Origin of the sequence: Pseudomonas sp. JH-2 (assembly GCF_036231725.1) — a bacterium.
GTDB classification, from domain to species: domain Bacteria; phylum Pseudomonadota; class Gammaproteobacteria; order Pseudomonadales; family Pseudomonadaceae; genus Pseudomonas; species Pseudomonas delhiensis.
On sequence record NZ_JAZAQP010000041.1, the window covers coordinates 1 to 56788 of the forward strand.

51 protein-coding genes (1 of these 51 cut by a window edge) are annotated in these 56788 nt (G+C 68.6%); 26 read left to right on the forward strand and 25 right to left on the reverse strand.

The genetic code is table 11. From position 1 onward, the window contains the following. Window positions 1-394: 394 nt before the first annotated feature. Together VV867_RS23270 and VV867_RS23275 are read left to right on the forward strand one after the other, a co-directional pair. A complete protein-coding gene (locus VV867_RS23270) occupies window positions 395-874 on the forward strand; it encodes an Lrp/AsnC family transcriptional regulator (protein ID WP_009617381.1) in 480 nt (159 codons plus the stop codon). Between the two features lie 421 nt (window positions 875-1295). Continuing rightward, the gene (locus VV867_RS23275) at window positions 1296-1499 is read left to right on the forward strand and encodes a DUF2788 domain-containing protein (protein ID WP_109933650.1); all 204 of its coding nucleotides are present in this window, start codon (window positions 1296-1298) and stop codon (window positions 1497-1499) included. A 7-nt stretch (window positions 1500-1506) separates the two neighbouring features. Here the strand turns inward: VV867_RS23275 and VV867_RS23280 are convergent, their stop codons facing one another. Further along, the gene (locus tag VV867_RS23280) at window positions 1507-2115 is read right to left on the reverse strand and encodes a pseudouridine synthase (RefSeq protein ID WP_109933651.1); all 609 of its coding nucleotides are present in this window, start codon (window positions 2113-2115) and stop codon (window positions 1507-1509) included. A 95-nt stretch (window positions 2116-2210) separates the two neighbouring features. On the opposite strand from VV867_RS23280, the gene VV867_RS23285 reads away from it, so the two are divergent. Then, window positions 2211-3257 (forward strand): MBL fold metallo-hydrolase, encoded by a 1047-nt coding sequence (locus tag VV867_RS23285; RefSeq protein WP_328567666.1) that lies wholly within the window; start codon window positions 2211-2213, stop codon window positions 3255-3257. A 312-nt stretch (window positions 3258-3569) separates the two neighbouring features. Here the strand turns inward: VV867_RS23285 and deoC are convergent, their stop codons facing one another. Together deoC and amn are read right to left on the reverse strand one after the other, a co-directional pair. Next, on the reverse strand, window positions 3570-4328 hold the full coding sequence (gene deoC / locus VV867_RS23290; RefSeq protein ID WP_328567667.1) for a deoxyribose-phosphate aldolase: 759 nt from the start codon (window positions 4326-4328) through the stop codon (window positions 3570-3572). Between the two features lie 84 nt (window positions 4329-4412). Beyond that, window positions 4413-5888, reverse strand: a complete 1476-nt coding sequence (amn, locus tag VV867_RS23295) for an AMP nucleosidase (RefSeq protein ID WP_089391207.1) — start codon at window positions 5886-5888, stop codon at window positions 4413-4415. Between the two features lie 166 nt (window positions 5889-6054). On the opposite strand from amn, the gene VV867_RS23300 reads away from it, so the two are divergent. Together VV867_RS23300 and VV867_RS23305 are read left to right on the forward strand one after the other, a co-directional pair. Beyond that, window positions 6055-6321: a type II toxin-antitoxin system Phd/YefM family antitoxin gene (locus tag VV867_RS23300; RefSeq protein WP_009617373.1), complete on the forward strand. Its 267-nt coding sequence runs from the start codon at window positions 6055-6057 to the stop codon at window positions 6319-6321. Beyond that, window positions 6321-6656 (forward strand): type II toxin-antitoxin system RelE/ParE family toxin, encoded by a 336-nt coding sequence (locus VV867_RS23305; protein ID WP_109933655.1) that lies wholly within the window; start codon window positions 6321-6323, stop codon window positions 6654-6656. The genes VV867_RS23300 and VV867_RS23305 overlap by 1 nt, the downstream gene beginning before the upstream one ends. 32 nt (window positions 6657-6688) lie before the next feature. Here VV867_RS23305 and VV867_RS23310 read toward each other — a convergent pair whose 3' ends face one another. The 3 genes from VV867_RS23310 to VV867_RS23320 form a co-directional block, all read right to left on the reverse strand. Next, window positions 6689-8338: an acyl-CoA dehydrogenase family protein gene (locus VV867_RS23310; RefSeq protein WP_328567668.1), complete on the reverse strand. Its 1650-nt coding sequence runs from the start codon at window positions 8336-8338 to the stop codon at window positions 6689-6691. Beyond that, the gene (locus VV867_RS23315; protein WP_109933657.1) at window positions 8335-8982 is read right to left on the reverse strand and encodes a TetR/AcrR family transcriptional regulator; all 648 of its coding nucleotides are present in this window, start codon (window positions 8980-8982) and stop codon (window positions 8335-8337) included. Before VV867_RS23315 ends, VV867_RS23310 begins: the two co-directional genes overlap by 4 nt. Before the next feature lie 115 nt (window positions 8983-9097). Continuing rightward, on the reverse strand, window positions 9098-11485 hold the full coding sequence (locus VV867_RS23320; protein WP_328567669.1) for a hybrid sensor histidine kinase/response regulator: 2388 nt from the start codon (window positions 11483-11485) through the stop codon (window positions 9098-9100). Window positions 11486-11665: 180 nt separating this feature from the next. Between VV867_RS23320 and VV867_RS23325 the strand changes: the two genes are divergently transcribed. From VV867_RS23325 to VV867_RS23340, 4 genes are all read left to right on the forward strand, one after another. Further along, window positions 11666-12463, forward strand: coding sequence for a hydroxymethylpyrimidine/phosphomethylpyrimidine kinase (locus VV867_RS23325; protein WP_328567670.1), 798 nt, complete (start codon window positions 11666-11668; stop codon window positions 12461-12463). Window positions 12464-12482: 19 nt separating this feature from the next. Beyond that, the gene (gene thiE, locus VV867_RS23330; protein WP_328567671.1) at window positions 12483-13106 is read left to right on the forward strand and encodes a thiamine phosphate synthase; all 624 of its coding nucleotides are present in this window, start codon (window positions 12483-12485) and stop codon (window positions 13104-13106) included. Window positions 13107-13167: 61 nt separating this feature from the next. After that, complete coding sequence (hemL, locus tag VV867_RS23335) at window positions 13168-14451, forward strand: glutamate-1-semialdehyde 2,1-aminomutase (RefSeq protein ID WP_328567672.1); 1284 nt, start codon at window positions 13168-13170, stop codon at window positions 14449-14451. Between the two features lie 215 nt (window positions 14452-14666). Then, complete coding sequence (locus VV867_RS23340; protein WP_109933662.1) at window positions 14667-15212, forward strand: tetratricopeptide repeat protein; 546 nt, start codon at window positions 14667-14669, stop codon at window positions 15210-15212. A gap of 388 nt (window positions 15213-15600) precedes the next feature. On the opposite strand, the gene VV867_RS23345 is transcribed toward VV867_RS23340, so the two are convergent. Further along, window positions 15601-15933 carry a DUF1820 family protein gene (locus VV867_RS23345; protein ID WP_074981912.1) on the reverse strand — a complete coding sequence of 111 codons (333 nt, stop codon included), beginning with the start codon at window positions 15931-15933 and terminating at the stop codon, window positions 15601-15603. Between the two features lie 131 nt (window positions 15934-16064). Between VV867_RS23345 and miaB the strand changes: the two genes are divergently transcribed. The 5 genes from miaB (at window position 16065) to lnt (ending at window position 21751) form a co-directional block, all read left to right on the forward strand. Continuing rightward, a complete protein-coding gene (miaB, locus tag VV867_RS23350) occupies window positions 16065-17405 on the forward strand; it encodes a tRNA (N6-isopentenyl adenosine(37)-C2)-methylthiotransferase MiaB (protein ID WP_328567673.1) in 1341 nt (446 codons plus the stop codon). A gap of 88 nt (window positions 17406-17493) precedes the next feature. Next, window positions 17494-18510 carry a PhoH family protein gene (locus VV867_RS23355; RefSeq protein ID WP_275627721.1) on the forward strand — a complete coding sequence of 339 codons (1017 nt, stop codon included), beginning with the start codon at window positions 17494-17496 and terminating at the stop codon, window positions 18508-18510. Beyond that, window positions 18503-18964 carry an rRNA maturation RNase YbeY gene (ybeY, locus tag VV867_RS23360; RefSeq protein WP_275627722.1) on the forward strand — a complete coding sequence of 154 codons (462 nt, stop codon included), beginning with the start codon at window positions 18503-18505 and terminating at the stop codon, window positions 18962-18964. The genes VV867_RS23355 and ybeY overlap by 8 nt, the downstream gene beginning before the upstream one ends. 21 nt (window positions 18965-18985) lie before the next feature. Continuing rightward, the gene (locus tag VV867_RS23365) at window positions 18986-19825 is read left to right on the forward strand and encodes an HlyC/CorC family transporter (protein WP_109933666.1); all 840 of its coding nucleotides are present in this window, start codon (window positions 18986-18988) and stop codon (window positions 19823-19825) included. Between the two features lie 393 nt (window positions 19826-20218). Next, window positions 20219-21751, forward strand: coding sequence for an apolipoprotein N-acyltransferase (lnt, locus tag VV867_RS23370; protein ID WP_275627723.1), 1533 nt, complete (start codon window positions 20219-20221; stop codon window positions 21749-21751). 244 nt (window positions 21752-21995) lie between these two features. On the opposite strand, the gene VV867_RS23375 is transcribed toward lnt, so the two are convergent. Both VV867_RS23375 and VV867_RS23380 read right to left on the reverse strand, forming a co-directional pair. Next, complete coding sequence (locus tag VV867_RS23375; protein WP_328567674.1) at window positions 21996-22757, reverse strand: YdcF family protein; 762 nt, start codon at window positions 22755-22757, stop codon at window positions 21996-21998. Between the two features lie 50 nt (window positions 22758-22807). Next, a complete protein-coding gene (locus tag VV867_RS23380; RefSeq protein ID WP_089391229.1) occupies window positions 22808-23236 on the reverse strand; it encodes a hypothetical protein in 429 nt (142 codons plus the stop codon). 237 nt (window positions 23237-23473) lie between these two features. Between VV867_RS23380 and leuS the strand changes: the two genes are divergently transcribed. From leuS to VV867_RS23435, 11 genes are all read left to right on the forward strand, one after another. Further along, window positions 23474-26095: a leucine--tRNA ligase gene (gene leuS / locus VV867_RS23385; protein ID WP_328567675.1), complete on the forward strand. Its 2622-nt coding sequence runs from the start codon at window positions 23474-23476 to the stop codon at window positions 26093-26095. A 62-nt stretch (window positions 26096-26157) separates the two neighbouring features. Continuing rightward, window positions 26158-26772, forward strand: a complete 615-nt coding sequence (locus VV867_RS23390; RefSeq protein WP_109933670.1) for an LPS-assembly lipoprotein LptE — start codon at window positions 26158-26160, stop codon at window positions 26770-26772. Window positions 26773-26810: 38 nt separating this feature from the next. Continuing rightward, window positions 26811-27848, forward strand: a complete 1038-nt coding sequence (gene holA / locus VV867_RS23395; protein WP_275627725.1) for a DNA polymerase III subunit delta — start codon at window positions 26811-26813, stop codon at window positions 27846-27848. 838 nt (window positions 27849-28686) lie between these two features. Continuing rightward, window positions 28687-30423, forward strand: coding sequence for a caprolactamase subunit beta (capB, locus tag VV867_RS23400; RefSeq protein ID WP_328567676.1), 1737 nt, complete (start codon window positions 28687-28689; stop codon window positions 30421-30423). Between the two features lie 10 nt (window positions 30424-30433). After that, entirely contained in the window at window positions 30434-32515 is a 2082-nt protein-coding gene (gene capA / locus VV867_RS23405) for a caprolactamase subunit alpha (RefSeq protein WP_328567677.1), read from the forward strand. A gap of 109 nt (window positions 32516-32624) precedes the next feature. Next, entirely contained in the window at window positions 32625-33581 is a 957-nt protein-coding gene (locus VV867_RS23410; RefSeq protein ID WP_109933674.1) for a helix-turn-helix domain-containing protein, read from the forward strand. Window positions 33582-33663: 82 nt separating this feature from the next. Then, window positions 33664-33816, forward strand: coding sequence for an alternative ribosome rescue factor ArfA (arfA, locus tag VV867_RS23415; protein ID WP_109933675.1), 153 nt, complete (start codon window positions 33664-33666; stop codon window positions 33814-33816). Between the two features lie 239 nt (window positions 33817-34055). Beyond that, entirely contained in the window at window positions 34056-35339 is a 1284-nt protein-coding gene (locus tag VV867_RS23420; RefSeq protein ID WP_328567678.1) for a purine-cytosine permease family protein, read from the forward strand. Between the two features lie 76 nt (window positions 35340-35415). Continuing rightward, window positions 35416-36582, forward strand: coding sequence for a porin (locus tag VV867_RS23425; protein ID WP_328567679.1), 1167 nt, complete (start codon window positions 35416-35418; stop codon window positions 36580-36582). 185 nt (window positions 36583-36767) lie between these two features. Continuing rightward, window positions 36768-37058, forward strand: a complete 291-nt coding sequence (locus VV867_RS23430) for a hypothetical protein (protein ID WP_089391238.1) — start codon at window positions 36768-36770, stop codon at window positions 37056-37058. Window positions 37059-37159: 101 nt separating this feature from the next. Beyond that, window positions 37160-38440, forward strand: a complete 1281-nt coding sequence (locus VV867_RS23435) for a lytic murein transglycosylase (protein WP_328567680.1) — start codon at window positions 37160-37162, stop codon at window positions 38438-38440. A 411-nt stretch (window positions 38441-38851) separates the two neighbouring features. Here VV867_RS23435 and VV867_RS23440 read toward each other — a convergent pair whose 3' ends face one another. The 16 genes from VV867_RS23440 to VV867_RS23515 all read right to left on the reverse strand — a co-directional run bounded on the left by VV867_RS23440 (window position 38852) and on the right by VV867_RS23515 (window position 55398). Further along, window positions 38852-39856, reverse strand: a complete 1005-nt coding sequence (locus tag VV867_RS23440; protein WP_328567681.1) for a fimbrial protein — start codon at window positions 39854-39856, stop codon at window positions 38852-38854. A 34-nt stretch (window positions 39857-39890) separates the two neighbouring features. After that, on the reverse strand, window positions 39891-42446 hold the full coding sequence (locus VV867_RS23445) for a fimbria/pilus outer membrane usher protein (RefSeq protein ID WP_328567682.1): 2556 nt from the start codon (window positions 42444-42446) through the stop codon (window positions 39891-39893). Beyond that, window positions 42443-43174 (reverse strand): fimbrial biogenesis chaperone, encoded by a 732-nt coding sequence (locus VV867_RS23450; protein WP_109932633.1) that lies wholly within the window; start codon window positions 43172-43174, stop codon window positions 42443-42445. The genes VV867_RS23445 and VV867_RS23450 overlap by 4 nt, the downstream gene beginning before the upstream one ends. Window positions 43175-43223: 49 nt before the next feature. After that, window positions 43224-43766: a fimbrial protein gene (locus tag VV867_RS23455; RefSeq protein WP_109932635.1), complete on the reverse strand. Its 543-nt coding sequence runs from the start codon at window positions 43764-43766 to the stop codon at window positions 43224-43226. Between the two features lie 366 nt (window positions 43767-44132). After that, window positions 44133-45116: a lipoyl synthase gene (gene lipA, locus VV867_RS23460; RefSeq protein WP_328567683.1), complete on the reverse strand. Its 984-nt coding sequence runs from the start codon at window positions 45114-45116 to the stop codon at window positions 44133-44135. Continuing rightward, window positions 45113-45775 (reverse strand): lipoyl(octanoyl) transferase LipB, encoded by a 663-nt coding sequence (gene lipB / locus VV867_RS23465; RefSeq protein ID WP_109932639.1) that lies wholly within the window; start codon window positions 45773-45775, stop codon window positions 45113-45115. The genes lipA and lipB overlap by 4 nt, the downstream gene beginning before the upstream one ends. Further along, window positions 45775-46065, reverse strand: a complete 291-nt coding sequence (locus VV867_RS23470) for a DUF493 domain-containing protein (protein ID WP_074981961.1) — start codon at window positions 46063-46065, stop codon at window positions 45775-45777. The genes lipB and VV867_RS23470 overlap by 1 nt, the downstream gene beginning before the upstream one ends. A gap of 194 nt (window positions 46066-46259) precedes the next feature. Then, window positions 46260-47420 carry a D-alanyl-D-alanine carboxypeptidase family protein gene (locus VV867_RS23475; protein ID WP_089391244.1) on the reverse strand — a complete coding sequence of 387 codons (1161 nt, stop codon included), beginning with the start codon at window positions 47418-47420 and terminating at the stop codon, window positions 46260-46262. An 89-nt stretch (window positions 47421-47509) separates the two neighbouring features. Next, the gene (locus tag VV867_RS23480; RefSeq protein ID WP_328567684.1) at window positions 47510-48541 is read right to left on the reverse strand and encodes a septal ring lytic transglycosylase RlpA family protein; all 1032 of its coding nucleotides are present in this window, start codon (window positions 48539-48541) and stop codon (window positions 47510-47512) included. Next, entirely contained in the window at window positions 48538-49560 is a 1023-nt protein-coding gene (gene mltB, locus VV867_RS23485) for a lytic murein transglycosylase B (RefSeq protein ID WP_109932645.1), read from the reverse strand. The genes VV867_RS23480 and mltB overlap by 4 nt, the downstream gene beginning before the upstream one ends. Window positions 49561-49581: 21 nt before the next feature. Continuing rightward, the gene (rodA, locus tag VV867_RS23490; protein WP_089391260.1) at window positions 49582-50685 is read right to left on the reverse strand and encodes a rod shape-determining protein RodA; all 1104 of its coding nucleotides are present in this window, start codon (window positions 50683-50685) and stop codon (window positions 49582-49584) included. A gap of 50 nt (window positions 50686-50735) precedes the next feature. Further along, the gene (gene mrdA, locus VV867_RS23495) at window positions 50736-52622 is read right to left on the reverse strand and encodes a penicillin-binding protein 2 (RefSeq protein WP_328567685.1); all 1887 of its coding nucleotides are present in this window, start codon (window positions 52620-52622) and stop codon (window positions 50736-50738) included. A 9-nt stretch (window positions 52623-52631) separates the two neighbouring features. Further along, entirely contained in the window at window positions 52632-53099 is a 468-nt protein-coding gene (gene rlmH / locus VV867_RS23500; protein WP_009617293.1) for a 23S rRNA (pseudouridine(1915)-N(3))-methyltransferase RlmH, read from the reverse strand. A 6-nt stretch (window positions 53100-53105) separates the two neighbouring features. Continuing rightward, window positions 53106-53459, reverse strand: a complete 354-nt coding sequence (rsfS, locus tag VV867_RS23505; RefSeq protein ID WP_009617292.1) for a ribosome silencing factor — start codon at window positions 53457-53459, stop codon at window positions 53106-53108. A gap of 11 nt (window positions 53460-53470) precedes the next feature. Beyond that, window positions 53471-54133 carry a nicotinate-nucleotide adenylyltransferase gene (gene nadD / locus VV867_RS23510; RefSeq protein WP_089391248.1) on the reverse strand — a complete coding sequence of 221 codons (663 nt, stop codon included), beginning with the start codon at window positions 54131-54133 and terminating at the stop codon, window positions 53471-53473. Further along, window positions 54133-55398 carry a glutamate-5-semialdehyde dehydrogenase gene (locus tag VV867_RS23515; RefSeq protein ID WP_328567686.1) on the reverse strand — a complete coding sequence of 422 codons (1266 nt, stop codon included), beginning with the start codon at window positions 55396-55398 and terminating at the stop codon, window positions 54133-54135. The genes nadD and VV867_RS23515 overlap by 1 nt, the downstream gene beginning before the upstream one ends. A gap of 318 nt (window positions 55399-55716) precedes the next feature. Here VV867_RS23515 and VV867_RS23520 point away from each other — a divergent pair, with 318 nt between their 5' ends. Beyond that, window positions 55717-56788, forward strand: partial view of an alpha/beta fold hydrolase gene (locus tag VV867_RS23520; RefSeq protein ID WP_328567687.1) — the 5' portion only. 155 nt of this gene lie beyond the right edge of the window; the window shows 1072 of its 1227 coding nt (coding positions 1-1072); the start codon lies at window positions 55717-55719; its stop codon lies off the right edge, out of view.

Here is a 56788-nt window from a genome sequence, read left to right on the forward strand (position 1 = left end):
TGGTTCGTTTGGCGACTGCCAATCTACCCGCTTCCCTGACTGTCAATCCGCTCTTTCCCCAGACTCCGCGAAGAACCAGAAAAAAGGGAGGTCACTGACCTCCCCTCGGGAAACCCGTCCTGGCTCGTCGCTTCTGGCGCCGGCTCACCTCGCTCCACCTTCTGGGCGGTGCGTAGCCCGGTGGCCTGGTCGACCCGATCGGGTCGGCAGGCCGCGATGCGCCTGATTGGGCGGATCGCCGTGGACGTGTGGGTCCGGGCCGTGATTTCTGGAGCCATGTTACGGGGAGCGAAGCGGCAGGGGATTGCGAAGATTGCGCACAAAACTATCCGTTGCGCAATAAATCCCCAAAAATGTATAAGAATGTGCAAGCCGATAAATTTCCGAGGCCACAATGAACAAACTGGACCGCTACGACCTGCGAATCCTCGCCGAATTGCAGCGCGACGCGCGCATCTCCAACCAGGAGCTGGCCGAGCGCATCGGCCTGTCGCCCTCGCCCTGCTCGCGGCGCGTCAAGCAACTGGAAGACGACGGCTACATCCTGCGCCAGGTCGCCCTGCTGGACAGCAAGAAGCTCGGCCTGAGCCTCACCGCCTTCGTCCTGATCGGCATGGACAGGCACACCCCGGAGCGCTTCGAGCACTTCCAGTCGATCATCGCCCAGTGCCCGGAAGTGCTGGAATGCAGCCTGGTCACCGGGATGGACGCGGACTATCAGTTGAAGGTGATGGTGCCGGACATGGAGCACTACCAGCACTTCCTGCTCGGCACCCTGACGCGCATCGAGGGCGTGACCAGCGTGCGTTCCAGCTTCGTGCTGCGCAACATCATGGCCAGCACCGAACTGCCGCTGGAGCACCTGCGCAGCTGAAGCCGTAGGGCGAATAACGCCTACGGCGTTATCCGCCGTTTGACCTTGATCCCCGGCGGCTCCGGGGTTGGCCTTGGCGTTGGCCGTGGCCCCGGCGCATCGGCGGAGCGGTTCCCCTGTAGGCGCGCGCCCTGCGCGCGAATCGCGGGCAGGGCCCGCTCCTACGAAAAGCAACCCGGCGCGACCTGCGACAAATGCGCGCACCCCGCATCCTGCCGCTACCGCTCGGCGCTCGACTATTTCCCGCCAGGCCCGCTGCGACGGGACTTCCTCGGCCCTCGCCGCCCTCGCGCAGGAGTTTCTGCTCACTTTCTGAGCAGCGCTGATCAATAAGCGACCAAGCCCTTATAATGCCGCCCGTCCTCGCGACCGCCGGACCTTCCGGCCCCCACTCAAGCGCCCGCGCCGGGCAGGAGCAGCAATGAACGAGAGTTTCGAAGACTGGATGATGTACGGGCTGGTCACCGCCCTGATCCTGTTCATGGCCTTCATCGTCTGGGACCTGGCCAAGAAGTCCAAGGCCGGACGCATGGGCACCATGGTGCTGTTCTTCGCCCTCGGCCTCGGCGTGTTCGGCTTCCTGGTCAAGTCCTTCGTGGTCGCCGGCCTGGAAGGCGGTTTCTGATCCAGCCCTAGGGCTGCACCTCGCGCCACTCCCCCGGCTGCAGCCCGTCCAGGCCCCAGGGGCCGATGCGCACCCGCACCAAGCGCAGGGTCGGCAGGCCGACCGCCGCCGTCATGCGCCGCACCTGGCGGTTGCGCCCCTCGCGGATCACCAGCTCCAGCCAGGCGGTGGGCACCGACTTGCGGAAACGCACCGGCGGCACCCGCTCCCACAACCGCGGCTCGTCGATGCGCCGCGCCTCGGCCGGCAGCGTCGGGCCGTCGTTGAGCTGCACGCCTTCGCGCAGGCGCTGCAACTGTTCCTCGTCCGGCTCACCCTCCACCTGCACCCAGTAGGTCTTCGGCAGCTTGTGCCTGGGGTCGGCGATGCGCGCCTGCAGGCGGCCATCGTTGGTCAGCAGCAACAGGCCCTCGCTGTCGCGGTCCAGGCGCCCGGCGGGATAGACGCCGGGCACCGGCACGTAGTCCTTGAGCGTCGCCCGGCCCTCGCCATCGCTGAACTGCGTCAACACGTCGAACGGTTTGTTCAGCAGGATCAGCCGCGGCTGCGCCGGCGGAGCCTTGGCTACACGGCGTGGCGCGGGACGACGGGGGGCGGGACGAGGCGGACGGGGCATGGGCAGGAAACGGCAACAGGTCGGCGGAGCACAAGCATGGGCCGGCATGCTAGGTTGTGCCAACACCCCCTGCAAGAGCACGCAGAGCATCCACCATGCCCAAGGCCCGTCGCTCCCCCTGGCTGATCACCCTGCTCAACCTCGCCGGCCGCCTTGGCGGCGGCTACCGCGGCCCACAGAACGCGAACTTCGACGGCCTGCGCTTCCGCAACCTGGACGCCAAGCCGCACCATGGTTTCCGCGAGTTCCTCAAGTGGCAGCGGGAGCGCGACAGGCAACTGGCCTGGATCGAACAACCCGGCCCCGAGCGCCGCCCGGACACCCCGGCGCGGGTCAACGGCGAGGAGTTGCGCATCACCTACGTCAACCACGCCACCCTGCTGATCCAGCACCGCGGCCTGAACATCCTCACCGACCCACTGTGGTGCGAACGCACTAGCCCCTTCAGCTTCGTCGGCCCCAAGCGCCACCATCCGCCGGGCCTGGCCCTGGACGAACTGCCGCCGATCAACCTGATCCTGGTCAGCCACAACCACTACGACCACCTGGACGTCGGCAGCCTGGGCGAACTGGCCCGGCGCTTCCCGGAAGCGAAGGTGGTGACCGGCCTGGGCAACGCCGAGCTGATCCGCGCCTGCGGCTTCGTCGACGTGCACGAGCTGGACTGGTGGCAGAGCCTGCCGCTGCACGAGGGCATGCTGCTCACCGGCGTGCCGGCGCAGCACTGGTCGGCGCGCTCGCGCTACGACACCAACCGCACCCTGTGGCTGGGCTTCGTGCTGGAATCGGCGGACGGCCCCGTGCTGTTCCCCGGCGATACCGGCCTGGGCCCGGAGTTCGGGCTGATCCGCGAACGCTTCGGGCCGATGCGCTTCGCCGCGCTGCCCATCGGCGCCTACGAGCCACGCTGGTTCATGCGCCACCACCACATGAACCCGGACGACGCCGTGCAGGCCCACCGCACCCTGGAGTCGCAGTGCAGCATGGCCATCCACTTCGGCACCTTCCGCCTCAGCGACGAAGGCCAGTTCGCCCCCGTCCACGACCTGGCCCGGGCGCTGGATGAACAAGGCGTGGACAGCCAGGCGTTTCGGGCGCCCAAGCCGGGGGAGCAATGGTTGGTGGGGCGGATGGGTGGGTAGGGCTCATCTCCTTCACGTACGGGAAGCTCTCGACCGGAGTCTCCCGGAACCGTCGGTGCCAATTCGAACTCCGCCCCTCTCCCCAACCCTCTCCCTGAAGGGAGAGGGAGCCGTTCGGCGTGCGCCGGTACTTCAGCTCTCCCTGATACCTCGCATAGAGCCTGATCTCTCCATGAGGCACGCCCTCAACGTTGGCACGGACTAGCCCCCTCTCCCTTCAGGGAGAGGGCTGGGGAGAGGGAGCGGAGTCCCCCCAAAGCACCGTAGCCAGAAGTAAATTCCAATTCGCGAGCAAGCTCGCGCCTACACAAGTCACGCCGCCATTTCACCCAACAGATCATCGAGCAACGCCGAAGCCCCGAAGCGCAGGTGCTCGGATGTAATCCAGTCATCCCCAAGCATCTCCTGCGCGATAGCCAGGTAGACCTCAGCATCGTCCAGGCTACGAATACCACCAGCAGCCTTGAAGCCCACCTTGCCACCCGCCTCCACGATGCATTCCAGCATCACCCGCGCAGCCTCCGGCGTGGCGTTCACGGCCACCTTCCCAGTACTGGTCTTGAGGAAGTCGGCGCCGCCGGCGATGGCCTCGCGGCAGGCCGTGCGGATCAGCTCGGGGTTGCCCAGTTCGCCGCTTTCGACTATCACCTTGAGCCGGTGGTAGGGCCCGCACAGTGCCTTGCAGGCGCGGATCAGGTCCACCGCGCCGTCGGCCCTGCCAGCCTTCAGCGCCCTCCACGGGTAGACCAGGTCGATCTCGTCGGCGCCCTCGGCGAGGGTACGCCGCACTTCTTCCACCACCTCGGCCTGGGGCGCGTCGCCAGCGGGGAAGTTGCATACGCTGGCAACCTTGACTGAGCGCGCGCCAAAGCAGTTGAGGGTGCGCCGCGCCACGTGCACGAAGCGCGGGTAGACGCACACCGCCGCCACCTCGCCGTAGGGCGTCAGCGCCCGGCGGCAGAGCTGGACGATGCGCGGCATGTCGTCGTCGGCGTTCAGCGAGGTCAAATCGAGCAGCGACAGTACCCGCGCGGCGCGCTCGGCGCGGGTCGGTTGCAGGGGTTCAGCCATGGCGTCCTCCGGTGGCGGCCTTTGCGCCATCCTGCCACGGGCCTTCCCCGCGCGGGCGGGAAAGGGTCGCGGCCATGCGCGGGGTCAACGGAACGGCGGTTCGTCGAAGCTGCGCAGCTTGCGCGAGTGCAGCGAGTTGAGCTGGGTGCGCAGCAGGTCGACGGCGGCGATGCCGATCGCCAGGTGCTGGCTCACCGCGCGCTGGTAGAAGGCGCTGGCGGCGCCGGGCAGCTTGATCTCGCTGTGCAGCGGCTTGTCCGAGACGCACAGCAGCGTGCCGTAGGGCACCCGCAGGCGGTAGCCCTGGGCGGCGATGGTGCCGCTCTCCATGTCCACCGCCACCGCCCGCGCCAGGTTGATCAGCGGGCGCTCCTGGGCCCAGTGCAGCTCCCAGTTGCGGTCGTCGTAGGTCAGCACGGTGCCGGTGCGCAGGCGCCGCTTCAGCGCCTCGCCGCGCTCGCCGGTGACCAGCGCCGCGGCCTCCTGCAGCGCCACCTGCACCTCGGCCAGCGCCGGGATCGGGATGTGCGGCGGCAGCACCCGGTCGAGGATGCCGTCGCGGCGCATGTAGGCATGGGCCAGCACGTAGTCGCCGATGGTCTGCGACTGCCGCAGGCCGCCGCAGTGGCCGATCATCAGCCAGCAGTGCGGGCGCAGCACGGCCAGGTGGTCGGTGATGTTCTTGGCGTTGGACGGGCCGACGCCGATGTTGATCAGGGTGACGCCGTCGCCGTCGCTGGCGATCAGGTGGTAGGCCGGCATCTGGAAACGGTGCCACTCGACGCCGGCGATGATGGCGTTGGCCTCGCCCCGGTCCATGTCGCGCTCGATCACCACGTTGCCCGGCAGCACCATGCGCACGAAGCGCGGGTCCTCGTGCAGGCGCTCCAGGCCCATGTGGATGAACTGGTCGACGTAGCGGTGGTAGTTGGTCAGCAGGATCCACGGCTGCACGCAGCGCCAGTCGCTGCCGGTGTAGTGCACCAGGCGGCGCAGCGAGAAGTCGGTGCGCGCGGCATCGAACAGCGCCAGCGGCATGGGGTCGGCGCCTTCCCACTGGTACAGGCCGTCGGCGATGCCGTCGGAAGTGGCCGACAGGTCGGTACTGGGGAACACCCGCGCCAGCTCGGCGGCAGTCACGCCCGAGCCAGCCAGCTCGTCGCCCTGCTCCACCACGTAGGGATAGGGGATGTTCTGCTCGCTGGGGCCAACCTCGACGCGCACGGTGAAGTCTTCCATCAGCGGCCGCAGTTGCTCCAGCAGGTACTTACGGAAGGCCTCGGGGTGGGTGATGGTGACGGCGTAGTTGCCCGGCGTCTGCACCTTGGCATAGGCGCGGGTGGTCGAGGGCACCTCGCCCTGGCACAGGTAGGACAGGCGCAGCAGCGGGTAGCGGAACAGCGCACGCTCTTCGGCTGCCGGCTGCTCGCGGGTCTTCAGGTAGCGCCGCAGGGCCTGGCTGAGCGCCCCGGTGGCGCGCTGGTGCAGGGCGGCAAGGCGGTCGACCGCCTCTTCTGCGGTATGGGCGACGACGAAAGCGTCGCCGAGCTCGGCATTCATGGTGGGCTTCCTGTCTGAGCGATCAGCTCCATCTTGCCTGCTTATTCGCAGGAAGGGGATGACTGAATCATGTCCTCGGTTCCCCATCCGGCCGGGAGGGCTCCTACTGTGCCGGCGACCATTAAAAGACTATATTCAGTCCTTAACTCTTCCAGGTGCCGCCACCATGCGCTACTCCTCCCAGGTCAAACCCATCAGTTACCTCAAGGCCAATGCGGCAGAGGTGCTCAAGCAGCTCGGCGAGCAGCAGGAGCCGCTCATCATCACCCAGAACGGCGAAGCCAAGGCTGTGATTCAGGACGTCCGCAGCTATGAGGAAACCCAGGAAACCCTGGCCCTGCTGAAACTACTGGCACTGGGCAACCAGGAAATCGAGGAAGGTCGATTCGCTGCCCTGGACGAAGTGGCGAAACGCCTGCGCGGGGACGCCTGATGGGGGCAGACTCGCCCTATTGCGTGTTCATCACGCAGGGCGCCGAACGCGATTTGAAGTCCATCCACGACTACGTTGCCGAATTCGACGGGCCGCAACATGCGGCTCATGTCCTGAGCATGCTGCTGGAATGCATCGGCGAGCTGCGTCACTCACCGGAGCGCGGCAATTTCCCCAAGGAACTGCTGAGCCTGGGCATCCGCGAATACCGCCAGCTGTTCTTCAAGCCCTACCGCATCATCTATCGCCAGCGTGAACGGGACATTCACGTCTATCTGGTAGTGGACGGCCGCCGCGACCTGCAGCACCTGCTGAGTCGGCGCCTGCTGGGCTGAGCCGGGAGCCTCGCGGCCCCCGGCCATCGGCATCACGCCAGATGCGGCGTGGCCCGCGCCACCAGCGCTTCGACGTCCGTGCCGCGCGGCAGGGTGCCGTAGACGCGGCCGCCGTTGCCCAGGCGGCTGCCGATGAAGGCGTCGGCGACGGTGGCGTTGCCGGCTTCCAGCAGCAGCTTGGCCTGCAGGGCCACTGCCACGTCCTCGGTGAGCTGGCGGGCGCGGAACTGGATGTCGGCGGTGTCGGCGAAGGAGGCCTTGAGGTTGCCGATGAAGGCTGCCAGGCGGGCGTCGCCGTGGCCGTCGCCGAGTTCGGCGAACAGCGCGTCGAGCACGCCCGGCTCCTTGGACAGGGCACGCAGCACGTCCAGGCACTGGACGTTGCCCGAGCCTTCCCAGGTGGAGTTCACCGGGGCCTCGCGGTACAGCCGCGGGAGGATGGTGTCCTCGACGTAGCCGGCGCCGCCCAGGCATTCGGCGGCCTCGTTGATCATCGCCGGGGCGCGCTTGCAGATCCAGTACTTGCCCACCGCGGTGACCAGGCGGGCGAACTTGTCCTCGGTGTCGTCATGCAGGTGGTCCAGGGCGCGCCCCATGCGCATGGTCAGCGCCAGCGCGGCCTCGCTTTCCAGGGCCAGGTCGGCCAGCACGTTCTGCATCAGCGGCTGCTCGGCCAGCACGCGGCCGCCGACCTGGCGGTAGGCGCAGTGGTGCGCGGCCTGGGTCAGCGCCTGGCGCATCAGCGCGCTGGAGCCGACCATGCAGTCGAAGCGGGTCATGGCCACCATCTCGATGATGGTCGGCACGCCGCGGCCCTCCTCGCCCACCATCCAGGCCAGGGCGCCGCGGTACTCCACCTCGCTGGAGGCGTTGGACCAGTTGCCCAGCTTGTTCTTCAGGCGCTGCACGTAGAACTCGTTGCGGGTGCCGTCCGGGCGGTGGCGCGGCAGCAGGAAGCAGGTCAGGCCCTTGTCGGTATAGGCCAGGGTGAGGAAGGCGTCGCACATGGGCGCCGAGCAGAACCACTTGTGCCCGACCAGCTCGTAGGCCTGGCCCGGGCCGGGGATGCCCACCGGGTAGGCGCGGGTGGTGTTGGCGCGCACGTCGGTGCCGCCCTGCTTCTCGGTCATGGCCATGCCGATGGTGGCGCCGGCCTTCTGCTCGATCGGCAGGTTGCGCGGGTCGTACTCGGTGGCGAGGATCTTCGGCAGCCATTTCTCGGCGATGTCCGGCTGCAGGCGGATCGCCGGCACGCTGGCGAAGGTCATGGTCAGCGGGCAGCCGGTGCCGGCCTCGGCCTGGCTGTGCAGGTAACTCAGGCCGGCGCGGGCGACGTGGGCGCCGGCGCGCGGGTCGGTCCAGGGCATGGACGGGATGCCGGCCTCGATGGCGCTGCGCATCAGCTCGTGGTAGGCCGGGTGGAATTCCACCAGGTCGATGCGGTGGCCGTAACGGTCGTGGCTCTTGAACACCGGCTTGTTCTCGTTGGCCAGGAAGCCGGCGGCCATCAGCGGGCCACCGGCCAGCGCACCGTAGGCGTCCAGGCGCGCTTCGGCCCAGCCGCCGTCGTAGCGGCGCAGCCACTCCTGCAGCGGCAGGTCGACGCGGTAGAGGTTGGCGCCATCCAGCGGCGGTACCTGGTTGCTGACTTCGTGGGTCTCGGCGTACTGGTGCAGGTTCATCGCTGTTCCTCCGGCTGGGGCGCGCCGACGGCGCGCAGGCAGAAATCGACGAGGGCCTGGCTGACTTGCTCCAGGCCCGGGCTGGGTTGCCCGGCATCGCGGGCGGCACGGGCCGGCGGCGACAGCGGGCCGACCAGGGATTCGGCGATCGCCCCCACCAGACAGGCGGCGATCAATGATGTGGGGCCGCAGTGGAAGTGGCCGCTGCGCACGCCCTCTTCCAGCAGCTCGCCGAACAGTTCGGCGTAGGCCTCGCGGTAGAGCAGGCGCTGCTCGTCCACCTCGGGGTCCACCGGCTCGGCGATCAGGGCGAAGGCCAACCGCCGGCTGTCCCAGGCGCGCCGGGCGAACTGGCGCAGGCCGCGGGCCAGGCGCCCGGCGGGCCCGCCGGTGCCGCGCAGGACGACGGCCAGGGCATCCACCTCGCGCTGGCTGGCGCGGGCGAAGACCTCGGCGGCCAGTTCGCCCTTGCCGCGGAAGTGCCGGTACAGGCTGCCGGTGGCGATGCCGGCCTCTTCGGCCAGGCCCTGCATGGTCAGCGCCGCGAAGCCGCCCTCGGCGACCCGCGCCAGGGCCAGCTGGAGGATGCGCTCGCGCAGCGCCACATCTTTCTGCAGGCGGGCTTCGGTGAGACGGTAGACCATGCTCTGAATCCGGATTCACTGTTTCAAGCAGTGAATCACGGTTCAGGGCTTGGCCATAGGGGGAATTGCGCCAGCGGTGCGGGCGTTCCGGCCAGCGGCCGCTGCGCGTGGCGGATCAGGCGTGGCTGGGCAGCGCCGGCTGGCACAGCAGCCAGTCGTGCAGCAGGGTCTGCAGTTCCTCGAACTTCACCGGCTTGGCCAGGTAGTCGCTCATCCCCGCCGCCAGGCAGCGCTCGCGGTCGCCGCTGTGGCTGTGGGCGGTGATGGCCAGCACCGGCAGCTCGCCGCCCTGGGGCAGCGCGCGGATCGCCCGGCAGGTGGCGAAGCCGTCCATGATCGGCATCTGGCAGTCCAGCAGCACGGCGTCGACGCCCTCGCGGCGCAGCAGGTCGATGGCCTCCGAGCCGTTGTCGGCGGTGCGCACCCGGTAGCCCAGCTTGAGCAGCATGCCGCGGATCACCAGCTGGTTGATGGCGTTGTCCTCCACCACCAGCACCGTGCACTGGTCCGGGCGGCGCAGGGCCTGGCCGCCGGCGCGACGCGGCGGCACGCTGAAGCCCTGCGCCGGCTGGCCGAGGTTCAGCTCGAGGACGAAGCGGCTGCCGCGCCCGGGGGTGGAATGGTGCTGCAGCTGGCCACCGAGCAGCCCGGTGAGCTGGCGGCACAGCGCCAGGCCGATGCCCAGGCCGCCGTACTCGCGGGTCAGCGAGCCGTCGAGCTGGTGGAAGCGCTGGTACAGCGCGTCGTTGGCCGGCGTCTCGAAGCCGATGCCGGAGTCCTGCACCGCCACCCGCAGGGCGACGCCGTCGCTCTGCCGCTGGCCGTCCACGCGCAGGCTCACGCCGCCCTGGTGGGTGAACTTGATGGCGTTGTCCAGCAGGTAGCCCAGGGTCTGGGCCAGCTTGCCGGCGTCGCCTTCCAGGGTGTCGGGCAGGCTTTCGTCCAGCTGCAGGTCGAAGCTCAGGCCCTTGGCCTCGGCGCGCGGCGCGTACTGGGCGCGCAGGCTGTCGAACAGGCCGCGCAGGCTGAAGGGCTCGCGGCGCGGGTAGAGCTTGCCGGCCTGCAGTTCGATCAGCGCGAGGATGTCGTTGACCATGCGCATCATGTCGCGCGCCGAGCCGGTGGCGGTCTTCTGGTACTGCGCCAGTTCCACGTCCATGGGCACCGTCTGCATCAGCTCCAGCGAGCCGATCACCCCGCTCATGGGGGTGCGCAGCTCGTGGGTGACGGTGGCCAGGAACTCGTCCTTCAGGCGGTTGCTGTTGGCCAGCTCCAGATTGAGCTGCTCCAGCTTGCGGCTGGACTCCTGGAGGATGCGCGTGCGCTCCTCCTTCATGGCGTTGATGCGGTCGGCCAGCGCCAGCGACAGCAGGCCCACCTCCAGGGCCGAGCCGATCTGGCTGGCGTACATGGTGAAGAACACGTTGGGCAGGAAGCCCAGCACCATCAGGGTGTTGATGGTCCCGCCGAGGAGGAAGGCGGTCCAGGCGAAGATGAAGTAGCGCGCCACGCGCATGCCACGCAGCCAGGCGAGGATGCCGGCGCTGAAGATGACCACCACGAACGCCAGGGCCAGGTAGGTGGCCAGGCGCAGCGACAGCGCGTAGCTGGCCGAGAACGCCAGCAGCATCACCAGCGCGCCCACGGCCATCAGCGCCAGCAGGGTGCGGTCGACCCACGGGCTGTGCTCGCGGGTATGCAGGAAGCTGCGGGCGAACTGGCAGCCGAACAGGCTGGCGGAGCCGATCAGGAAGGGGGTGGCGGCGTTGGCCCACCAGGGGCTGTTGGGCCAGAAGTACTCGATGCCGGCGCCGTTGACCGAGACCTGGTAGAGGCCGAAGGAGGCGATGTAGAGGATGTAGTAGAGGTAGCTGGTGTCGCGCACGCTGACGAAGATGAACAGGTTGTACACCAGCATCACCAGCAGCACGCCGTAGATGATGCCCAGCACGTAGACGTTGCCCGGCAGGTTCTCCATGTAGGCCTTGGGCGACCAGAGCGTCAGCGGCGCCTGGATCGAGCCCTGGCTCTCCAGGCGCAGGTAGACGCGCAGCGGCTTGCCCGGCGCGAGCTTGAGGTCGAACAGGTAGTTGGTCAGGCTGATCGGCCGGCTGGCGAACGGCAGGGTGTCGCCGGTGCGCTGGGCCAGCTGGTACCTGCCGTCGGCCCCGGGCAGGTAGAGGTCCAGGCGGTCCAGCGGCGGGTAGGCCAGCTCCAGCAGCCAGTGCGCCGGGTCCTGGGACTCCTGCGGGCGGTAGTCCAGGTCCAGGCGGATCCAGAACACCGAGCGCGAGTAGCCGGCGTTGAGCACGTCGCGGTCGTGGCGGCGGAAGCTGTCGGCCAGGGCGGCGGAGGTGATGTCGGCGATGTCGGCGGTGCCGCGCACGTCCTCGAAGACGTCGATCGCGTGGCCCAGCGGCAGGCGGCTGGTGTGCTCGTCGAAGCCCACCGCGCCGGCCAGCGGCGAAAGAAGGAGAAGGAAGAGGATCAGCCAGCGCTGCATGCTACCCCGCAGTGCCCCTCCGGACGGCGCCCGGGAGCCCCATCTCCCGCGGTTGGCGCGCCCCGTGGGCGTGATTTTCGAATCGGCCAACTTTAGCACGCCGGCGGGGGGAGCAAGGAGCGCCGCGCCGGGGATCGGGGCAAACGACGCCTGCCGGGTTTAGTGGTAAGCTCCCGCGCCATGAAAACGCCAACCTCCCGTCCCGTAGTGCTCTGCCTGTCCGGCCACGACCCCAGTGGCGGCGCCGGCCTGCAGGCCGACATCGAAGCCCTGATCGCCCAAGGCTGCCATGCGGCGCCCGCCGTCACCGCGCTGACCGTCCAGGACACCGTCAACGTTTCCGACTTCCGCGTGCTCGACCGCGAGTGGGTGCTGGCCCAGGCCAACGCCGTGATCGCCGACCTGCCGGTGGCCGCGGTCAAGCTGGGCATGCTCGGCTCGGTGGAGATGGTCGACACCGTGGTCGAGATCATGCAGTCGCTGCCCGGCGTGCCGCTGGTCTGCGACCCGGTGCTGCGCGCCGGCGGCGGCGGCGCCCTGGGCAAGGACGAGGTGGGCTACGCGATCCGCGAGCGGCTGTTCCCGGTGGCCGCCATCGCCACGCCGAACCTGCCGGAGGCGCGCATCCTCGCCGAACTGCCCGAGGGCAGCGCCGACGAGTGCGCCGAGAAGCTGCTGCCGTACATCCGCAACCTGCTGATCACCGGCGGCCACGGCGACGAGTCCGAGGTGCACAACCGCCTGTACGGCCGCGACGGCAGCCAGCACACCTTCACCTGCCAGCGCCTGCCGGGCAGCTACCACGGCTCCGGCTGCACCCTGGCCAGCGCCCTGTCCGGCCGCCTGGCCCTGGGCGAGGAACTGGCCAGCGCCGTGCGCAGCGCCCTCGACTACACCTGGCGCACCCTGCGCGACGCCGAGGCCCCCGGCCACGGCCAGTACGTCCCGCGCCGGCTGCCGCTGGACTTCTGCTCCTGATTCACCTGCCGAGGCCCCCATGAAACTCCGCGGACTCTACGCCATCACCGATAGCAAGCTGCTCGCCGACGGCCGCCTGCTGCCCTACGTCGAGGCCGCGCTGCGCGGTGGCGCGCGCCTGCTGCAGTACCGCGACAAGTCCAGCGACGAGTCGCGCCGCCTGCGCGAGGCCGAGGCCCTGCGCGAGCTGTGCGAGCGCCACGGCGCCACCCTGATCGTCAACGACGACGCCGAGCTGGCCGCGCGCCTGGGCGTGAGCGTGCACCTGGGCCAGACCGACGGCTCCCTGGCCGCCGCCCGCGCCCTGCTGGGCCGCCAGGCGATCATCGGCGCCACCTGCCACGGCAGCCTGCAGCTGGCCGAGCTGGCCGTCGCCGAGGGCGCCGACTACGTGGCCTTCGGCCGCTTCTTCCAGTCGCTGACCAAGCCCGGCGCCTCCGAAGCCAGCCCCGAGCTGCTGGAGCAGGCCCGCGCGCGCTTCGCCAACGTGCCGCTGGTGGCCATCGGCGGCGTGACCCTGGAAAACGCCCCCGACCTGATCGGCCGCGGCGCCGACCTGCTGGCGGTGATCAACGCGCTCTTCGCCGCCGACACCCCGGCCGAGGTGGAGCGCCGCGCCCGCGCCTTCGCCGCGCTGTTCTAACCTTTTCCCGCGGCGCCGCTGCGCGCCGCCCCGCTTTCACGGATCCCAACGAGAGGTCGCCATGTCCCGTTCCGAACTCCTCTTCGCCAACGCCCAGAAGCACATCCCCGGCGGCGTCAACTCGCCGGTGCGCGCCTTCAAGAGCGTCGGCGGCACGCCGCTGTTCTTCAAGCACGCGGAAGGCGCCTACGTGGTGGACGAAGACGACAAGCGCTACGTCGACTACGTCGGTTCCTGGGGCCCGATGATCCTCGGCCACGCCCACCCGGAAGTGCTCGACGCGGTGCGCCGCCAGCTGGAGCACGGCCTGTCCTACGGCGCGCCGACCGCGCTGGAAGTGGAAATGGCCGATCTGGTCTGCTCGCTGGTGCCGTCCATGGACATGGTGCGCATGGTCAGCTCCGGCACCGAGGCGACCATGAGCGCCATCCGCCTGGCCCGCGGCTACACCGGCCGCGACGACATCATCAAGTTCGAGGGCTGCTACCACGGCCACTCCGACAGCCTGCTGGTGAAAGCCGGCTCCGGCGCCCTGACCTTCGGCGTGCCGAACTCCCCGGGCGTGCCGGCGGACTTCGCCAAGCACACCCTGACCCTGCCGTTCAACGACCTGGAGGCGGTGGAGAAGGCCCTGGACGAATACGGCCAGAAGGTCGCCTGCATCATCGTCGAGCCGGTGGCCGGCAACATGAACTGCGTGCCGCCCGCCCCGGGCTTCCTCCAGGGCCTGCGCAAGGCCTGCGACAAGCACGGTGTGGTGCTGATCTTCGACGAGGTGATGACCGGCTTCCGCGTCGCCCTCGGCAGCGCCCAGGCCCTGTACGGCGTGACCCCGGACCTGTCGACCTTCGGCAAGATCATCGGCGGCGGCATGCCGGTGGGCGCCTTCGGCGGCAAGCGCGAGATCATGCAGCAGATTTCCCCGCTGGGCCCGGTCTACCAGGCCGGCACCCTGTCGGGCAACCCGCTGGCCATGGCCGCCGGCCTGACCACCCTGAAGCTGATCAGCCGCCCGGGCTTCCACGACGAGCTGACCGCGTACACCAGCCGCATGCTGCAAGGCCTGCAGGAACGCGCCGATGCCGCCGGCGTGCCCTTCGTCACCACCCAGGCGGGTGCGATGTTCGGCCTGTACTTCAGCGGCGCCGACGACATCGTCACCTTCGCCGACGTGATGGCCAGCGACGCCGAGCGCTTCAAGCGCTTCTTCCACCTGATGCTGGAAGGCGGCGTGTACCTGGCGCCCAGCGCCTACGAGGCCGGCTTCACCTCCATCGCCCACGGCGACACCGAGCTGAAGCTGACCCTGGACGCCGCCGAGCGCGCCTTCGCCACCCTCAAGTGAGCCCCTCCGGCCGCGGCGTTCGCCGCGGCCAATTTTCCGTCGTTACGTTTTGCAAGCACGCCCTACGCCAGTTTCTTGGCCATTCGGACGGAAACCGCGAAAAACACCGTAAAGACTTTGTAAGGAAGCGTCGGCTTATTTCATAATGTGCAGGCCGGCACGTTTTCGCCGGCCGGGCATCGTGCCCGCCCCGTTGCCGGAGGCCGTTTCTCCCCATGTACCGTTCTGGTCGCGCCCTGCTGCTGGGCAGCCTGTTGCTCATCTCGCCCCTGTTCGCGCAGGCGGGAGGCAACTCGCTGCTGGTCCCGGCGACCGGCCGTTGCACCCTGAACACGGTTCCCGAGCAACTGCAGCAGGCCCTGGCCAGCTGCCAGCAGATCGCCAACGGCGGCGACGCCGAGGCGCAGTTCGAACTGGGCGAGTACTACTACACCGGCGAACGCGCCCCGCGCGACTTCCCGGCCGCGCTGCGCTGGTACGAAAAAGCCTCGCTGCAGGGCCACGCCCAGGCCCAGTGGCGCCTGGGGACCATGTTCTTCCGCGGCGAAGGGGTCAAGGCCAACAACATCCAGGCCTACATAGTGCTGAAGATGGCCGCGGTGAACGGCGCCGAAGACGCCATGGACAGCGCCGACCTGGTCGCCGAGCAGATGAGCAAGGACGAACTGGACATCGCCAGCAAGGTGCTGGGGCAGATCTTCCGCAACTACCTGATCGAACTGCAGACCGCAGGCAATACGCCGTTTTCGCCGTTGCCCTGAGGGCGGCTACAGGCTACAGGCTACAGGCTACAGGCTACAGGCTACAGGCCGAAGAGCGTAGGGGCTTTCGTAGGAGCGAGCTTGCTCGCGAAGCTTTCAAGAGCGCCCTCTCCCTAACCCTCTCCCTGAAGGGAGAGGGGACTGTCCTGAGCGGCCTGGAAGGCCGGAGTCATCCTGATACTTCACAGCAGTTACCGGCTGAAACCTGAACCCTCGGCAGGCACGGACTGCTCCCTCTCCCTTCAGGGAGAGGGCTGGGGAGAGGGTGCGGAGTCAATCCAGAGCCCCCATGCCACAGGGAAACTCCATTCGCGAGCAAGCTCGCTCCTACAAGGGCAACCACCGAGCGGGCTCTTCGCTTTTACCTGCTGCCTGAAGCCTGCAGCCTTCAGCTGCTCTTGTCCGGCATCGGCATCGGGAACGGCATGACGTTGCCGCCGCCCTTGGCCTCGCTGATCTTCGGCGTGCCCAGGCGCTCCACCTCGTCGATGCGGATGATCGCGTGCAGCGGCACGAAGCTGCGGATCACGCCCTCGAACTGGGCCTTGAGCTTCTCTTCGCTGGGGTCCACGACCACCTGGGTGCGCTCGCCGAAGACGAACTCCTCGATCTCCAGAAAGCCCCACAGTTCACTCTGGTAGATCTGCTTGGCGTACATCTCGAACACCTGGCCCTGGTTGAGGAAGACCACTTTGTAGATCGGGTTCTCGCGCTTGTTCATGAACGGCGGATGACAGCTCTGCGAAAAGGGGGCGCGAAGCATAGCACAGCCGCCTGGCGTGCAACCCTAGGAACGGGCCCTGCGCGCCACTATAATGCCCGGTCATTTTGGATTCCCCCGACGAAGCGCGCATGGCCAAGAAGCTTTTCATTCAGACCCACGGTTGCCAGATGAACGAGTACGACAGCTCGCGCATGGCCGACCTGCTGGGCGAGGAGCATGCCCTGGAGTTGACCGAGAAGGCCGAAGATGCCGACGTGATCCTCCTCAATACCTGCTCGATCCGCGAAAAGGCCCAGGAGAAGGTGTTCTCCGAACTGGGCGCCTGGCGAGCCCTGAAACAGCAGAAGCCGGAGCTGGTGATCGGCGTCGGCGGCTGCGTGGCCAGCCAGGAAGGCGCCGCCATCCGCGAGCGCGCGCCGTTCGTCGACGTGGTCTTCGGCCCGCAGACCCTGCACCGCCTGCCGGAAATGATCGACGCCGCGCGCACCACCCGCAAACCGCAGGTGGACGTGTCCTTCCCGGAGATCGAGAAGTTCGACCGCCTGCCCGAACCACGCGTCGACGGCCCCACCGCCTTCGTCTCGGTGATGGAAGGCTGCAGCAAGTACTGCAGCTTCTGCGTGGTGCCCTACACCCGTGGCGAGGAAGTCAGCCGGCCGTTCGACGACGTGCTCGCCGAGGTCATCCACCTGGCCGAGAACGGCGTCAAGGAAGTCACCCTGCTGGGGCAGAACGTCAACGGCTTCCGCGGCGCCACCCATGACGGGCGCATCGCCGACTTCGCCGAGCTGCTGCGGGTGGTCGCCGAGGTCGACGGCATCGAGCGCATCCGCTACACCACCTCGCACCCGCTGGAGTTCAGCGACGCGCTGATCGCCGCCCACGCCGAGCTGCCGCAGCTGGTGCCGTTCGTCCACCTGCCGGTGCAGTCCGGCTCGGACCGCGTGCTGGCCGCCATGAAGCGCAACCACACCGCGCTGGAATACAAGTCGCGCATCCGCAAGCTCAAGGCCGCGGTGCCGGACATCTGCATCAGCTCGGACTTCATCGTCGGTTTCCCCGGCGAGACCGACAAGGACTTCGAGCAGACCATGAAGCTGGTGGAAGAAGTCGGTTTCGACTACTCCTTCGTCTTCATCTACAGCCAGCGCCCGGGTACCCCGGCGTCGGACCTTACGGACGACACCCCGGACGAAGTGAAGAAGCAGCGCCTGATGATTCTCAACACGCGCCTGCAGCAGCAGGGCTTCGAGATCAGCCGACGCATGGTCGGCAGCATCCAGCGCATCCTCGTCACCGACTACTCCAAGCGCGACCCCGGCCAGCTGCAGGGCCGCACGGCGAACAACCGCGTGGTCAACTTCGCCTGCGACAACCCGCGCCTGATCGGCCAGTTCGCCGAGGTGGAAATCTACGAAGCGCTGCCCAACTCGCTGCGTGGCCGCCTGATCGAGCCCACCCGTCACTGAAGCCATCCCGGCGCCCGACTTTCCCACACGGGCCGCCGGGGTTATTCTTCGGACATCCCTATTTCCCAATGGTCATACCGACAGCACCTTGAACGCCCCCCTGGATCTTCACCGCTTCACCCTGGAACCCTTCGACGCACGCAGCTTCGCCAACCTCTGCGGGCAGTTCGACGAGCACCTGCACCAGATCGAGAAACGCCTGGACATCGAGATCCGCAACCGCGGCAACCAGTTCGAACTGGTTGGCGAGGCCGCGCGCACCCAGGCCGCCGAGCACCTGCTGCAGCGCCTGTACCGCGAGGCGCAGAGCGGCACCGAGCTGACCCCGGACATGGTCCACCTGTTCCTCCAGGAATCCGGCCTGGAAGACCTGGCCAGCGCCAGCGACGTGCCCAGCATCACGCTGAAGACGCGCAAGGCGCACATCCGCCCGCGCGGCGCCAACCAGCAGCGCTACGTCAAGGCCATCCTCGATCACGACATCAACTTCGGCATCGGTCCGGCCGGCACCGGCAAGACCTACCTGGCCGTGGCCTGCGCCGTGGACGCCCTGGAGCGCGAGCAGATCCGCCGCATCCTGCTGGTGCGCCCGGCGGTGGAGGCCGGCGAGAAGCTCGGCTTCCTGCCCGGCGACCTGTCGCAGAAGATCGACCCCTACCTGCGCCCGCTCTACGACGCCCTGTACGAGATGCTCGGCTTCGAGACCGTGGCCAAGCTCATCGAGCGCCAGGTGATCGAGGTCGCGCCGCTGGCCTACATGCGCGGCCGCACGCTGAACAACAGCTTCATCATCCTCGACGAAAGCCAGAACACCACGATGGAACAGATGAAGATGTTCCTCACCCGCATCGGCTTCGGCTCCACCGCGGTGATCACCGGCGACGTCACCCAGGTCGACCTGCCGCGCGGCACCCGCTCGGGCCTCAAGCACGTGATGGAAGTGCTGCGCGACGTCCCCGGCATCAGCTTCACCCACTTCAAACCCAAGGACGTGGTGCGCCACCCGCTGGTGCAGCGCATCGTCGAAGCCTACGAGCGCTTCGAGGCCCACCAGCCGGTGCGCCTGGATGGCGAGCGCGCGCCGCGGGAAACCGGAGATGCTTGAACTCGACCTGCAGGTCGCAAGCCAAGCCCCCGGCCTGCCCAGCGAGGCCCAGCTGCGCCAGTGGTGCGAACTGGCCCTGCGCCAGCGCCAGGCCGACTCGGAACTGACCATCCGCCTGGTCGACGAGGACGAGGGCCGCGAGCTGAACCGCACCTGGCGGCACAAGGACTACGCCACCAACGTGCTGTCCTTCCCCGCCGACGTTCCCGACGAACTGCTGGATATCCCGCTGCTGGGCGACCTGGTGATCTGCGTCCCGGTGGTCGAGCGCGAAGCCGCCGAACAGGGCAAGGAGCCACCGGCGCACTGGGCCCACCTGGTGATCCACGGCTGCCTGCACCTGCTGGGCTACGACCATATCGACGACACCGAGGCCGAGGAAATGGAAGCCCTGGAACGGCAATTGCTGGCCGAACTGGGCTACCCGGACCCGTACGCGGCGGATGAAGAATAAAAGCCAACGAGCAAAGGAAAGATGAGCGAAGACCGATCGAGCAACGGGCATAAGTCCTGGCTGGACAAGATCACCCAGGCTTTTGCCCATGAGCCGAGAAACCGCCAGGAGCTCCTCGAGCTGCTGCGCGACGCCCACGAGAACAAGCTGCTGGACAGCGAGGCGCTGTCCATCGTCGAGGGCGCCATCCAGGTCGCCGACCTGCAGGTGCGCGACATCATGGTGCCGCGCTCGCAGATGATCAGCATCAAGGCCAGCCAGAGCCCGCGCGAGTTCCTCCCGGCGATCATCGACGCGGCGCACTCGCGCTACCCGGTGGTGGGCGAGAGCCTCGACGACGTGATGGGCGTGCTGCTGGCCAAGGACCTGCTGCCGCTGATCCTCCACGACGGCAGCCATGCCTTCAACATCAAGGACCTGCTGCGCCCGGCCACCTTCGTGCCCGAATCCAAGCGCCTGAACGTGCTGCTGCGCGAGTTCCGCGCCAACCACAACCACATGGCCATCGTCATCGACGAGTACGGCGGCGTGGCGGGCCTGGTGACCATCGAGGACGTGCTGGAGCAGATCGTCGGCGACATCGAGGACGAGCACGACGTCGAGGAAGACAGCTACATCAAGCCGCTGCCCAGCGGCGATTTCATCGTCAAGGCGCTGACCCCGGTGGAAGCCTTCAACGACTTCTTCGGCGCGGAATTCTCCGACGAGGAATTCGACACCGTCGGCGGCCTGGTGATGAGCGCCTTCGGCCACCTGCCCAAGCGCAACGAGACCACCGAACTGGGTGGCTTCCGCTTCCGCGTGCTCAACGCCGACAGCCGCCGCCTGCACCTGCTGCGCCTGACGCCGCTGCGCGACTGAAACCGGGGGCCAACGGCGGATAACCGCGAACGGTTATCCACCCTACGGGGAATGGCGTGGGTGGGACAGCGTAGGAGCGGATCTTATCCGCGAATCGCGCCGGGACATCCGGCTATCGCGGACAAGGTCCGCTCCTACGGTTCCAGGAAGCACGGCTTTTCGTAGGATGGCGTTGAGCGAAGCGATACCCATCACCACGGCAGCATGGGTATCGCAAACTCAACCCATCCTACGAAGAGCACCTCGGCGCAAGACAGTTGTTCCTACAGCCCATTCCGACATCCTGCAACACAGCGTCGCAGACGCCTCATGGCTTTTCGCCGCAGCCCCATAGCCTACCGTTCGTCTCTCCATTACTCTTGCGCATCGCCAAACCGCTTCCAAGGAATACCGATGCGCTGGATCACCCGTCCCGGCTGGCCGGGCCATCTGCTGGCCCTGGCCGCCGGCGCCATCACCCCGCTGGCCCTGGCGCCCTACGGCATCTGGCCGCTGGCGCTGCTGTCCGTCGCCCTCTTCTACCTCGGGCTGCGCGGCGTCACCCCGGGCTCGGCGCTGTGGCGCGGCTGGTGGTACGGCTTCGGCGCCTTCCTCGCCGGCACCGGCTGGATCTACTACAGCATCCATGACTTCGGCGGCGCCTCGCCGGCCCTGGCCGGTTTCCTGGTGGTCGGCTTCAGCGCCGGGGTGGCGTTCTTCTTCGGCCTGCCGGCCTGGCTCTGGGCGCGCATGCTGCGGCGCAACAACGCGCCGGTCAGCGACGCCCTGGCCTTCGCCGCGCTGTGGCTGGGCCTGGAAGTGTTCCGCAGTTGGTTCCTCACCGGCTTCCCCTGGCTCTACACCGGCTACAGCCAGCTGCAGGGCCCCCTGGCCGGCCTGGCCCCGATCGGCGGCGTGTGGCTGATTTCCTTCAGCATCGCCCTGTGCGCCGCACTGCTGATCAACCTGCCGCAGCTGACCTTCCGCCCGACGCAACTGGTCGTCGGCCTGGTGCTGCTGCTGGCCCCGTGGATCGCCGGCCTCGTCCTCAAGGGCCACGCCTGGACCAGCCCCGCCGGCGCGCCGCTGACCGTCGCCGCCATCCAGGGCAACATCGCCCAGGACATGAAGTGGGACCCCAAGCACGTCACCGCGCAGCTGGAGCTGTACCGCGACCTCAGCGCCGAGCAGCACGACGTCGACCTGATCGTCCTGCCGGAAACCGCCGTGCCGCTGCTCAAGGACCAGGCCGGCGGCTACCTGGGCATGCTCGACGAGATGGCGAAGCAGAAGCGCGCCGCGCTCATCACCGGCGTGCCCATGCGCCAGCGCGACGCCGACGGCGTGCACTACTACAACGGCATCACCGTGGTCGGCGACGGCAGCGGCGACTACCTCAAGCAGAAACTGGTGCCCTTCGGCGAGTACGTGCCGCTGCAGGACCTGCTGCGCGGCCTGATCAGCTTCTTCGACCTGCCCATGTCCGACTTCGCCCGCGGCCCGGCCGACCAGGCGCTGCTCAAGGCCAAGGGCTACGCCATCGCGCCGTACATCTGCTACGAAGTGGTCTACCCGGAATTCGCCGCGGGCCTCGCGGCCCAGAGCCAGCTGCTGCTGACCATCAGCAACGACGCCTGGTTCGGCACCTCCATCGGCCCGCTGCAGCACCTGCAGATGGCGCAGATGCGCGCCCTCGAAGCCGGGCGCTGGATGATCCGCGGCACCAACAACGGCGTCACCGCGCTGATCGACCCGCAGGGCCGCATCACCCACGAGATCCCGCAGTTCCAGCAGGGCGTGCTGCGCGGCGAGGCTACTCCGATGCAGGGCCTGACGCCCTACCTGAAATGGCGCCTGTGGCCGCTGGGCACCCTGGCGGTGATCCTGGCGATCTGGACCCTGCTACGCCGCCAGGCCGCCCCCGAGCAGCGCAGGATGTTCGGCTGAGCGTAGGGCGTACAACCGTTCGCGGTTGTACGCCGAGGTTGAGTTCAACGGCGGCTCCGTGCTCGGCGCCGAGCGGAATGTGGCCAAGGTCAGGCGGCGGATAACCGCGAACGGTTATCCGCCCTACGTTCCCAGGAAGCATGGCCGTAGGAGCGGATTCATCCGCGATAGCCGGCCACGCGCCATTCCCCTGTAGGAGCGCGCCCTGCGCGCGAATCGCGGACAAGGTCCGCGATGCATCCCTTCAGCGGTAGAACAGGCGGTAGCCCAGCAGGCCCAGCGCCTCGTTGAGCAACTGGTTGCTCTGCCAGAACGCCTTGGCCTCCGGCAGCCAGCCGCCGAACGGCCGGGCGTTGTCCACGCCGATGAAGCCCATCGGCGCCGGCACCACCTCCAGGCCGTTGGCCTCGAAACTCCAGAGCGCGCGGGGCATGTGCTGCGCCTGGGTGACCAGCACCACCCGGCGCACGCCCGCCTGGCGGAGGATTTCCGCGCTCAGGGTGGCGTTCTCCCAGGTGGTGCGGCTGCGCCCTTCCTGCCAGCGCACGCTCACCCCGTAGTCGTCCGCCAGGCTGGTGGCCATGAGCTGCGCCTCGCTGGGTGGCGTGCCGTAGTGCAGGCCGCCGGAGGTCAGCAGCGGCAGGCCGCTGGCCTTGGCCAGGCGCGCGGCGTAGCGCAGCCGCTCGCGGGCCATCAGACCGGGCTGGTCGTCGCCCCAGGCCGGGTCGCCGCGCTCGCGGCCCGCGCCGAGGATGACGATGGCCTCGGCGCGCTGCGCCAGGCCCGCCCATTCGCCGCGGGCCAGGGCCGGCTGGCGCTCCAGCAGGCGCGCGCCCCACTCCACCGTCAGCGGCAGGCTGAGCAGCCAGAAGCCGGCGAGACCGGCGACGAAGCAGGCCGCCGCCAGCCTCGGCCGGCGGCGGCGCAGGAAAAAGCCCAGCAACAGGAGGATCAGCAGGATGCCCGGCGGCATCAGGATCTGCTTGACGAGGTAGCGCAGCGGCATCGGCGACTCCTTTCAGGAAGCGCCACAGCCTAGCGGATGAACGCGCGGATTCAACGCCCGCGGGAACCGCGGAACAACTGCGAGCCGCAGGAGGTGCAGGGCATCACCCCATGCTGGCGGTTGTAGACCACCGGGGTGCCGCACAGCGCGCAGAGCAACTGCAGGTGGCGGTGCGACGGGCGCGTCTTGCCGGCGCTGCCGCCCAGGCGCGCCCGCGTGGAGCGGGCGGGGGCGTGTTCGATCAGCGCCAGCTCCTCGGCGGCGGCGTGCCAGCCGCGCAGCCAGTTCACGTCCTGGTCGAGATAGGCGCGGATCAGCTGCATCTCGGCGCTGCTCAGGCCGCGCAGCTCCAACTCCTCGGGATGCTCATCGCGCAGGCGTTCCGCGGTCTCGGCCTCGTCCAGGGCCAGTTCAAGTCGATGCAGCAACCGCTCATAAAGACCGGGACCCGACAAACTCGCACGATGCAGCTCAGCCATCAGTCACCTCAAGCAGGCGGAAACCTCCCGCCCTCAGGCCAAGCTTAGCGTCCCGGCCCCCGGGCCACCGAGCGTGCGACAAACGGCGCGGGCTACCGACTCGGGGAGGGCTCATGTATGCTACGAGGCTTTATGCAGCCCCTTGCCGGCCGGCCGCCGCGGTGCCCCGGCAAGACGGGAGCGCCCGCTCCGCTCCCACGGCCGCGCCGTCTATTCCGTACAGGTCCAAGTCGCGCCATGCACGAGCAATACCAGCCTCTCGAGATCGAATCCCAGGCCCAGAAGTACTGGAACGAACACAACTCCTTCCGTGTCGAGGAAGTCCCCGGCAAGGAGAAGTTCTACTGCCTGTCGATGTTCCCGTATCCGAGCGGCAAGCTGCACATGGGGCACGTGCGCAACTACACCATCGGCGACGTGATCAGCCGCTACCAGCGCATGCAGGGCCGCAACGTCCTGCAGCCGATGGGCTGGGACGCCTTCGGCATGCCGGCGGAGAACGCCGCGATGAAGAACAACGTCGCCCCCGCCGCCTGGACCTACGACAACATCGCCTACATGAAGGCCCAGCTGAACAGCCTGGGCCTGGCCATCGACTGGTCGCGCGAGGTCACCACCTGCAAGCCCGACTACTACCGCTGGGAGCAGTGGCTGTTCACCCGCCTGTTCGAGAAGGGCGTGATCTACCGCAAGAACGGCACCGTGAACTGGGACCCGGTGGACCAGACCGTGCTGGCCAACGAGCAGGTCATCGACGGCCGTGGCTGGCGCTCGGGCGCGCTGATCGAGAAGCGCGAGATCCCGATGTACTACTTCAAGATCACCGCCTACGCCGAAGAGCTGCTGGAAAGCCTCGACCACCTGCCGGGCTGGCCGGAACAGGTCAAGACCATGCAGCGCAACTGGATCGGCAAGTCCCGCGGCATGGAGATCGCCTTCCCCTATGACCAGGCCTCCATCGGCGAGGCCGGCCAGCTGAAGGTCTTCACCACCCGTCCGGACACCCTGATGGGCGCCACCTACGTCGCCGTGGCCGCCGAGCACCCGCTGGCCACCCTGGCCGCCCAGCGCGAGCCGGCCCTGCAGGCGTTCATCGACGAGTGCAAGCGCGGCGGCGTCGCCGAGGCGGACATCGCCACCCAGGAGAAGAAGGGCGTCGCCACTTCCCTGTTCGTCGAGCACCCGCTGACCGGCGAGAAGCTGCCGGTGTGGATCGCCAACTACGTGCTGATGACCTACGGCGAAGGCGCGGTGATGGCCGTGCCGGCCCACGACGAGCGCGACTTCGAGTTCGCCAACAAGTACCACCTGCCGATCCGGCAGGTGATCACCCTGGCCGCCGGCGACGACGGCTACGACGCCAGCACCTGGCAGGAGTGGTACGGCGCCAAGGACGACAGCGTGCGCACCGTCAACTCCGGCAAGTACGACGGCCTCGGCTACCAGGCCGCGTTCGACGCCATCGGCGCCGACCTCGCCGCCAAGGGCCTGGGCCAGGCGCGCACCCAGTTCCGCCTGCGCGACTGGGGCATCAGCCGCCAGCGCTACTGGGGCTGCCCGATCCCGATCATCCACTGCGACGCCTGCGGCGACGTGCCGGTGCCGGCCGAGCAGTTGCCGGTGGTGCTGCCGGAGAACGTGGTGCCGGATGGCGCCGGCTCGCCGCTGGCCAGGATGCCCGAGTTCTACGCGTGCAGCTGCCCGAAATGCGGCCAGCCGGCCAAGCGCGAAACCGACACCATGGACACCTTCGTCGAGTCGTCCTGGTACTTCGCCCGCTACGCCTGCCCGCAGTTCGAGGACGGCATGCTGGACAAGAAGGCCGCCAACTACTGGCTGCCGGTGGACCAGTACATCGGCGGCATCGAGCACGCCATCCTGCACCTGCTGTACGCGCGCTTCTTCCACAAGCTGATGCGCGACGAAGGCCTGATCGACTCCGACGAGCCGTTCAAGGACCTGCTGACCCAGGGCATGGTGGTCGCCGAGACCTATTACCGCACCACCGCCAACGGCGGCAAGGACTGGTTCAACCCGGCCGACGTGGAAGTCGAGCGTGACGCCAAGGCCAAGGTCGTGGGCGCGCGCCTGAAGACCGACGGCCTGCCGGTGGAGATCGGCGGCACCGAGAAGATGTCCAAGTCGAAGAACAACGGCGTGGACCCGCAGGCCATGATCGACGCCTACGGCGCCGACACCTGCCGCCTGTTCATGATGTTCGCCTCGCCGCCGGACATGAGCCTGGAGTGGTCCGACTCCGGCGTCGAGGGCGCGAGCCGCTTCCTGCGCCGCGTCTGGCGCCTGGCCCAGGCCCACGTCAACGCCGGCTTCGCCGCCGCGGTGGCGCAGGACACCCTGAACGACGCGCAGAAGGAAATCCGCCGCGCCATCCACCTGGCCATCAAGCAGGCCAGCCAGGATATCGGCCAGAACCACAAGTTCAACACCGCCATCGCCGCGGTGATGACGCTGATGAACGTGCTGGAGAAGGTCCCGCAGGAAGACGCCGGCAACCGCGCCCTGCTGCAGGAAGGCCTGGAGACCGTCGCCCTGCTGCTGGCGCCGATCACCCCGCACATCTGCCACGTGCTCTGGCACGAACTGGGCCACAATGGCGCGGTGATCGACGCGCCCTGGCCGCAGGTCGACGAGAGCGCCCTGGTGCAGGACACCCTGCAACTGGTGGTGCAGGTCAATGGCAAGCTGCGCGGGCACATCGAAGTGCCGGCGCAGGCCAGCCGCGAGGACGTCGAGGCCACCGCCCGCGCCAACGAGAACGTGCTGCGCTTCACCGACGGCCTGACCATCCGCAAGGTGATCGTGGTCCCCGGCAAGCTGGTCAACATCGTCGCCAACTGATGGCATTCGCCCGCGGCGCCTTGCCTCGGGCAACCCGGATCAACAGGAGTGAGGGAAGCTTGATGAAACGTATCCTGACCGGCATCGCGCTGATCGGCCTGACCACGCTGCTGGCCGCCTGCGGTTTCCACCTGCGCGGCCTGGGCGATACGAACTTCGCGCTGAAGGAAGTCGACCTGAGCGCGCGCAACGCCTATGGCGACACCGTCAAGGACCTGCAGCGCCTGCTGGAGAACAGCGGCGTGAAAGTGACCAGGAGCGCGCCCTACCACCTGTTCCTCGCCCGCGAGGCCGAGACCCAGCGCACCGCCAGCTACAGCAGCTCGGCGCGCAGCGCCGAGTACGAGCTGACCACCACGGTCGACTACGAGGTGCGCGGCGCCGACAACCTGCTGCTGATGACCGACAAGGTCGAAGTGCAGAAGGTCTACCTGCACGACGAGAACAACCTGATCGGCTCCGACCAGGAAGCCGCCCAGCTGCGCAAGGAAATGCGCCGCGACCTGGTGCAGCAGCTCTCCCTGCGCCTGCAGATGCTCACCCCGGCTCGCCTGGAATACCTGCAGCAGCAGGCCGAAGCCAAGGCCAAGGCCGAAGCCGACGCGCTCAAGGCCGCGGACGAGGCGGCCAGGCAGCAGCCGCAGCAGTCGCCGATCGAACTGCCGAAGGCGCAGTAAGAGGACCAGGGGGCCGGCCATGCCGGCCCCGTACTTTCATGAAGCTCAATCCCGCCCAACTCGCCAAGCACCTGCAGGGCAACCTGGCCCCCGTCTACGTGGTCAGCGGCGATGAGCCGCTGCTCTGCCAGGAAGCCTGCGACGCCATCCGCGCCGCCTGCCGCCAGCGCGACTTCAGCGAGCGCCAGGTGTTCAACGCCGAGGCCAACTTCGACTGGGGCCTGCTGCTGGAGGCCGGCGCCAGCCTCTCGCTGTTCGCCGAGAGGCGCCTGCTGGAACTGCGCCTGCCCTCGGGCAAGCCCGGCGACAAGGGCGCCGCGGCGCTGCAGGAATACCTGCAGCGGCCGCCGGAAGACACGGTGCTGCTGGTCACCCTGCCCAAGCTCGACGGCGCCACCCAGAAGACCAAGTGGGCCAAGGCGCTGATCGACGGCGAGGCCGCGCAGTTCATCCAGATCTGGCCGGTGGACGTGCACCAACTGCCGCAGTGGATCCGCCAGCGCCTGTCCCAGGCCGGGCTGGCCGCCAGCCAGGACGCGGTGGACCTGATCGCCGCGCGGGTGGAAGGCAACCTGCTGGCCGCCGCGCAGGAGATCGAGAAGCTCAAGCTGCTGGCCGACGGCAACCAGCTCGACGCCGCCACCGTGCAGGCGGCGGTAGCCGACAGCGCGCGCTTCGACGTCTTCGGCCTGATCGACGCCGCCCTGGCCGGCGAAGCCGCGCACAGCCTGCGCATGCTCGAAGGCCTGCGCGGCGAGGGCGTGGAGCCGCCGGTGATCCTCTGGGCGCTGGCCCGGGAGATCCGCCAGCTGGCCGGCATCGCCCAGCAGTTCGGCCAGGGCGTGCCCCTGGACAAGGCCTTCGCCCAGTGCCGCCCGCCGGTGTGGGACAAGCGCCGCCCGCTGCTCACCCGCGCCCTGCAACGGCACAGCGGTTCGCGCTGGAACCAGCTGCTGCAGGACGCCCAACTGATCGACGCGCAGATCAAGGGCCAGGCCCAGGGCGACGCCTGGAACGGCCTGGCACGCCTGGCACTGCTGCTGGCCGGCCAACGCCTGCCGTTGCCGCCGGGCTGATCTCCCCTGCCGTCTCCCCCGTAGGAGCGGACCTTGTCCGCGATAGCCGGACGTATCGGCGCGTTTCGCGGATAAGATCCGCTCCTACACCATGCCAGCCTCGGCAGTCCCCTGTAGGAGCGCGCCCTGCGCGCGAATCGCGGGCAGGGCCCGCTCCTACAGGTTGATGCCGAACCTCCCCGCCACGCCGGACGGCCCCCCTCTCCCGCTTGCGGGAGAGGGCTGGGGAGAGGGTGCAGAGTCGATCCAAAGCACAGCCGCCGCCGGCAGGCACCGTTCGCGAGCAAGCTCGCTCCTACCCAGCGCTCCCCTGTAGGAGCGCGCCCTGCGCGCGATTCGCGGGCAGGGCCCGCTCCTACAGGTTGAGGCCGAACCTCCCGCGCATGCCGGACAGCCCCCTCTCCCGCTTGCGGGAGAGGGCTGGGGAGAGGGTGCGGAGTCGATCCAAAACACAGCCGCCACCGGCAAACACCATTCGCGAGCAAGCTCGCTCCTACATGGCGCTTCCCTATAGGAGCGCGCCCTGCGCGCGATTCGCGGGCAGCGCCCGCTCCTACAGGTTGATGCCGGACCTAACGGCCACGCCGGACTGCCCCCTCTCCCTTCAGGGAGAGGGCTGGGGAGAGGGAAAGGCGTCAACCCAAAACGCAACCGCCACCGGCAAACACCGTTCGCGAGCAAGCTCGCTCCTACATGGCGCTCCTGCAGGTTGATGCCGGAAAGCCCCGTTCGGCACCTGTGCGCTGCACGACAAGAACCACTGCGCTGCCGCGCAATACGCCCGGCCGGCAGCTCCCTATCGTCGCCCCATCGACCCGCCGATAAGGAGAACAAAGCGATGCCGGCCGATCCGATCACCTTGGCCGTGGTGCGTGGCGCGCTGGAGATGACCCAGCGCGAGATGACCCTGACGCTGGAAAAAACCAGCCGTTCCAGCGTCTTCAACCTCGCCCACGACTACTCCAACGCACTCTTCGACCACCATTCGGAAATGATCCTGCAGGGCCAGGACATCCCCATCCACCTGGGCTCGCTGATCCCGGCGATGAAGGCCGTGTCCGGCTACTTCGGCGACGACATCGCCGAAGGCGACGTGATCTACCACAACGACCCCACCTACGCCGGCAGCCACATCATCGACTGCTGCATGTACAAGCCGGTGTTCTACCAGGGCGAGCTGGTGTTCTGGACCGTGTGCAAGGGCCACCTCACCGACATCGGCGGCCCGGTGCCGGCCGGCTACAACCCCGACGCCAAGGAAATCTATGCCGAGGGCCTGCGCATCCCGCCGGTGAAGCTGTGGGAAAAAGGCCGCCGCCGCGAGGACGTGATCAACCTGCTGCTCACCAACATGCGCGCCCGGCGCAACCAGGAGGGCGACCTCAACGCCCAGTACGGCGCCTGCCGCGTCGGCGAGCGCAACCTCATCGCCCTGCTCGACAAGTACGGCGTGGCCACGGTGCGCGAGTGCATCGCCGAACTGAAGGACATGGCCGACCGGCAGATGCGCGAGCTGATCCGCTCGGTGCCCGACGGCAGCTACACCGGCCACGCGGTGCTGGAGGATTCCGGCCACGGCCTGGGCGAGCTGGCCATCAGCGCCACCGTCACCATCAGGGACGACAGCTGCCACATCACCGTGCAGAGCCCACCGCAGGTGCCCTACTTCATCAACTCCTACGCCGGCAACTCGATGTCCGGCATCTACCTGGGGCTGATGATGTTCGCCCAGGTGCCGCCGCCCTATAACGCCGGGCTGTACCGCTGCGTGACCGTGGACCTGGGGCCCAAGGGCACCCTGTGCAACGCCGAGGAGCCGGCGCCCCACGTCAACTGCACCACCACCCCCATGGAGACCCTCACCGACGCCGTGCGCCAGGCCTTCGAGCAGGCCGCGCCAGAACGCGTCACCGCCTCCTGGGGGCACACCAGCGGGGTGAACATCGCCGGCGTCGACCCGCGCACCGGCGAGGAATACGTGACCATGGTGCTGGCCTCGATCATCTCCGGCGCCGGCGCCACCTCGGAGCTGGACGGCTGGCACGCCTGCGGCCCGCTGTGCTGCTTCGGCGCACTCTACTCCGGGGACATCGAGCTGCTGGAGTACAGCTACCCGATCCTCATCCACCGCTACGCGCTGATGGCCGACAGCGCCGGCGCCGGCCAGCTGCGCGGCGGCTCGGGCACCTGCCTGGAAGTGGAGCCGCTGGACCACGAGATGACCGTGATCTCCTTCGGCGAAGGCCGCCAGCGTACCACCATGGGCGCCGCCGGCGCGGCCAACGGCCTGGACGAGCCCAAGCTGGGCGGCGTGGAGATCGTCCGCACTGGCGAGCACGAGAAGCACACGCGCAACGTCATGACCGTGCTCAAGCCCGGCGAACGCCTGGTCAACCGCACCCCCGGGGGCGGCGGCTACGGCCCGGCCTTCCGCCGCCTGCCCGAGGCCGTGGCGCGCGACGTGCGCGACGGCCTGGTCTCGCCGCGCGGTGCCGAACTCGACTACGGCGTGGTGCTTACCAGCGCCGGCGAGGTCGACCAGAAAGCCACCGCCCAACGCCGCCAAACCGCCTGAGGAACCCGACATGCACAGCCAATACCGCCTCGGCGTCGACGCCGGCGGCACTTTCACCGATTTCATCCTAGCCGAACGCGAAGGCCGCGTGCACCTGTTCAAGGCACTTTCCACCCCGCAGGACGGCACCCTGGCCATCGCCGACGGCCTGCGCCAGATCAGCCAGGCGCTGGGCCGCCCGGTGGAAGAGGTAGTCGCCAACTGCGACCTCTGCATCAACGGCACCACGGTGGCGCTGAACGCGCTGATCGAGCTCAAGGGCGTCAAGGTCGGCCTGCTGGCCACCGCCGGCCACGAGGACAGCATCGAGATCCGCCTGGGCCACAAGGAAGAAGGCTACCGCTACGACCCCGACTACCCGCCGGCGCCGCAGCTGGCCCAGCGCTTCCTGCGCCGTCCGGTGCGCGGGCGCATCCTCGCCGACGGCCGCGAGCACACGCCACTGAACGAGAGCGACGTGCGCGACGCCGCCAGGCTGTTCGCCGAACAGGGCGTGGAGGCGGTCGCCGTGTCCTTCCTCTGGTCGGTGCGCAACCCGGCCCACGAGCAGCGCGCCGTGGCCATCCTGCGCGAGATGCTGCCGGGGGTGTTCGTCTGCAGCGGCACCGAGGTGTTCCCGCAGATCCGCGAATACACCCGCACCTCCACCACCCTGGTCAACGCCTACCTGAGCCCGGTGATGGCGCGCTACGTGGCGAAGATCGACGACTACTTCCGCCAGCTCGGCGCCCAGCGCCCGGTGCGCTACTTCCAGTCCAACGGCGGCCTGGCCACCGGCGAGCACATGCGCGGCCGCGCGGTGAACGCGATCAACTCCGGCCCGGCCTCGGCGCCCCAGGCCGGGCTGTTCGTGGCCCAGCCGTTCGGCATCCGCAACGTCATCACCGTGGACATGGGCGGCACCTCCTTCGACATCACCCTGACCCGCGAAGGCAAGACCAACCTCAGCCGCGACGCCGACTTCCTGCGCCAGCGCATCGGCGTGCCGATGATCCAGGTCGAGACCCTCGGCGCCGGCGGCGGCTCCATCGCCCACATCAACCCCTACGGCATGCTCGAGGTGGGCCCGCAGAGCGCCGGTTCCAGCCCCGGCCCGGTGGCCTACGGCCAGGGCGGCGAGCTGCCGACGGTGACCGACGCCAACCTGGCGCTGGGCTACCTCAACCCCGAGGCGCGCCTGGGCGGGCGCATCAGCCTGGACCGCGAGGCGGCGCTGGCGGCGATCCGCGCGAAGATCGCCGAGCCCCTGGGCATGGACGTGGACAAGGCGGCCTGGGGCATCCACGCCATCGTCAACGCCAACATGGTCAACGGCATCCGCCGCGTGTCCATCGAGCGCGGCTACGACCCGCGGGACTTCGCCCTGATCGGCGCCGGCGGCGCGGCGGGCGTGCACATGACCGCGCTGGCCGAGGACATGGGCATCGACACCGTGCTGATTCCCAAGGTCGCCTCGGGCCTGTGCGCGCTGGGGCAGATCCTCTCCGACGTGAAGCACAACTACCTGGCCACCTACCCCATCCTGGCCCGCGAGGACGCCGACCTGGCCGGCCTGGAGGCGGCCTTCGCCGAGCTGGAACAGCAGGGCCGCGCCACCCTGCGCGGCGACGGCTTCGCCGACGCGGACATCGCCGTGGTGCGCAGCCTGGAGATGCGCTACGTCGGGCAGATCCACGAATGCACCGTGGAGATCGGCGACATGCCGGTCGACGCGCGGACACTGCCGGCCATAGTCGAGGCCTTCCACCGCCGCCACGAGGCGCTCTACACCTACGCCGAGGCGGACAACCCGGTGGAGATCGTCAACCTGGAAAGCCAGGTGATCGGCCGCGTCTCGCGCCCGCCCTTCCCCAGCCTGCCGGCCAGCGACGGCCACGCCCAACGGGCCCTGGCCGGCAGCCGGCCGATGCTCTTCGGCGAGGACGGCATCTGGACCGACACCCCGGTGTACCAGGGCGAGCTGCTGCTGGCCGGCGACCGCCTGCACGGCCCGGCGGTGGTCGAGGAAGCCACCACCAACATCCTCATCCGCCCCGGCTGGGTGGTGGAACTGCACGAATCCGGCTGCTACCGCCTGAGCCGCCAGCGCTGAGCCCGGAATGCCGGACCTCCCGCGGAGGTCCGGCGCCGGGGCGCCCGGCCATCAAGGCACAAGAGCTGCATGGACATTACAACCCGAACACGCTGCAAGCGCTTCTGCCATGACCAAGCAAACCAGCTTCGACACCACCGCCATTGCCGGCGCGCAACGCCAGGAATACTGGAAGCGTTGCGTCAGCGACACCTATTTCCCGCTGGAACTGGACTACATGGCAGGCGACAGCTTCCAGGGCCGGCTGGAGCTTTTCAGCCTGGGCGACCTGAGCCTGTCCTACCTCGATTCCTCCCCTCTGCGCTACCGCCGCCAGAGCCACCATCTCGGCCAGTGCGAGGACGAGTCGTTTCTGCTCTCCCTGCCCCTGCGCAGCTGTTTCGAATTTACCCAGCGCGGCCGCCGTACCGTCTGCCAGCCCGGCAGCTTCGTGCTGGAACGCAGCGGCGAACCCTACGAATTCCTCTACGCCCAGAGCAACGCCCTGTGGGTGCTGAAACTGCCCGAACGCACCCTGCGCCGCCACGTGGCCACGCCCGACCAGCGTTGCGCGCTGAATTTCGACGCCACCCGCGGCGCCGGTGCGCTGTTCGCCGACTACCTGGCCCTCAGCGCGCGCCGCCTGGGCGAACTCGAACCCGGCGACGGCCAGCGCCTGAGCCGCCAATTGCTCGAACTGCTGGGCATGGCCCTGGAACGCCAGCACCCCGGCGAAAGCCAGTCCAGCGCCGTCGCCACGGCCCACCTGCGCCGCGTCGAGCAGCACATCCACCGCCACCTCGACGACAGCAGCCTGAACCCCGCCGGCATCGCCCAGGCCTGCGGCATTTCGGTGCGCTACCTGCACCGGCTGTTCCAGGGCAGCGGCCGCAGCGTGCAGGAGTGGGTCCGCGAACTGCGCCTGCAGGCGTGCCACGATGCCCTGCTGGTCACGCCGCCACCGCCGTCCATCGGCGAGCTGGCCTACCGCTGGGGCTTCGCCGACCAGGCCCACTTCAACCGCGCCTTCAAGGCCCGCTACGGCATCGCGCCCGGCGAGCTGCGCCGGGCACCGCGGATCAACTGACCTGCGGCCTGGACATCCCCGGTGAAAGCGCCGATGATGCCGATGCCCGCAATGGGCGGGCGTTCGTCCCGAGGAGAAGACCATGGCGAAGAAAGCCAAACGGCCGAACAAGGCCAAGTCCCTGATAGCCCAACCGCTGTTCCGCAGCCGCCAGGAACACCCCCTGAAAGGTAAAGGCAGCTACCGCCGCGAAGCCTCCCGCAACTGGGAGGCTTCGTTCTTTCTGGCCGCCTGAAATCCCCTCGCCCCCCCCCCCCCCCCCCCGCATCACCCTCATCGCCATTCCCCCTCCCTCTGCCTGAAGCCCCTGCCCGCCCGCTTGCGCTGGCCGACAAAACTTCCTGCGCTGTCGACAAATACCCGGCCAGGCCATTCCCCTAATGTCGTGCGACCGCTCATTTCAACAACAACAAGGGGACGGTCATGGCAGGAGCAATCTCGAATTCGGCTTCATCCACGGAACTCGCCGCGGGAGTGATTCCCGAGGCCCAGCGGCTCGGCCGCGGCTCGCTGACGATGGCCTGGTGGGGCATCTGCAGCGCGATGTTCTACCTGGTGGTCGCCGCGGCGCTGGCAATGGGCTACGGCACCCTCAACGCACTCATCGGCCTGCTGCTGTCGGTACTCAGCTACGGGGCGATCAACGCAATCATCAGCCGCTACGCCATCGCCAGCGGGCTGTCGGTGGCGCTCTTCTCCCAGGTGCTGTTCGGCAAGGCCGGCGCGGCCCTGGCCACGCTGATCTTCTGCGCCACGGCGGTCTACTACAGCGTGTTCGAGGGCTCGGTGATGGCCGTGGCGCTGCAGCACAGCTTCCCCGCGCTGGGCACCCACGCCTCGGCGCTGGTGGTCGTGATCTACAGCGTGCTGATGATCTTCGGCAACGCCATGCGCCGGCTGGACAAGCTCAACGGCCTGCTGCTGCCGCTCTACCTCATCGGCCTGTTCGCCCTGGTCGGCATGAGCATCGCCGAATACGGCTATTCCACGGCCTGGCTGGAGCTGGCCCCGCCGGGCGGCCCGGTGGCGCACGGCTGGTGGAACTGCTTCACCTACTTCATGGGCGTCTGGGTGCTGATGATGTACACCTGGGACTACGCCCGCTACGGCCGGCCCGAGGATAGCGACTACCACGCGCGGGTGAACTTCGGCATGCCCTTCTACGTGGTCACCTTCCTGCTCAACGGCACGGTCGGCATCTTCCTCGCCGCCACCATCCCCAGCGACGGCGGCCTGAGCGAGGTCTCGGTGGTGCTGGCGATCATCAAGCTGATGGGGCTGGGCGGCCTGCTGTTCGTCTGGATCACCCAGACGCGCATCAACACCGGCAACTTCTTCCTCGCCGCGACCAACATGCAGGCCTTCTTCGCCCGCCTGGGCCTGGGCCGGGTGCCCTACGCGGCCTGGGCGCTGCTGACCGGGACACTGGTCTACCTGCTGATGCTGCTGGACGTCTTCGGCTACATCCTCCAGGCGCTGTCGTACCAGAGCATCTTCATCGTCTCCTGGGTGGCGATCGCCCTCGCGCAGATCCGCAGGACGCGCGGCCAGCCGGGCGGCTATCCCGCGCAACTGCCCGCCTTCAATGCCCGCGGCCTGCTGACCTGGTTCATCTCCGCCGCAGTGGGCATCGTCCTGCTCGGCCATGCCGAGCTGTCCAGCTTCTCCGCGCCGGCCTCCTTCTGCCTGGCCTTCCTCGGCTACCTGTGGGCGCCCTCCCTCGCCCGCCGCCCGCTGGCCGGAAGCGACATCGGCTGACCGGGCCCAGGCCACGGGCGGCCCGGCGCCGCCCGCTCCCGACAACAAGAACCGACAAACATTGGAGCAGTCCACGATGCAACTGCATCTCCGGCTTATCGCCTGCATTTTGCCGCTGACCCTGCTGGCCCACCCGGCCAACGCGGCATCCATCACCGACGACCTCGACCTCGGCGGCGCCCTGCGCGGCCGCCTGGACTACGATCCGGACCGGGATATTTCCAAGTTCAGCTTCGACACCTTCTTCCTCACCGCCGACTACCATTCCGACACTTGGATAGCCGCGGCCAAGTACCGCTTCTACGGCGATGCCTACCCCTACGAATACACCGACCGGGTCGGCGACATCGCCTTCGCCGAGTACGCCTGGGTCGGCTACAGGTTCTCCGCGCAGCGCCAGGTGCAGGTCGGCCAGACGCCCATCCCGTTCGGCCTGCTGCCGTATTTCGGCAGCACCTTCTTCGAGACCCTGGGCAATGTGATAGGCCTGGAAGACACCCAGGACATCGGCGTGAAATACCTGCAGAACACCGATGGCTGGGACCTGCAGGCCGCCTACTACCCCATCCCGGCGGAACAGGGGCGCGGCACCAGCCGCGGCGGGCGCACCTACGGCACCAGCGTGGCCACGGCCGACGACTACGTGGCCGACGGCAGCGACAACCATGAACGCAACATCCTGGTCGGCCGGCTGGCCCGCAAGTTCGAAGCCGGCGGCTGGAATTCGGAGATCGGCGCTTCCGTGCTGGGCTCGACCCTCGACAACCGGGACACCGACGAGAACGGCAGCCGCTACGCCTTCGCCCTGCACTACAGCGGCAAGCGCGGCCCCTGGGGCATCCAGGCGCAGGCGACGCGCCAGCAGATGAACGCGAAGAACCCGGGGACCGACGAACTGATCAGCTTCGGCAGCTTCGACGGCACCTTCAACGTCGCGGCCAAGGGCAACCTCTACGTCGCCGACCTCAGCTACGACATCCCCGGCCGCTACGGCTGGCTCTCCGGCATCAAGCTCTACGGCAACTACAGCCTGTTCGACAAGGACGAAAGCGCCTTCAGCGACTCCCAGCGCCTCATCCTGGGCAGCTCGTTCAGCCTCGGCCCGCTGTGGATAGCCCTGGAATGGCTGCACGGCAGGAACGACCCGTACATCGGCGGCAGCGACTACACCCAGAGCCTGGGCGCCGGCGGCACCGGCCACTGGGAAAACCAGCTGTACAGCAACATCGGCTACTACTTCTGAGGCCCGGCCTGCCCGCCGGGGCAGGCGATGCGGCGGCCATCCGCCGGGGCGGCACGGAGGCTTCCCCGACGAACGGAGCCGGGCGTGCAGGCGAGCATGGCCGCTGCCCGCCCTCCGGCAAGATCGATGGAACTCCTGCCCCCGTGCGGCCTCCATGGAATAGACACGACACCCGGAGATGCACGATGAACACCAGGACACTCGCCGCCGGCCTGGTGCTGGCCCTGCTGCCCGTGGCCAATTCGGCCTGGGCCTTCTGTTCCGACCAGGAAGCCGAGGCCAAGGGGCGCCAGGTGGCGGAAAAGGTCGCCTCCATCACCCAGCGCGACCCGCAAACCGCCAAGCGCCTCAACGAACAGCTCGCCGCCATGAAGAAGAGCCGCTCCAGCAAGGAACGCCCGGACGACTGCGCGGCCTACGAGCAGATGCTCAAGGAACTGGAACAGAGCGCCGCCAAGGCCAAGTCCTCCCCCTGAACCTGCAACAGCCTGTCATCGTGGCACCCGGCCCGGCGGCAGACGCCCCGCCGTCCGCATGCTAAGGTGGCCGCTGCCTGAAGAACCCGCCGAGGAGCGCAATGCGCACACCCGCTTCACCCTTCCGCCTGTTCCCCCTCTGCCTGACCCTCCTCAGTGCCTGCGTGCTCTCCGCCTGCGCCGACGCGCCGGCGGCGAATTCGCCGCCGTCCGCGGCCACCGCGCTGCAGGGCGCCGATGGCCAGCCGCTGCCTTCCATCAGCTTCGAGGCCTGGCGCGACGGCTTCCGCCAGCAGGCCCTGGCCGCCGGCATCAGCCCGCAGACCTTCGACCAGGCCTTCGCCGGCCTCGAGCCCGACCCGGCGGTGCTCACCGCCGACCGCAGCCAGCCGGAGTTCACCCGGCCGGTGTGGGAGTACCTGGCCGGCGCCGTGTCGCCGGCGCGCATCCGCAACGGCCAGGGCAAGCTGACGCAGAACGCCGCGGTGCTGCAGCGCATCGACAGCCGCTACGCGGTGGATGCCGAGGCCGTGGTGGCGATCTGGGGCATGGAAAGCAACTTCGGCAGCAACATGGGCGAGCGCAACGTGATCCGCTCCCTGGCCACCCTGGCCTACGAGGGGCGCCGCCCGGAGTACGCCCACGGCCAACTGCTGAGCGCCCTGCGGATCATCCAGCACGGCGACGTGCCGGCCACCGACATGGTCGGCTCCTGGGCCGGCGCCATGGGCCAGACGCAGTTCGTCCCCACCACCTACGACCAGTACGCGGTGGACTTCGACGGCGACGGCCGCCGCGACATCTGGCGCTCGGCCGACGATGCCCTGGCCTCCACCGCCAACTACCTCCAGGCCTCGGGCTGGAAGCCCGGCCAGAGCTGGGGCTTCGAGGTGCGCCTGGCCCAGGGCTTCGACTACGCCCAGGCCGACATGGGCATCCGCAAGCCGATCAGCGAATGGCTGCGCATGGGCGTGCAGCCGGTGGGCGGGCGCCTGCCGGGCAACCCCCAGGCCACGGCCTCGCTGCTGCTGCCGGCCGGCTACCGCGGGCCGGCCTTCCTGGTGCTGGACAACTTCCGCGCCATCCTCAGGTACAACAACTCCACCGCCTACGCCCTGGCCGTCGGGCTGCTGTCGGACAGCTTCAAGGGCCTGGGCCGCATCGAGGCCGGCTGGCCGGTGGAAGACCGCCCGCTCAGCCGCAGCGAGCGCATCGCCCTGCAGGAAGGCCTGGCCGCCCGCGGCTACCAGCCGGGCAATCCGGACGGCATCATCGGCGCCAATACCCGTGCGGCCATCCGCGCCTTCCAGCAGAGCCAGGGCCTGCCGGCCGACGGCTACCCCACGCCAGCGCTGCTGGCGCACCTGCAGCAGGGCGACTGAAGCCCACCGTGCGAGCCGGCGGCGCCGGCTCGCACCGGCATCCCCCTCCTCACTCGTAGAACAAGGTGAACAACGCCGAAGCCCTCACCGTACCGCCGCACCAAGACTTCCGACCAGGTGCGATCGTCGGTCAACCCGAGCTTCAGCGGGTCCTGGGGCGAAAGTGACGGCGTTCGCCTATCGTCCCGGCTCCCACCTGCCCCCATGATGAAGCGCAGGATGGCTCCGAATAAACAGCCCCCTGACAGCCCAGGCGAATTGCCCCTGAGTCCTGCAAGAGGAAAGAGTGGGAAGCGGTGCCCGGCAGCGTCAGCCATGGATTACGGACTACTAGCGTCTGCCGGAACGCCTACCCCACCGAAACGGCATCCACCTGCCTGACGAGCATCGCGGCCTCGATCGTGCGGCGCATCACTCGTAGCTCAGGGTGAGCATGGCCGAGGTGGAGACCAGCCCCGGCGTGGCCCCTGGCGACATGGCTACATACCTGGCCAGGAACGGCATGCGCAGCAGGCCCACTTCGGTGGCGTCCAGGTAGGCATGCTTGACGGCAAGCTGCACCGTCTCGGGCGTGGCGGTGTTGGCCCTCAGGACCTGGATGCCGACGTTCGCCATGCCGGCACCCGGGCGGTTGCGCATGATGAAGGGGGTTTCCATGCCGTGCAGCGGGTCGATCCGGTAGCTCAGGCGGATGCCCGCGTCGCAGTCCAGGACGATGTCGAAGGGCCGCTCGACGGCGCCCGTTTCCTCCGGCCGCTGGAAGACGCCGACGTGGACCGTGGGCATGCGCACCACCAGATCGCGCGTCTGCATACGGCAGGCCGGGACTGCGGTCCTGACGGTGCCGTGGACGGTCAGTTCGGCGATATCCAGGTCGGCATAGCGCACCGTGGCCATGCCGTTGAAGCCATGGGCCCCGGCCTGTATCTCACCGGTCTTCACCAGCCGCACCCACCAGATGTTCCGCGGCACATAGGTACCGCCGCGGAAACCCCAGTTCAACCTTTGCACCAACGAGGTGCTGCGGTTGGCCGCAGGCGGGCTCGGGCAGTCGGATGCATAGTTGCACCACCAGACCTGGATGCCCACGCCCGGGATGCCGCTCTCCATCAGGTCGCCATTGGGGTAGCCGGGGATACCCTGCACCGGCGCGCCAAACCCGCCGGCGAGCCGCCCCTGCACGGTGCCCCGCTCCCAGGGCCAACCCCCGCAGTCGATGGTCACCCCAGTCGCCGTTTGCCAGGTGAAGTCATGCAGAACGCTGCCGATCGGCTTGTCCCGCGGCGAGGAAACGACCTTGTCGATGGAGATGGGGAACCTGGACTTCTGGTAGCCATCCACGAAGGAGCAGCTGAACCCCCAGGCCGACGGCGCGAGGAACAGCAACAGCAGTGGCAATAGCATCACTCTCGGCATACGGAGCCTCCAGGGCAACTTGCGGCCCCGTGCATCAGGTGGAAGAACGGCATAGCGATTCGACCAGGAAGAACGGCTGGCCCTCGGGCTTGCCTTCGGGCAACTGGTAGCTGGCGCGGCACTGGCGGTCGGCGCTGGCGCCCCAGCGCACCAGCAGTTCGCCCTGCGCCTGGTCGGCCCGCAGGAACACCCGGCTGCCCTGGCCCACCAGGGTCAGGCTGGTGCCGGCGACATCGAGTACCTCGGCGCCCACCGGCAGCTTGCCGCCGGCCGCGTCGCGCAGCGTCAGCAGCAACGGCTGGCCATTGCGCGTCGGATACCTGAGCAGGGCCACCGCGCCGAAGGTCGGCACCACCGTCTGCTCGGTGGCTTCCAGCTCGACGTCCTCGGCCAGGCCCCGTGGGTCCAGCGCCACCTGGTTGCGCCGATAGGGCATCAGGCCGCTGGCGAAGGCATAGCCGTTGCCGGCCACCCGCGCACCATAGCTGTTCAGCAGGCGGGCGCCGGTGGCGCCGCTGGCCTCGACCAGCACCTTGGTCTCGCCCTGGTCGGGGCTGAAGTTCACCCCGCCGCCATGCACCATCAGGCTGCCGCTGGCGCCCACGCCCAACTGCCGGTAGCCATCGCCATCGCTGGCACTGGCCGAGAGGGTGGCGGCCACGGAGCGATACTGGGCGTTGGCGCCGCTGCTGGCGCTGCTGCCACCCTCGCTGCGACTGCGCGACGCGTAGACGCCGTAGTTGAAGCTGCCCGCCTCGCCCAGGGCGCCGGACAGGCCCAGCTGGGCGTCGCTGGTGCCGTTGTCGGTGCGGCTGTACGAACTGCTCAGGAACGGCGCGCCGGGCGTGTAGCCCAGGGGCAGCGAGAGGCTGAGCAGGTACTGGTTCTGGCTCTCGCCGGTCAGCGAGCGGGTGCGGCTCGCCGACAGGTTCAGGCTGCCCCAGCGCCAGCCGTTGGTGTACCCGGCCTGGTAGCTGACGTCGCTGCCGGCGCCGGCGTTCCAGTAGTTCTGCGCCGAGCCGCTGAGGTAGAAGTTGCCCCAGCCCTCGCCCAGCGGCTGGCTGATATTGGCCTGGAAGCGGTTGCGCTGGCGGAAGCGCCCCAGGCCGCCGGAACCTTCGCTGAGCTCGGCGAACTCGCCCAGGCCCAGGTAGCCCTCGCTGGAGAAGCGGTAGGCGGCGACCATGAAGTTGGTGCCGGTGGTTTCCACCAGCTTGCTGTAGCTCAGCCGGTAGCTCTCGCCGCTGGCGCTGCCGCCCAGGCCGTGCGACGGGTCCAGGCCGGAGGCGCGGGAACGGGTGACGTCGAAGGCGAAGGCGCCCAGCGAGGTGCTCAGCGCCAGGCCGCCCTGCAACGCCAGGTAGTTGTCGGCGACCAGGCTGCCGGTGTAGCCGGTCCACAGGTTCGACAGGCCGCGCTGGTAGGTGCCCTGGACGAAGTTCGGCGTGCTGTCCAGGCGCTCGTCGCGGTACTTGCCGGCACTGACGCTGTAGCGCGACACCCCGGGGCGCAGCAGCTGCGCCACGCTGGCGAAGGGTACGGTGAAACGGCGCTCGCGGCCGTCGGCCTCGCTGATGGTGACCTCCAGGTCGCCGGCATAGCCGGTGCCGTAGAGGTCGTCGATGACGAAGGGGCCGGGCGCCACCGTGGTTTCGTAGAGGATGTTGCCGCCCTGGCGCACCGTGACCCGCGCATTGCTCTCGGCCACGCCGCGGATGGCCGGGGCGAAGCCGCGTTGCGAGTCGGGCAGCATGCGCTCGTCGGAAGCCAGCTGCACGCCGGTGAAGGGCACGCTGTCGAACAGGTCCGCCGGGGTGTAGTACTCGCCCAGGGTCAACTGCGACTTCAGGCCGGCCATGTCGCGCTGGACGTAGCTGCTGACCGAGTTGTAGTCCGAACGCCCGTCGACGCGGCTGTAGCTGCCGTTGTGGCGCAGGCGCCAGTCGCCCAGGTTCAGCCCGCTGTTGAGGCCGGCGTAGTACTGCTCGGAGCTGCGGCCGTTGACCTCGTTGCGGTAGGCGTTGGCGTTGTAGTCGACGAAGGCCGCGGTCACGCCGCTGTCCCAGTCGGCCGGATCGACCTGGTCGGCGCGCACCCGGCGCAGGTAGGCCTGGGGAATGCTCAGCGCCAGGCGCATGTCGGCCAGGTCGGGAGTGGCGCGGCTGTCCGGCAGCAGGCGCTGGATGTCGACGCAGCCCGGCTCGGCGGCCTCCAGCGCGGCGCGGCTCGCCGCTGGCAGGCGTTCCTCGGCCAGGCCGAGTTCGCGCAGTTGTTCGCGGCTGAAGCACACCCCGGCGTCCGCGTCGACCTCCAGGCGCTGGCGGCCCATCCAGTTGCCGTTGAGGTACAGGTCCAGGGTGTAGCGGCCGGGCTGCACCGGGTTGCCCTGCTCGAAGCGCGACAGGTCGATGTCCTGCCCCGGGGCGTTGCGCAGGAAGTCGGTATCGAAGCGCAGCGGCTGCTCGTTCGCCCAGCCGGCCAGGCTCGGCAGGCCGGCCAGCAGGGCGGCGAGCGTGCCGAGGGCGACGGCGCTGCCGCGGCGGCCGCTCCAGTAGCGGATCAGCTCGGCGCGGGGTCGTTGCCCGTTCACGGCACCTTCACCCGCTCTTCGGTGGCCACGCCGTAGTCGCTCATCCAGCGGTACTCCAGCATGAGCCCGTCGGAGCGCACGCCAGCGGGCAGGGCGAAATCGCCCTTGGCGAAGGGCTCGATCATGCCCGGGCCGAGGTCGTGGCTACGCCCGCCCTGCCGCAGCCCCAGGCTGGCGAAGGAGACGTGGTAGGGCGAGGGGTTGTCGCCACGCAGCACCCGCTTGCCGCCCTGCTCCAGCACCTGCCAGCGCACCGCACGGGCCGCCGCCGCGGCGTTGCCGGCCAGCGCCGGCGGGCGGTAGAACAGCTTCAGCCGCGAGCGCACGGCGATCTGCATGTAGCTGCGCTCGCTGGCCTCGGGCATCGGCGGGATTTCCAGGGCGTTGAACCAGAACAGCGACTCGCGGTCGGCGGGCAGGTTCTCGCCGCTGAAGGCGACCCGCACCGACTGGCCCTTGCCCGGGTCCAGGCGGAAGATCGGGGGGGTGACGACGAAGGGCGCGTCGGCATCCTGGGGCTGGGCCTGGATGTCGCCACGGTCGATCCACACCTGCATCAGCGCGGGCACCTGGCCGTCGTTGCTCAGGCGGACGGTGATCTCGCGCTCGCTGGCCGGATAGACCAGGCGAGTGCCCTGGACACTGACGGCGGCCCAGGTGGCGGAACTCAGGCTGGCGGCAAAGGCCAGCCCTGCCGTCATTGCGACAGCACGCTTGGGGATGCTCATGAAGACCTCGATGGTACCCCCGGGGAGGTGCCCCCCCGGGGTGGCGGGCTTACTGGTAGCTCATGGTGTATTGCAGGTTGGTCTTGAGCACACCGGCGGCGGTGGTGGCGTTCTTCGACATGTACTTGGCGACGAACCCCAGGGTGGCGTTGCCCGAGCCATCGGTCTGGGTCTGGTAGCCGCCGGAGCTGGCCGGGTCGCTCAGGTCGAGCTTGGTGCTGCCGTCGCTCTGGTACAGGGCGACCTGCGCATCGGTGCCGCCGGCGCTGGTGGCGATGGTGTTGTTCAGGTTGCCGGTGGCCGGATCGACGTTGCCGCCGCTGACGAACACCGCCGCGACCATGGCGTCGGCGTCGCAACCGCTGGCCTTGAGGGAGAAGGCCTGCGCGCCGAGCGCCTGGCCGGCGTTCTGGAATTCCGAGGCCCTCACCGGCGGCAGGTTGACGGTCTGGCTGGCGCTGCCGGGGTCCAGGGTGCAGGTCTTGCTATTGATCACCCCCTCGAAGGTGAGGGTGCCGTCGACAGCCAGCGCCGTACCGGACAGGCCGGCGAGTGAAAGGCTGGCCAGGGCGGCTATCAGCTTCTTGCTCATTTGTTCGAACTCCAGGTCAATGCGGTGTCTGCCCTTGCCGGGCTTCACACGTTGGTTATCCGGGGCCTCTGGGGCCCCGAACAAATGGTCGGGCAAATGAGAAAATGGATTAAGGTAAGAAACCCCCTATAAATCGTAGGAAATGGCAATTAAGAACGGCGAACCCGGCCTCCCCGGTGGTCAGCCGGGGTTCCCGGGGCCCACAGGGTTTTCTGGCAAAGTGCCATCACGCACCGCTGCGCTCCCCCGGAGGCGGCGCGGTAGAGGGGGTGGCGGCGGGAGACGGATGGGCACGGGGCTAAGACATGCGCCCATGAAAAAGGCCGGCCCGTTGCCGGGCCGGCCTTTTCATCGCGACGGGAGCGGTCAGCCGATCTTGCCGCCGTGGGCCTGCTGGTCGGCGTGGTACGAGGAACGCACCAGCGGGCCGGAGGCGACGTTCTTGAAGCCCATCTTCGCGCCTTCCTCGGCGAACCAGGCGAAGGTGTCCGGGTGGACGAAGCGCTGCACCGGCAGGTGGTTGCGCGAGGGCTGCAGGTACTGGCCGAGGGTCAGCATGTCGATCTCGTGCTCGCGCATGCGCTGCATGACCTCGATGACCTCGTCGTCGGTCTCGCCCAGGCCGAGCATCAGGCCGGACTTGGTCGGCACCTGGGGCACCAGCTGCTTGAACTTCTGCAGCAGGTCCAGCGACCACTCGAAGTCCGAACCCGGACGCGAGGACTTGTACAGCCGCGGCACGGTTTCCAGGTTGTGGTTGAACACGTCCGGCGGCTCGGCGGCGGTGATTTCCAGGGCGATGTCCATGCGTCCGCGGTAGTCCGGGACCAGGGTTTCCAGCTGGATGCCGGGGGACAGCTTGCGGATTTCCCGCAGGCAGTCGGCGAAGTGCTGGGCGCCGCCGTCGCGCAGGTCGTCGCGGTCCACCGAGGTGATCACCACGTACTTCAGGCGCAGGTCGGCGATGGCGATGGCCAGGTTGGCCGGCTCGTCCACGTCCAGCGGCTTCGGCCGGCCGTGGCCGACGTCGCAGAACGGGCAGCGGCGGGTGCAGATGTCGCCCATGATCATGAAGGTCGCGGTGCCGCCGGAGAAGCACTCGCCCAGGTTCGGGCAGGAGGCTTCCTCGCAGACGCTGTGCAGCTTGTGCTTGCGCAGCAGTTGCTTGATGCGGTCGACCTCCGGGGAGACCGGGATGCGCACGCGGATCCAGTCGGGTTTCTTCGGCAGTTCCTCGGTGGGAATGATCTTCACCGGGATGCGTGCCACCTTCTCGGCGCCACGCAGTTTGACGCCGACCTCCACCTTGCCCGGCTTGCCTTGGCCCGGGGTCTCCACAACAGTGCTCATCTCAGTTCGATCCCGCCCGTTAGGGTCTTCTGTTCAGCGTAGCCAAGACGCTCGGTGAGTTCGCCGCGCAGGCGTTCGCGCACCTCGGCCAGGGTGATGGGGCCGGCCAGCTCGCGCAGCTGGGTCATGGCCATGCCTGCGTAGCCGCAGGGATTGATACGACGGAAAGGCTCCAGGTCCATGTCGACGTTCAGCGCCAGGCCATGGAAGGACCGGCCGTTGCGGATGCGCAGGCCGAGGGAGGCGATCTTCGCGCCGTCCACGTAGACGCCCGGGGCGTCGGGTTTGGACACAGCGTTGACGCCGAAGCCCTCGAGCAGGCCGATCAGGCTCTGTTCGATGCGGGTGACCAGTTCGCGCACGCCCAGGTGCGAGCGGCGCACGTCGAGCAGCAGGTAGGCCACCAGTTGGCCGGGGCCGTGGTAGGTCACCTGGCCGCCGCGGTCCACCTGGACCACCGGGATGTCGCCGGGCAGCAGCAGGTGCTCGGCCTTGCCGGCCTGGCCCTGGGTGAACACCCGCTCGTGCTCCAGCAGCCAGACTTCGTCGGGCGTGCTCTCGTCGCGCTCGGCGGTGAAGCGCTGCATGGCGTGCCAGGTCGGCTCGTAGGGCAGCACGCCGAGTTCGCGGAAGCCCAGGGAAGGACCGGCCCCGGGCATCACAGCACCATGTGCACGCGGCCGCTGGCGCGCAGGTCGCTGTGGATGTTCTGCAGTTGGTCGACGCCGGTGGCGGTGATCAGCACCTGCACCGAGAGGAAGCGACCGTTGCGGCTGTCGCGGGTCACCAGGGTGGTGACGTCGAGGTCCGGCGCGTGGCGCTGGATGATCTCCACGACCAGGTCGGCGAAGCCATCGCCGGCGTCGCCGATCACCTTGATCGGGTAGCGCTCGCAGGGGAACTCGATCTTGGGCGCGGGGGGAGTGCTGGTATCAGTGGTTTCAGTCATGGCTGTCGCGGGCGGGTAGCCCGCCTCCGTACGAAGCTCCCGGGTCGGGAGGTTCCGGATGGATCGGACCTGACGGCTGCCGACGCCACGGGGAGGTCGATCAGGCGCAGGCGCGCATTTTACCTGAGTCGGGCGCGCGCATGCGCAGAAATTCCCGGGCTTGTATACAAAAGTACGAGCCCGGGAACCGTCGGTCAGTTGAACAGGCCGTAGAAGAACAGGCGGATGCTATCCCACAGGCGGCGGAAGATACCACCCTCCTCCACGGCGTTCAGGGCCACCAGGTCGGAGGTGCGCACGACCTTGTCGCCCAGCTTCACTTCCACCTTGCCGATCACCTGGCCCTGCTGGATCGGGGCCATCAGCTGCGGCTGCAGCACCATGTTGGCCTGCAGCTGCTTGAGCTGGCCGCGCGGCACGGTCATGGTCAGGTCTTCGGACAGGCCGGCCTTCACTTCATGCTCGGCGCCCTTCCAGACCATGGCCTTGGTCAGCTCGGCGCCCTTCTTGTAGAAGGTCTGCGATTCGAAGAAGCGGAAGCCGTAGGTCAGCAGCTTCTGCGTCTCGGCGGCGCGGGCCTGCTCGCTGTTGGTGCCGAACACCACGGCGATCATGCGCTGGCCGTCACGCACGGCCGAGGCCACCAGGCAGTAGCCGGCTTCCTCAGTGTGGCCGGTCTTCAGGCCGTCGACGGTCTTGTCGCGCCACAGCAGCAGGTTGCGGTTGGGCTGCTTGATGTTGTTCCAGAGGAATTCCTTCTGGGCGTAGATGGCGTAGTGGGTCGGCTCGCCGTAGATGATGGCGCGGGCCAGGGTCGCCATGTCGCGGGCCGAGGAGTAGTGCTCCGGGTTCGGCAGGCCGGTGGCGTCCATGAAGTGGGAGTTGGTCATGCCCAGCTTCTGCGCGGTGTTGTTCATCATGTCGGCGAAGGCGTCCTCGCTGCCGGCGATGTGCTCGGCGAGGGCGACGGAGGCGTCGTTGCCCGACTGGATGATGATGCCGTGCAGCAGGTCGCTGACCGACACCTGCGAGCCCAGCTTGATGAACATGCGCGAACCGCCGGTGCGCCAGGCGTGCTCGCTGACGGTGACCTGGTCGCTCTCGGCGATGCGCCCGCCCTCGATCTCCTTGGTGGCGATGTAGGCGGTCATCAGCTTGGTCAGGCTGGCCGGGGGCAGGCGCTCGTCGGCGTTGTTCTCCACCAGGACCTGGCCGCTGGCGCCGTCCATCAGCACCCAGGCCTTGGCCGCCAGTTGCGGCGCGGCGGGGACAACGGATTCAGCCGCCCAGCCGGCCACGGGGGCGCTGAGCAACACGAGCATGGACAGGCGTTTGGCGATGGTGATGATGTTCATCCGTCTCTCTGGGTTCACTAATGGTCAAACAATCCCTTGGGGGAATTCCCGGGCGGCCTCTGGCGTGCCGCTTCGTCGGTGCGCCGCGTTCAGTCCGGGCGCACCAGCTTGGGTTGGCCGAGGTTGGCCAGGCGGATGCTGTCCTGCATCCGCGCCGCTTCATCCTGCGTTCCGATCGGCCCCAGGCGCACCCGGTGCAAGGTCTGCTTGTTGACCACGACCGAGCTGATAAACACCTGGGCCGAGGTCATGCCGCTGATCTTGTCCCTGAGGAGTTCCGCAGCGTCCGGGTTGGCGAAGGCACCCACCTGGAGATACAGGCCAGCGGCTGGTAATGAAGCGTTTTTTTTTGAGTCGATCTGCACCGGCGCCACGGGCGCGGCGTGCTGCGCCGGCGGCGGGGTGTAGACCTCGATCGGCTGGGCCATGGCAACCGCCTGCGGCTGCGCGCTGGCCGCCGGGGCGCTCTGCACCGGCGCCATCTTCGGCTGCGCCAGGACCATGGGCACCGGGCGGCCCTGGGCGGCCCACCAGCGCTGCGGGTCGATGCCCTCGACCTTGACCCGCGCGGTGCCGGTCTCGGCATAGCCGAGCTTCTTGGCGGCGGCGAAGGACAGGTCGATGACGCGGTCGGAATAGAACGGGCCGCGGTCGTTGACGCGGACGATGACGCTCTTGCCGTTGTCCAGGTTGGTCACCCGCACGTAGCTGGGCAGCGGCAGCGTCTTGTGCGCCGCGGTCATGCCGTAGAGGTCGTACATCTCGCCGTTGGCGGTGGCCTGGCCGTGGAACTTGGTGCCGTACCAGGACGCCGTGCCGGTCACGCTGTAGGCGCGTGCGTCGTTCAGCGGGTAGTAGGTCTTGCCCAGCACGGTGTAGGGGTTGTTCTTGAACGGGCCGTTGTGCGGCATCGGCACGGCATCGGGGATGCGCGACACGTCGACGTCCCACCAGGGGGCGCCGTCACGGTGCGGCCGGCTGTAGTCCATCGGCCCGGAAAGGCCGCCGCTGCTGGCCGGTTGCGGAGCCCGGGAACTGGTGCAGCTGGCGAGCAGCACGGTACTCAGGCCAAAGCACGCCGCCGCCGACCAGAAGCCCGGTCGCTTCAGTCGCTGGTTCACTGGACACCTCGCGCCCGGACGATCTCGCCGGCCAGCTGATGGACCGCCATGGCGTACATGGCGCTGCGGTTGTAGCGGGTGATCACGTAGAAGTTGGGCAGCCCGACCCAGTACTCGGGGCCGTCCGCGCCTTCGAAGCGGATGGCGGTGACCTTGAGGTCGTCGCGCAGCACGTCATGGGTGCGCCAGCCCGCCGCGCGCAGCTGGCCGAGGTTCATCTGCGGCTCCAGGCCCTGGGTGATGGCGTCCTGGGCGCTGTCCATGCTCAGCTCGGCCTGCGATACCACGGGCTCGCCGGCCTGCCAGCCGTGCTGCTTGAAGTAGCTGGCGACGCTGCCGATGGCGTCGGTCGGGTCGGTCCAGATGTTGATGTGGCCGTCGCCGTCGAAGTCCACGGCGTAGGCGCGGAAGCTGCTGGGCATGAACTGCGGCAGGCCCATGGCGCCGGCGTAGGAGCCGTTCAGGCCGAGCGGGTCGACCTGCTGCTCGCGGGCCAGCAGGAGGAACTGCTTGAGCTCCTTGCGGAAGAAGTCGGCGCGCGGCGGGTAGTCGAAGGCCAGGGTGGACAGCGCGTCCATCACCCGGTAGTTGCCGGTGTTGCGGCCGAAGAAGGTCTCGACGCCGATGATCGCCACTATGTACTGGGCCGGCACGCCGTAGTCCCTCTCCGCGCGGGCCAGGGCCTCGGCGTTCTGGTTCCAGAACTCCACGCCGCGCTTGATGCGCGCGTCGGTGAGGAAGATCGGCCGGTAGTCCTTCCACGGCTTGACGCGCTCGGCGGGCCGGGAGATGGCGTCGAGGATCGACTGCTTGCGCTCGACGTCCTGGAACAGCGAGAGCAACTGCTCGTCGGCGAAGCCGTAGTCGCGGGTCATTTCCCCGACGAACTGGGCGACCTGGGGCGAGCCGTCGTAGTCGCCCGCCTGGGCGGCGCCGCCGAAGCCGATGGCCCCGGCCAACCCCACCCAATGGACACCCCTGACGGCCCACTCGCGCAGTATCTGCATTCCTTTCTTCACTCTGGTCTCAACGTTTCTTCTTCAAACCTGGGCGATCCATTTCCGGTGCGTATGAATCGACATCAAAACCCCGAACCCTGACATCAGCGTCACCAGCGAAGTTCCGCCGTAGCTGATGAAGGGAAGCGGTACCCCCACGACCGGCAGCAACCCGCTGACCATACCAATGTTGACGAACACGTACACGAAGAAGGTCATGGTGATGCTGCCAGCCAGCAGCTTGCCATACAGCGTCTGCGCCTGCGCCGTGATCACCAGCCCGCGGTAGATCACCATCAGGTACAGGGCCAGCAGCAGGCAGACCCCCACCAGGCCGAACTCTTCGCCGAGCACGGCAATGATAAAGTCCGTATGGCTTTCGGGCAAAAAATCCAGGTGCGACTGGGTGCCCAGCAGCCAGCCCTTGCCGAAAACACCGCCGGAACCGATGGCCGCTTTTGACTGGATGATGTTCCAGCCGGTGCCCAGCGGGTCGCTTTCCGGGTCGAGGAAGGTCAGCACGCGCTGCTTCTGGTAATCGTGCATGACGAAGAACCACATGGCCACCGCCACCGGCACCGCCGCGGTCACCGCGCCGAGGATCCAGCGCCACTGCAGGCCGCCGACGAACAGCACGAAGGCGCCGGAGGCCAGCACCAGCATGGCGGTGCCCAGGTCCGGCTGCTTGAGGATCAGCACGAAGGGCACGCCGATCAGCGCCAGGCTGATCACCAGGTGCTTGAGGTTGGGCGGCAGGTTGCGCTTGGACATGTACCAGGCCAGCGTCATGGGCATGAACAGCTTCATGAACTCGGCGGGCTGGAAGCGGATCACCCCGGGGATGTTGATCCAGCGCGTGGCGCCCATGGCGTTGTGGCCCATGACGTCCACCACCACCAGCAGCAGCACCCCGATCAGGTAGCCCAGCGGCACCCAGCGGGCCAGGAAGCGCGGCTCGATCTGGGCGATGACGAACATCATCACCAGGCCCAGGCCGAAGGACGAGGCCTGCTTGAGCAGCAGGTCCCAGCTCTTGCCGCTGGCCGAATAGAGGACGAACAGGCCGGCCGCGCCCAGCACCAGCAGGAGCAGCAGCAGCAGCCCGTCGATGTGCAGCCGCTGCAGCAGGCTGGCGCGCCGCTTCATCACGTCCTCGTTGGACAGCGTGCGGTCGAAGTTCGGGTTCATGTTCATGCTCATGGCTTCGGCGCCTCCGCCACCTGTGGCGCGAATTCGGGCTTGAGCTTGCCGTTCTCGTCCAGCAGCCAGGCATCCATCACCTGCTTGAGCACCGGCGCCGCGACGCCGGAGCCGGACTCGCCGTTCTCCACCATCACCGACACCGCGATCTGCGGGTTGTCCGCCGGGGCGAAGCCGATGAACAGCGCGTGGTCACGGTTGCGCTCGTTGAGCTTGGAACGGTCGTAGCGCTCGTTCTGCTTGATCGCCACCACCTGCGCGGTACCGGACTTGCCGGCGATGCGGTAGACCGAGGCGGCGCCGACCTTGTGCGCGGTACCGCGGGCATTGTGCACCACCTGCTGCATGTCGGAGTCGATCAGTTCCCAGTTGCCCGGCTCGCGCAGGTCGATGTCGGGCATCGGCTCGGGGTCGACCGGCGGCTGGCCGTCGACGGTCCTGGCCAGGTGCGGGCGGATCCACTTGCCGTGGTTGGCGATCAGCGCGGTCATCTGCGCCAGCTGCAGCGGCGTGGACTGCATGTAGCCCTGGCCGATGCCGAGGATCAGCGTCTCGCCGGGGAACCAGACCTGGCGGCGGGTGGCGCGCTTCCACTCGCGCGAGGGCATCAGCCCGGGAGATTCGCCGTACATGTCCAGGGACACGCGCTGGCCGAAGCCGAAGCGGCTCATGTAGTCGTGCAGCCTGTCGATGCCCAGCTTGTGGGCGAGGTCGTAGAAGTAGGTGTCGTTGGAGCGCATGATCGCCGTCTCCAGGTTCACCCAGCCCTCGCCGGAACGGTTCCAGTTGCGGTACTTGTGGTCGTAGTTGGGCAACTGGTAGTAGCCGGGGTCGAAGACCCGCGAGCCGGGCGTGACCACCCCGGCGTCGAGGCCGGCCAGGGCCACCGCCGGCTTCACCGTCGAGCCCGGCGGGTACAGGCCGCGCAGCACGCGGTTGTACAGCGGGCGGTCGATGGAGTCGCGCAGCGCCGAGTAGTCCTTGAAGCTGATGCCGGTGACGAACAGGTTGGGGTCGTAGCTCGGCTGGCTGACCATCGCCAGCACCTCGCCGGTGGCCGGCTGGATCGCCACGATGGCGCCGCGGCGCCCGCCCAGGGCCTCCTCGGCCTTGGCCTGCAGCTTGCTGTCGATGCTCAGGACGATGTCCTTGCCCGGCACCGGGTCGGTGCGCTTGAGCACGCGCAGCACGCGGCCGCGGGCGTTGGTCTCGACCTCCTCGTAGCCCACGGTGCCGTGCAACTCGGCCTCGTAGAACTTCTCCACGCCGGTCTTGCCGATGTGGTGGGTGCCGGAATAATTGACCGGGTCGAGCACCTTCAGCTCGGCCTCGTTGATCCGCCCGACGTAGCCCACCGAGTGGGCGAAGTGCTCGCCCAGCGGGTAGTGGCGGACGAACTGCGCGGTGACGTCGATGCCCGGCAGGCGGTACTGGTTCACGGCGATGCGGGCGATCTGCTCCTCGGACAGCTCGAACATGATCGGCACCGGCTCGAACGGCCGCCGGCCCTGCTTCATGCGCTTCTCGAAGATCGCCTTGTCCTCCTCGGTCAGGCCGAGGATCTCCACCAGCGCCTGCAGCTCCTGCTGCAGGTTCTCGGTGCGCTCGCGGGTGACCGTGAGGCTGAAGCTGGGGCGGTTGTCGGCGATCAGCACGCCATTGCGGTCGTAGATCAGGCCACGGTTCGGCGGGATCGGCTGGACGTGGACGCGGTTGTTCTCCGACAGCGTCGAGTGGTACTCGTACTGGGTGACCTGCAGGTGGTACATGCGCGCCACCAGCACCAGGGCCAGGAGGAAGATCGCCACCGCGCCGACGACGACCCGGCGGCGCACCAGGCGGGCGTCCTTCTCGTGGTCCTTGAGTTGTATCGGCTGCGGCATCGAGTACGGCTACTTGTGGTAGGGGTGCCCGGACAGCACCGTCCAGGCGCGGTAGATCTGCTCGCCCACCAGGATGCGCACCAGCGGGTGCGGCAAGGTCAGCGGCGACAGCGACCAGCGCTGTTCGCTGCGCGCGCAGACCTCCGGCGCCAGCCCCTCCGGGCCGCCGACCATGAGGTTGACGGTGCGTGCGTCCAGGCGCCAGCGGTCCAGTTCGGCGGCCAGCTGCGGAGTGCTCCAGGGCTTGCCTTCGACTTCCAGGGTCACCACCCGCTCACCGGGCTGCACCTTGGCCAGCATGGCTTCGCCCTCCTGGCGGATCAGCCGCGCCACGTCGGCGTTCTTGCCGCGCGTGTTCAGCGGGATTTCCACCAGTTCCAGGGACAGCTCGGACGGCAGGCGCTTGACGTACTCCTGCCAGCCCTCCTCGACCCAGCGCGGCATGCGCGAGCCGACCGCGATCAGACGCAGGCGCAAGGGCGCTTACTCGCCGCTGTGGTGGGCGCGGCTCTGTTCGGCGCCGAGCCAGAGGCGCTCCAGATCGTAGAACTGGCGGGTGGCCGGCTGCATGACGTGGACCACCACGTTGCCCAGGTCGATCAGCACCCACTCGCCGCCTTCCTGGCCTTCGCTGCCGATGGGCTTGACGCCCTGTTCCTTGACCTTCTCCAGGACGTTGTCGGCCAGCGACTTGACCTGGCGGCTGGAGGAGCCGGAGGCGATGACCATGACGTCGGTGATGCTGGTCTTGTCGCGCACGTCGAGGACGGTGATGTCCTGCGCTTTCATGTCTTCCAGAGCGGCGACGGCCAGCTCGACCAGTTGTTCGGTTTGCATTGAATGACTCTCTAGTTTGCCAGGGACGCGCGGTACAGCCCGTGCGCCTCGATGTAGTTCAATACCGCGTCCGGCACCAGGAAGCGCGGCGAGCGCCCCTGCGCCAGCAGGGCGCGGATCTGGGTGGCCGACACCGCCAGGGGCGTCTGCCAGATGAAAGTGACCTGCCCAGCCGCGCCGGACAGGGCGTTGGGGTCGGCCACGCTGCGCGCCGCCAGCAGGTCGCGCAGGGCTTCCGGCGCCTCCACGTCGGCATCCGGGCGCTGCAGCACCAGCATGTGGCAGTGCTGCAGCAGTTCGTCCCAGCGGTGCCAGCCGGGCAGGCCGCAGAAGGCATCCCAGCCGACCATCAGGAACAGCTGCACCTCGCTCCCCAGTTCCGCGCGCAGCGATTCCAGGGTGTCGATGGTGTAGGACGGCTTGTCCCGGGCCAGCTCGCGGGCGTCCACCGTCAGGGGCGCGACACCGGCCACCGCCAGCTCGACCATGGCCAGGCGCTGCTGCGCCGAGACCTGCGGCGCCCCGCGGTGCGGCGGGCGCGCCGCCGGCAGCAGGCGCAGCTCGTCCAGCCCCAGCAGCTCGGCGGTCTCCAGCGCACTGCGCAGGTGACCGATGTGCACCGGATCGAAGGTGCCGCCGAAGAGGCCGATCCGCCGCGGGCGTTGCTTGCCCATCAGGTACGCACGTGCCCGTCGCCGAAGACCACGTACTTCTCGCTGGTCAGGCCTTCCAGGCCGACCGGGCCGCGGGCGTGCAGCTTGTCGGTGGAGATGCCGATCTCCGCCCCCAGGCCGTACTCGAAGCCGTCGGCGAAGCGCGTCGAGGCGTTGACCATGACCGAAGCCGAGTCCACCTCGGCGAGGAAGCGCCGGGCATTGCTGAAGTTCTCGCTGACGATGGCGTCGGTGTGCTGCGAGCCGTAGGTGTTGATGTGCTCGATGGCGCTGTCCAGGTCGTCGACGATGCGGATCGACAGGATGGGCGCGTTGTACTCGGTGCGCCAGTCTTCCTCGGTGGCTTCCAGCACGCCGGCGCCCAGCAGCGCGCGGGTGGCGGCGTCGCCGCGCAGCTCCACGCCCTTGTCGCGGTAGATGGCGGCCAGCGGCGGCAGCACGCGCTCGGCGATGGCCTTGTGCACCAGCAGGGTTTCCATGGTGTTGCACGGCGCGTAGCGCTGGGTCTTGGCGTTGTCGGCGATGCGGATGGCCTTGTCGAGGTCGGCCGACTCGTCGATGAACACGTGGCAGACGCCGTCCAGGTGCTTGATCACCGGCACCTTGGCCTCGCGGCTGATGCGCTCGATCAGGCCCTTGCCGCCGCGCGGGACTATCACGTCGACGTACTCCGGCATGCTGATCAGCGCGCCCACGGCGGCGCGGTCGGTGGTCTCGACCACCTGCACGGCGGCCGCCGGCAGGCCGGCCGCGGCCAGGCCCTGCTGGATGCAGCGGGCGATGGCCTGGTTGGAATGGATGGCCTCGGAGCCGCCGCGCAGGATGGTGGCGTTGCCCGACTTCAGGCACAGGCTGGCGGCGTCGATGGTCACGTTCGGCCGCGACTCGTAGATGATGCCGATCACGCCCAGGGGCACGCGCATCTTGCCGATCTGGATGCCCGAGGGGACGAAGCGCATGTCGCGGATCTCGCCGATCGGGTCCGGCAGCTTGGCCACCTGGCGCAGGCCCTCGATCATGTCGTCGATGCGCGCCGGGCTCAGCGCCAGGCGGTCGAGCATGGCGGGCTCCAGGCCATTGGCCCGGCCAGCGGCCAGGTCCTGCTCGTTGGCGTGGGCGATCTGCTCGCGGGCAGCGTCCAGGGCATCGGCGGCGGCCAGCAGGGCGGCGTTCTTCTGCGCGGTGGAAGCCCGCGCGAGGACGCGCGAGGCTTCGCGGGCGGCGCGGCCCAGGCGGCTCATATAGTCGAGGACGGACTCGGTCATGGTTCGTACGCGTCTGCGTGAGGGAAATGCGCGATTATAGCGGCCCCGCCTGCGCCCGCCCAGCCACAGCAGCCAGCCGGTAGACAGGGCGTCCCGCCACGGCGCCGGTAACGCCACCCGGGCGCCGCGGGCCGCGCCCCGGCCGCGGAACGGTGACACCCGCAACAGCACGTTGCGATTTCGCCCGCCCGAAGGTTGGGTAAACAAAAGGCCGGCCTCTGTCTACCTTGGAGCCACCCGGCCGCACCACGCCAGCCTTTCGCCATCCGGCACGCCAGGGAAGAACGACAACAGGCGGAACACCGCCGGAGGTTCGCCATGCGCTACCGCACCGACTACAGCGCCCAGACGCTCAGCGCCGCCCCGGCGGTGCTCGAACTGGACGGCTGGCAACTCCACTACCAGGCCTTCGCCCACCGCGCGGACGACCCGCGTCCGCCGGTGCTGCTGCTCGGCGGCGCCTTCCAGAGCTTCCGCTCCTTCGCCAGCGAGGTCAGCGAGCTGCTCGCCGGGCACCCGGTGATCCTCCTCGACCTACCCAGCCAGGGCGGCAACCTGCAACTGGCGCCGGAACTGAGCCTGGAGGACCTGGCCGACCTGATCGCCGCCTTCGCCGAGGCCCTGCGCCTGCCACCTCTGATGCCCATCGGCCTGTCCTACGGCTCGGCCCTGGCCGCCCTCTTCGCCGCCCGCCACCCCGGGCGCTGCGCGCGCCTGCTGCTGGCCGGCATCACCGCCTTCGGCCGCCCCGGCGCCCGCGCCCTGCTGGAGGAAGCCCTGGCGCGCCTGGACCTGGGCCAGCACGAGCCCTTCGCCAACGGCGTGCTGACCGGCCTGGTCAACCCGCTGCGCCTGGCCGATACCGGCGTCTCCCCGGTGTTCCGCAAGGCCCTGCTGCGCCAGCTGCAACGCCTGACGCCGGCGGAGGTCGAGCGCTACCGGCAGAACAGCCGGCGCCTGCTGGCCTTCGGCGGTTTCCAGCGCCACCCGCAGTGCCCGACACTGGTGCTGGCCGGCGAATACGACCACTTCACCCAGCCCTGGGAGCACGCCGAGTTCGCCCTGGCCTGCACGGACGCCGAGTTCGCCCGGATCCACGACGCCGACCACCTGGCCCAGTTCGAACGCCGCGGCGCCTGCGCCCGGCTGTACGCCCCGTTCCTCGAAGGCCAGGCGCTGCCACGCAACGCCGCCGGCAGCACGCGCTTCCAGCGCGCGCAACTGCCGCACCTGGAACGCCGCTTCGAACCGCGCCTGGCGCCACCGCAACCGCGCGCCCTGCTCAGCCACGCCGACGGCGGCCAATGGCGCGCCGAACTGGCGGAAGTCGGCTACTTCGGCGGCCTGGTCCACGCCGACCTGCCGGCCGAACTGCCGCAACGCGGCTGGC

Excerpts from the sequence above, each read along its gene's own strand:
- capB (WP_328567676.1), top strand. The coding sequence starts at position 28,687 with ATGCCGGCCGATCCGATCACCTTGGCCGTGGTGCGTGGCGCGCTGGAG.
- leuS (WP_328567675.1), top strand. The coding sequence starts at position 23,474 with ATGCACGAGCAATACCAGCCTCTCGAGATCGAATCCCAGGCCCAGAAG.
- rodA (WP_089391260.1), bottom strand. The coding sequence starts at position 50,685 with ATGAAGCGGCGCGCCAGCCTGCTGCAGCGGCTGCACATCGACGGGCTG.
- lipB (WP_109932639.1), bottom strand. The coding sequence starts at position 45,775 with ATGCCCGGGGCCGGTCCTTCCCTGGGCTTCCGCGAACTCGGCGTGCTG.
- deoC (WP_328567667.1), bottom strand. The coding sequence starts at position 4,328 with ATGGCTGAACCCCTGCAACCGACCCGCGCCGAGCGCGCCGCGCGGGTA.
- VV867_RS23345 (WP_074981912.1), bottom strand. The coding sequence starts at position 15,933 with ATGAACAAGCGCGAGAACCCGATCTACAAAGTGGTCTTCCTCAACCAG.
- miaB (WP_328567673.1), top strand. The coding sequence starts at position 16,065 with ATGGCCAAGAAGCTTTTCATTCAGACCCACGGTTGCCAGATGAACGAG.
- VV867_RS23280 (WP_109933651.1), bottom strand. The coding sequence starts at position 2,115 with ATGCCCCGTCCGCCTCGTCCCGCCCCCCGTCGTCCCGCGCCACGCCGT.
- mrdA (WP_328567685.1), bottom strand. The coding sequence starts at position 52,622 with ATGCCGCAGCCGATACAACTCAAGGACCACGAGAAGGACGCCCGCCTG.
- VV867_RS23305 (WP_109933655.1), top strand. The coding sequence starts at position 6,321 with ATGGGGGCAGACTCGCCCTATTGCGTGTTCATCACGCAGGGCGCCGAA.
- VV867_RS23380 (WP_089391229.1), bottom strand. The coding sequence starts at position 23,236 with ATGGCTGAGCTGCATCGTGCGAGTTTGTCGGGTCCCGGTCTTTATGAG.
- VV867_RS23425 (WP_328567679.1), top strand. The coding sequence starts at position 35,416 with ATGCAACTGCATCTCCGGCTTATCGCCTGCATTTTGCCGCTGACCCTG.
- lipA (WP_328567683.1), bottom strand. The coding sequence starts at position 45,116 with ATGAGCACTGTTGTGGAGACCCCGGGCCAAGGCAAGCCGGGCAAGGTG.
- amn (WP_089391207.1), bottom strand. The coding sequence starts at position 5,888 with ATGAATGCCGAGCTCGGCGACGCTTTCGTCGTCGCCCATACCGCAGAA.
- holA (WP_275627725.1), top strand. The coding sequence starts at position 26,811 with ATGAAGCTCAATCCCGCCCAACTCGCCAAGCACCTGCAGGGCAACCTG.
- VV867_RS23450 (WP_109932633.1), bottom strand. The coding sequence starts at position 43,174 with ATGAGCATCCCCAAGCGTGCTGTCGCAATGACGGCAGGGCTGGCCTTT.
- VV867_RS23325 (WP_328567670.1), top strand. The coding sequence starts at position 11,666 with ATGAAAACGCCAACCTCCCGTCCCGTAGTGCTCTGCCTGTCCGGCCAC.
- arfA (WP_109933675.1), top strand. The coding sequence starts at position 33,664 with ATGGCGAAGAAAGCCAAACGGCCGAACAAGGCCAAGTCCCTGATAGCC.
- VV867_RS23475 (WP_089391244.1), bottom strand. The coding sequence starts at position 47,420 with ATGAACATCATCACCATCGCCAAACGCCTGTCCATGCTCGTGTTGCTC.
- VV867_RS23435 (WP_328567680.1), top strand. The coding sequence starts at position 37,160 with ATGCGCACACCCGCTTCACCCTTCCGCCTGTTCCCCCTCTGCCTGACC.
- VV867_RS23310 (WP_328567668.1), bottom strand. The coding sequence starts at position 8,338 with ATGAACCTGCACCAGTACGCCGAGACCCACGAAGTCAGCAACCAGGTA.
- nadD (WP_089391248.1), bottom strand. The coding sequence starts at position 54,133 with ATGGGCAAGCAACGCCCGCGGCGGATCGGCCTCTTCGGCGGCACCTTC.
- VV867_RS23315 (WP_109933657.1), bottom strand. The coding sequence starts at position 8,982 with ATGGTCTACCGTCTCACCGAAGCCCGCCTGCAGAAAGATGTGGCGCTG.
- VV867_RS23365 (WP_109933666.1), top strand. The coding sequence starts at position 18,986 with ATGAGCGAAGACCGATCGAGCAACGGGCATAAGTCCTGGCTGGACAAG.
- thiE (WP_328567671.1), top strand. The coding sequence starts at position 12,483 with ATGAAACTCCGCGGACTCTACGCCATCACCGATAGCAAGCTGCTCGCC.
- VV867_RS23340 (WP_109933662.1), top strand. The coding sequence starts at position 14,667 with ATGTACCGTTCTGGTCGCGCCCTGCTGCTGGGCAGCCTGTTGCTCATC.
- VV867_RS23430 (WP_089391238.1), top strand. The coding sequence starts at position 36,768 with ATGAACACCAGGACACTCGCCGCCGGCCTGGTGCTGGCCCTGCTGCCC.
- VV867_RS23275 (WP_109933650.1), top strand. The coding sequence starts at position 1,296 with ATGAACGAGAGTTTCGAAGACTGGATGATGTACGGGCTGGTCACCGCC.
- VV867_RS23390 (WP_109933670.1), top strand. The coding sequence starts at position 26,158 with ATGAAACGTATCCTGACCGGCATCGCGCTGATCGGCCTGACCACGCTG.
- hemL (WP_328567672.1), top strand. The coding sequence starts at position 13,168 with ATGTCCCGTTCCGAACTCCTCTTCGCCAACGCCCAGAAGCACATCCCC.
- ybeY (WP_275627722.1), top strand. The coding sequence starts at position 18,503 with ATGCTTGAACTCGACCTGCAGGTCGCAAGCCAAGCCCCCGGCCTGCCC.
- VV867_RS23270 (WP_009617381.1), top strand. The coding sequence starts at position 395 with ATGAACAAACTGGACCGCTACGACCTGCGAATCCTCGCCGAATTGCAG.
- VV867_RS23300 (WP_009617373.1), top strand. The coding sequence starts at position 6,055 with ATGCGCTACTCCTCCCAGGTCAAACCCATCAGTTACCTCAAGGCCAAT.
- VV867_RS23375 (WP_328567674.1), bottom strand. The coding sequence starts at position 22,757 with ATGCCGCTGCGCTACCTCGTCAAGCAGATCCTGATGCCGCCGGGCATC.
- VV867_RS23455 (WP_109932635.1), bottom strand. The coding sequence starts at position 43,766 with ATGAGCAAGAAGCTGATAGCCGCCCTGGCCAGCCTTTCACTCGCCGGC.
- VV867_RS23470 (WP_074981961.1), bottom strand. The coding sequence starts at position 46,065 with ATGACTGAAACCACTGATACCAGCACTCCCCCCGCGCCCAAGATCGAG.
- lnt (WP_275627723.1), top strand. The coding sequence starts at position 20,219 with ATGCGCTGGATCACCCGTCCCGGCTGGCCGGGCCATCTGCTGGCCCTG.
- VV867_RS23410 (WP_109933674.1), top strand. The coding sequence starts at position 32,625 with ATGACCAAGCAAACCAGCTTCGACACCACCGCCATTGCCGGCGCGCAA.
- VV867_RS23285 (WP_328567666.1), top strand. The coding sequence starts at position 2,211 with ATGCCCAAGGCCCGTCGCTCCCCCTGGCTGATCACCCTGCTCAACCTC.
- VV867_RS23515 (WP_328567686.1), bottom strand. The coding sequence starts at position 55,398 with ATGACCGAGTCCGTCCTCGACTATATGAGCCGCCTGGGCCGCGCCGCC.
- capA (WP_328567677.1), top strand. The coding sequence starts at position 30,434 with ATGCACAGCCAATACCGCCTCGGCGTCGACGCCGGCGGCACTTTCACC.
- VV867_RS23440 (WP_328567681.1), bottom strand. The coding sequence starts at position 39,856 with ATGCCGAGAGTGATGCTATTGCCACTGCTGTTGCTGTTCCTCGCGCCG.
- VV867_RS23320 (WP_328567669.1), bottom strand. The coding sequence starts at position 11,485 with ATGCAGCGCTGGCTGATCCTCTTCCTTCTCCTTCTTTCGCCGCTGGCC.
- rsfS (WP_009617292.1), bottom strand. The coding sequence starts at position 53,459 with ATGCAAACCGAACAACTGGTCGAGCTGGCCGTCGCCGCTCTGGAAGAC.